The organism is Streptomyces sp. NPDC058470, from assembly GCF_042721055.1.
Classification (GTDB): domain Bacteria; phylum Actinomycetota; class Actinomycetes; order Streptomycetales; family Streptomycetaceae; genus Streptomyces.
The window spans coordinates 1-56517 of sequence record NZ_JBHXMF010000008.1; the positions used below are offsets into that span (position 1 = coordinate 1).

Consider the following 56517-nt stretch of genomic DNA (forward strand, 5'->3'; position numbering starts at 1 on the left):
CGCCTGGGAGGCGGGCACCCGCACCCCCACCCCCGGGGCGGGGCAGTTTGCGCCCCCTCCCGTACCTGGGGGCGGCTGGCCCCCAGACCCCCGCATCGGCCTGGACGGCCTTGTCCTCAAACGGCGGACGGGCTGAGAACTGGCCGCACAATGGAAGGGTGGACGAGCCGATACCCGTGACGCGGGACGTGGATCACGGGACCGCCAAGCTGATGCCGGACGTCGACCGGAAGCGGGCGTGGCTGCTGACGGTGGACGGGGCGCCGCAGTCGTATGTCGATCTGGACGAGCCGACGCATCTGGAGTTCGAGTACGCGCGCCGGCTCGGGCATGTGGTGGACACGGTCGCGGAACCGGGGCGGGCGCTGGACGTGCTGCACCTCGGCGGGGGCGCGCTCACCCTGCCGCGTTATGTCACCGCGACCCGGCCCGGGTCGCGGCAGGACGTGGTCGAGGCCGACGGCGGTCTGCTCTCCCTGGTCGTCGAGTACCTGCCCGTGTCCGACGGCGCGGCCATCGCGCTGCACGGTGCGGACGCCCGCGCCTGGATCGAAGCCGCCGCGCCCGACTCCGTCGACATCGTGATCGCGGACGTGTTCGGCGGCACTCGCGTCCCGGCGCATCTGACCTCCGTGGCGTACGCGCGGGCGGCCGAGCGGGTCCTTCGCGCCGACGGTGTCTACCTCGCGAACCTCGCCGACGCCGCGCCCTTCGGCTTCCTGCGCTCCCAACTGGCCACGTTCGCCACGGCTTTCGAGGAGCTGGCGCTGATCGCCGAACCCGGCGTCCGGCGCGGCCGCCGCTTCGGCAACGCGGTGCTCGTGGCCTCCCACCGTCCCCTCGACACCGCCACCCTCGCCCGCCGTACCGCCTCCGACGCCTTCCCGGCGCGCGTCGAACACGGCGCCGCGCTGCGGGAGTTCATCGGCGGCGCGAAGCCTGTACGGGACCAGGACGCGGTCCCCTCACCCGAGCCGCCCGACGGCGCCTTCAGCATCGGCTGACCCCGGGACGCGGTCCGGCGCGGCCACCCCCTGCGCCACCGCTTTCGTCCGCCGCGTCAGATTCCGTACGTCCGGAACGCACAGCACCGCCGCCGTGACCACGACGACGAGGACCGCGCAGCCCCACAGGGAGGCCGTACGGCCGAAGGCCACCTCCGCCGGGCCCGCCATTGCCGTGGCCAGTGGAACCATCGCGATCGACCCGAACCAGTCGTAGGCGGAGACACGCGAGAGCTTGTCCTCCGGGATCTCCTGGTGCAGCGCGGTCATCCATGAGACCCCGAACACCTCGATGGACAGACCGCTGACGAGCATCACCGCGCACAGCCAGCCCACCGGCAGGGGTACCGCGAGCGCGGCGGACGGGGCGGCGAGCGGAAAGACGCAGAGGGAGCCGGCGAGCAGGAGGCGGCGCGGTTTCCAGCGGGTCATCAGCAGTGCGCCGCCGACGGTACCGAGGTCGAACGCGCCGAGGGCGAGACCCCACGGGCCCGCCCCGCCGAGGCTGTCCCGGGCGACCAGCGGACCGTAGACCGCCTCGGCCGCGCCGACGACCGCGACGACCACGGAGAACTGAGCGACGATCGTCCACAGCCACGGCCGTCCGCTGAACTCCCGCCAGCCGTCGCGGAGATCGGAGAGCAGGCCGCCGCCTGGTTTGCGCGCCGGAATGTGGCTGACGTCGAGGAAAGCGCGCAGTGACCCGGCGACCGCGAACGCCAGCGCGTCCACGGCGAGCACCCAGCCGGGTCCGATCGCGGCCACCATCGCCCCGCCGAGGGCCGCGCCGCCAAGGCCGGCGCCGTGCATCGCCATCCGGAACATCGCGAAGGCGCGGCTCGCCTGGGGCCCGCTGACCGAGGACATCAGCATGCCCTCGGCCGCCGGGTTGAAGAACGCCTGCCCCGTGCCGCCGAGCGCGCTCAGCAGCATCATCTGCCACAGCTGCGGCTCTCCGGCGATGACCAGCGTCGCGAACGCCGCCTGCGAGACGCAGTTGAGGGTGTTGGCCGCCACCATCACCCGGTGGCGCGGCAACCGGTCCGCCACCGCGCCACCGATCAGCAGGAAGAGCACCAGCGGCAACGTCCGTGCCGCAGCCACCAACCCCACGTCACCGCCGTCGCCGCCCGTGTCGAGCACCGCGAACGCCGAGGCGATCAGGGCGCCCTGGCTGCCCAGGTTGGTGGCAATCGCGGCGGCGGTCAGCAGGGTGTAGTTCCGGCCGGCCCAGGAAGGGCGGCGCAGGCGTCGGGGGGAGTCGGCGGCAGAGGTCACCGGGCGACTATCCATGCCGGGGGTCCGGCTTGCCAAACCATTTGCCAGGCACCGGAGGGGAGAGGTAGGCACTGGTCGGGGGCGCTGTGTAAGGCCGTACGGAAATCTGTTCCGTATGGACCGCGGCTCACCGAGTCGGTACGTCGACACGGTGAGCCGCAATCCAGGTTCACTGCTCCCGCGGTCCCGACCTAACCCGTCGGCTCACCGTGCAGCCGTACCGTGCCGAGGATCTTCTGCACGGTCTCGTCCGAGACCTCCTCGGACACGCCCTTGGCTCCGTAGAGGGTCCAGGACACGAAGTCGTCGGCCGAGTTCTTGAAGGCGAAGGTGGTCGCCTTGCCGTCGGAGTCGCACTTGTCCTTCTTGGGGACGCCGGACGAGTACGTCGTCACGACGCTGCCCTTGATGCCCGAAGTCGTCGTGTACGCCTTCGGCTTGCCGATCGTGAGCAGTTTCTTCGAGGCGTCCTTCTGGTCCGTGTAGCCGCCGAAGACCCACCAGGCCGAGTCGTTCTGTGCGACGTCGTCGGTGTTCTTGGCGCCGCTCTGTCCCTTGGTGCCCACGGCCGCCAGCGCCGACTGCTCCTCGTAGCCGTCCTTGTCGGCGTCGGACGTGCACCACTTCTCCTGGAGGAACGCGGGGGCGGACATGCCGATCAGTACGGAACCGTCGCCCTTCTTGTCGTCCTCGAAGCCGACGAACGTACCGGGAGTCTGGACCTCCCAGTCCGCCGGTACGTCGAAGGCCGTGCCCCACTTGGGGTTGACGACGACCTTCCAGCCCGCGACCGTCGCCTGCTCCTCGTCGTCGCCCCGCGGGTTGTCGTCACCGCCGCTCGCGCTCGGCGACGTGGAGGCGGACGCCGAGGGGGACTTGGACGGGTCGCCGCCCGCGTTGTCGTCCTTGCCGCCGCCGAGGACGAGGTAGCCGGTGACACCGGCCGCGATCACGACGGCGGACGCCGCGACCATCGCCGTGATCTTGGTCTTGTTCCCGCCGCCGCCCGGACCGCCGGGTGCCTGAGGTGCCCCGAGCGGCACTGTGGGAGCTCCCCACTGCTGCTGCCCCGGCTGCTCTCCATGCGGGTTGGGCTGCGGATACCCCGTCTGCTGATATCCGGGCTGTTGGTACGGATTCGGCTGCTGGTACCCCGGCTGCTGGTACGGGTTCTGGTCCTGCGGGTTCTGCTCGCCCCCGGGCGGCTGCTGTCCTGGCCACATGGGGAGTCACCTTAGTGCCGCGTGTGACACGTTTCGGTCACTGCGTCTCGTCAGACATGTACCGGATCAGGCGCCTGACGGGGTGTCAGGGAGGTGGGCGGGCCGGATGGGGCTACTCTCCTGGCCGCACAGGAGGCGGAACGATCCTGCGAGCGGCCCAGGGTGCTGGTCAAGAGTTGCTACTCGTGGGTAACATGCGGGTATGAGCGCAGACCAGATGTCGATCGGCGAGATGCTCGCCGCCACCGTGCCGATGGCCCGGACCCTGAACCTCCAGTTCCTGGAGACCACGCCGGAGAAGGCCGTGGTGGCCCTGCCGGACCAGGACGACTACCACAACCATGTCGGCGGCCCGCACGCCGGAGCGATGTTCACGCTGGGGGAGTCGGCGAGCGGGGCGATCGTCCTCGCCGCGTTCGGGGACCAGTTGTCCCGCGCCGTACCGCTCGCCGTCCGCGCCGAGATCGCGTACAAGAAGCTCGCGATGGGGCCCATCACGGCCACCGCGACGCTCGGCCGTCCCGCCGTCGACGTCGTCGCCGAACTCGACGCCGGTCAGCGCCCCGAGTTTCCCGTCGCCGTTGCCATCCAGCGCGGGGACGGTGCGGTGACCGGTGAGATGACGGTCGTCTGGACGCTGCGCCCGAACAGCTGAGCCGAGCGTCGGGCCCGTCCCCGGACCTGTAACTGACCGGGCGGTAAGGGCGCCGGGCGGTTCTCAGCGGGCACGCCGCGGGCGGGGGAGCTGTGCCGGGTCGCCGTGGTCGTCGGGATGCGCACGGACGCCGAGCGGCACGACTGGGTGCTGGGCGCCGCAACCGTGTTGCTGGGAGCGTCGGCGCGGGACCTGCGGATGCGGACGACCCCGGAGATGAGCACGTCGTACGCCGCCCGGTCGTCGGCTCACCGCCCTCGCCACCGCCGGAGGGGATTGGCTCCCCTCCCTGGGCAACAGTTAGGCTCGCGAAGCCAAACAGAGACGCTGCCCGGCGCGCACTCGCTGCTCGCTTCGAACGCAGGGCGGGCGAAACGGGAGGAACCGGCGTTGCACGTCCAGGAATGGCTAGAGACGGTGCCCGCGGTGGCCATCTACGCGCTGGTCGGGCTGGTCATCGGCCTGGAGAGCCTCGGCATCCCGTTGCCCGGCGAGATCATCCTGGTCTCCGCGGCGCTGCTCTCCTCGCAGCACGCCGGGATCAACCCGGTCATCCTCGGGGCGTGCGCCACCGCGGGAGCGATCGTCGGCGACTCGATCGGCTACGCCATCGGCCGCAAGGGCGGTAGGCCACTCCTTGCCTGGCTGGGCGCCAAGTTCCCCAGGCATTTCGGCGAGGCGCACATCGCGACGGCCGAGCGGTCCTTCGAGAAGTGGGGCATGTGGGCCGTCTTCTTCGGCCGTTTCATCGCCCTGCTGCGGATCTTCGCGGGGCCCCTCGCGGGCGTGCTGAAGATGCCGTACTGGAAGTTCCTGATCGCCAACGTCCTCGGCGGGATCATCTGGGCCGGTGGCACCACCGCCGTCGTCTACTACGTGGGCGTGGTCGCCGAGGACTGGCTCAAGCGCTTCTCGTACTTCGGCCTGGTCGTCGCGGTGCTCATCGGGCTCGCCTCGATGCTGGTCGTGCGCCGCAAGGCGAAGAAGGCGACGGCTCGACACGAGGCGGCCGAGGTCGCCGAGGCGCCGCCCGTGCCGGCGCCGGCCGCCGACTGATTCACGCCGGGCCGGTGCGAGGTGGCGGAGCCGGCTGAGGGAGCGGGTGTGCGGGCGCCCGTTTCGGGACCGGTTCGCGCCCGGTCGGCGCGAGCGTCGGCTGGTTCACGCCGGGTCGGCGGGAGCTTGCCGAGTCGGCTGAGGCATCGGCCGTGTCGGTGCCTGTCGCCGACTGATTCACGTCGGGTCGGTGCGAGGTGGCGGAGCCGGCTGAGGGAGCGGGTGTGCGGGCGCCCGTTTCGGGACCGGTTCATGCCCGGTCGGCGCGAGCGTCGGCTGGTTCACGCCGGGTCGGCGGGAGCTTGCCGAGTCGGCTGAGGCATCGGCCGTGTCGGTGCCTGTCGTCGGCTGATTCACGTCGGGTCGGTGCGAGGTGGCGGAACTGGCTGAGGGATCGGCTGTGCCGACGTCCGTTGCGGACCGGTTCATGCCCGGTCGGCGCGAGCCGGCTGAAGCATCTGCTGTGTCCCGGTGCCCGCCGCCGACTGATTCCGACCGGACCGGACTCGGTCAGTTCCTCTCGTGCACCGCGCGGTGCGCCTTCGCCCGCTCGGCGTACCGTGTGCCGTTCAGTGAGATTCCCTCGCGCTCCTCGGCGGTCAGTTCCCGTCTGACCTTGGCCGGTACGCCGGCGACCAGCGAGCCCGGGGGCACGCGCATGCCCTGCGGCACCAGTGCCTGCGCGGCGACCATTGAACCGGCGCCGATCACCGCGCCGTTGAGGACCGTCGCGCCCATCCCGATCAGGCAGTCGTCCTCGAGGGTGGCGCCGTGGATCACCGCGTTGTGCCCGACCGAGACGCGCTCGCCGACGATGACGGGGAAGCCGGGGTCGACGTGGAGGGTGCAGTTGTCCTGGATGTTGCTGTCGGCGCCGATGATGATCGGGCCGGCTTCGGCACGCAGCACCGCGCCGTACCAGACGCTCGCCCCCGCGTGCAGGGTCACCTCGCCGATCACCACGGACATCGGCGCCGCGAACGCCTCAGGGTCCACCTTCGGCTCCTTGCCGCCGAACCCCGCGATCAGCGCCCGCTGCGTCATCACCGTCTCCTTCTCGTCGATTCACGGGCACCGTATGCCATCGATATGCCATCGGGTGCGGGCCCGGGTGGGGCGAAGATCACAGCCGTACGACCTCATCGGCGCACTGCGTGCTGAGTACCGTGAGCGGGTGCCCACGAACAGGAACACGTTCTCATCATGGCGGCGCCACCTGGCGCAGCGTGCCGTCCACGCGGGCTGGACCTGGGTGCAGCGCACGGGTGCGATCACCGCCGCGCACCCGGGACGGTTCCGCTTCGGCGCGATGGGAACAGGTACCAGACTGGCCTTCCCACTCGGCACGGTCTTCGGCGAACCCTGGATCCACCTCGGCTCCCACTGCATCGTCGGCGAACAGGTCACGCTGACCGCCGGCCTGATGCCCGACCTCGACCTCGGACCCGACCCGATCCTGCGCATCGGCGACGGCGTCGTGCTCGGCCGCGGCAGCCATGTCATCGCCGACACGACGGTCACCATCGGCAGCGACTGCTACTTCGGGCCGTATGTGTACGTCACGTCCACGAACCACTCGTACGACGATCCGCACATGCCCATCGGGAAACAGTGGCCGCGAATGGAGCCGGTGGAGATCGGGCCCGGCTGCTGGATCGGGACCGGCGCGGTGATCCTGCCGGGCGCGCGGATCGGGCGGAACGTGGTGGTGGCGGCCGGTGCGGTGGTACGAGGTGAGGTGCCGGACCATGCTGTTGTGGCAGGGGCCCCCGCCCGGGTCGTACGGCGCTGGGACGTGGTGGACGGATGGCAGCCTCCGCTCCGGACGCCGGCGCCGGTACCGATTCCCGACGGCGTGACACCGGAGCAGTTGTCGGCGCTGGCGGGACTCGACGAGGAGACGGCGGCACGTCTGGCGGAGCTGGACCTCGACCCTCAGGGTGCGCCCGGGGACGTACGCACCGAGACCTGACTCAGCCCGTCGCCAGCAGGACCGTGCCGACCAGGGCGAGGCCCGCACCCGCCGCCTGGACTCCGCGCAGCCGTTCGCTGAGGATGCCGCGTGCGGCCAGGGCGGTGACCACCGGATACAGCGAGGCGAGGACCGCGGCGACGGTGACCGGGCCGTGCTGGGCGGCGATCGAGTACGTGCCATTGGCCGCCACATCGGCGAGACCGACGAACGCGAGCGCCGGGAGCAGAACCCAGGGGAGACCGCCCTCGGGGAAGGCCTTGGCGCCGCGCTTCACCGAGATGCACAGGGCCGTGCCGCCCGCCGCCACATTGGTCACGCGCTGCACGAAGAGGGCGAGGAACAGGCCGCTGAGGTTCGTCGAGGCCTCCGCGATCAGCGACATCACCGCGCCGAAGCCGAAGGCGGCGAGGAGGGTGAGCAGTACCGCCTGCCTCTGGACGGGGGCGCCCTTGAGCTGCGGCCCACCCGCGAGCACGACCCCGACGACGGCGACCGCGATGCCCGCGAACTGGAGCAGCCCCGGACGCTCGCCCAGGACGAGACCCACGCCGACCGGTACGGCGACGCCCAGCGAGCCGAGCGGTGAGACCACGCCCATCGGGCCGAGCGCCAGCGCCTTGTAGAAGGAGAGCATCGCGACCGGACCGACCAGGCCCGCGGCCACCGCGAACCACAACTGCGGGCCGGCCTCGCTCCAGCCGCCGGTGGCGAGCACGACCACGCCGAGGACGGCGGCCGCGATCGTCTGCGAGGCGACGACCACCGAGAGGGCGGGCACACGTCGGGTCAGCAGACCTCCGCCGAAGTCCGCCATGCCCCACAGGAGGCTGGTGGCCAGGGCGAAGAGTGCTGTCATGAGGTGCCTCGCAGTACAGTTTGGTGAACAATCTGGTGCACCACACCATAGTTCAATGAATTGAACTCTGTCATTCATAATATTGGACGGAATGTGTCGGACCTCGACCTGCTGACCCAGTCCCTGGCGCGCAACGTCAAGCGCTGGCGCACCGAGCGCGGCTTCACCCTGGACGCGCTCGCCGCCCGTGCCGGAGTCAGCCGCGGCATGCTCATCCAGATCGAGCAGGCCAGGACCAACCCCAGCCTCGGCACCGTCGTCAAGATCGGTGACGCGCTCGGCATCAGCATCACCACCCTCCTCGACTACGAACAGGGCCCCAAGGTCCGGATCGTCCCGGCCGACCAGGCCGTACGGCTGTGGCACACCGACGCCGGCAGTTACAACCGGCTTCTCGCGGGCACCGAGGCGCCGGGACCGCTGGAGATGTGGGACTGGCGGCTGATGCCCGGCGAGGGCAGCCCGTCCGATCCGCACCCCACCGGCACGGTCGAACTCCTCCATGTCACGGCGGGCGAGCTGACCCTCACGGTCGACGGCATCGAGCATCGCGTACCGGCAGGCGCCAGTGCCTCCTTCGAGGCCAACACCCCTCACACGTACGGCAATGACAGTGACGCACCGATGGAAATGATCATGACCGTGTCGGTGCCGGGCGTGCACCGGGACACCTGACCGAGGGTCCACGCGCGGCTGTTAGCGTGCGATCATGCGCGCACCGATCGGACACTTCGACAACGCCACGCCCGCCCCCGACTGCCTCGGCGAACTCACCCGCCCGGTCGCCGACGCCGTACGCGACTGGAGCGGTGACATCCCCGCCGACCAGATCGTCTACGTCGACACGGACCCCGCCTGGGCCGACACCGCGACCTTCCTGGAGCACTACGGCAAGGAACTGCTCGACCAGTCCGCCAACTGCGTGGTCGTCGCGGGCAAGCGCGGCGGCGAGACCACGCTCGCCGCGTGTGTCGTCCTCTCCGCGACCCGCGTCGACGTCAACGGCGCGGTCCGCCGCCAACTCGGCGCCCGCAAGGCCTCGTTCGCGCCGATGGACATCGCGACCGGGGAGACCGGAATGGAGTACGGCGGCATCACACCCATCGGACTCCCCGGCGACTGGCCGGTATTGGTGGACTCGGCGGTCGTCGAGCTGCCGTATGTGCTGGTGGGGAGCGGGCGGCGGCGCGGAAAGCTGCTGGTGCCGGGGAAGGCGTTCGCGGAACTGCCCAATGTGGTGGTGCTGGAGGGGCTCGGCGTCGCCTGACGCTGGGTCAGGCGGTGGCGTGATGTGCCAGCGTCAGATGGGGGTCGCTCTCGCCCGGAGCCGGGGCCGGATCGGCGTGGACCAGGGCCGCGGTGAGCTTCGGTACGGCGTGCAGCAGGGCGTGTTCGGCCTCGACGGCGATGTCGTGGGCCCGGCGCACACTCACCTCGCCGTCGACCACGACCGCCACCTCGGCGCGCAGCCGGTGCCCGATCCAGCGCAGCCGCAGCTCACCCACCCCGTGCACACCCGGCACCTCGCGCAGCGCCTCCTCGGCCCGGTCGACCATCGCCGGGTCGACCGCGTCCATCACGCGCCGGAACACCTCGCGTGCGGCGTCGCGCAGCACCAGCAGGATCGCGGCCGTGATCGCCAACCCCACCAGCGGGTCGGCGAGTTGCCAGCCGAGCGCCGCGCCGCCCGCGCCCACCAGGACGGCCAGTGAGGTGAATCCGTCCGTACGGGCGTGGAGTCCGTCCGCCACCAGTGCGGCGGAGCCGATCTCGCGGCCGACGCGGATGCGGTGGCGGGCAACCCATTCGTTGCCGAGGAAGCCGATGACCGCGGCGACGGCGACGACCGGGATGTGGTGCATCGGCCGGGGGTTGAGAAGCCGGTCGACCGCCGTCCAGGCCGCGAAAGCGGCGGACGCGGCGATCGTCAGCACGATCACGATGCCCGCGAGGTCCTCCGCCCGGCCGTAGCCGTAGGTGAAACGTCGCGTCGCCGCGCGGCGGCCCAGTACGAAGGCGATCCCGAGCGGCACGGCGGTGAGGGCGTCCGCCGCGTTGTGCACCGTGTCGCCGAGCAGTGCGACCGACCCCGAGAGCACGACAACGACCGCCTGCGCGGCGGCGGTTGCGCCGAGAACGACTAGGGAGACCCAGAGCGCGCGCATGCCTCTTGCCGATGACTCCAGGGCGGCGTCGAGTTTGTCGGCGGCTTCGTGGGAGTGGGGGGTGAGGAGGTGGCGTAGGCGGTGCGGGAAGTGGCGGGGGTGGGAGTTGCCCTCGGTGCGGTCGTGGGTGTGAGGCTGGCCATGAGGGTGGCTGTGGCTGCGGTCGTGATCGTGGGTGTGACCCTGGCCATGCGGGTGGCTGCGGCTGTGGTCGTGGGTGTGCTCGTCGCTCACGTGGGTCCCTCTCCGGTGCGCGGGAGTGGACGCGGCGCCGTCCACGGAGCCATTATGTGCGTATGAGCGCACGCATGCACCTATCACCTGCACATGATGCGCATCCGCGCACCCCTGCCGAGGAACAGTTCGCGCTCGCGGCGGAACTTCTCGCACTGCTGGGTGACCGGACTCGCCTCGCCCTGCTGCATGCCCTGACGGGCGGAGAAGCGGACGTCACCACACTGACGGAGGCCTGTGGGGCCGCCCGTCCCGCCGTCAGCCAGCACCTGGCCCGGCTCCGTCTCGCCGGGCTCGTGAACACCCGGAAGGAAGGTCGTCGGGTGATCTACTCACTCGGCGACGGTCATCTGCGCCGGGTGGTCGACGAGGCGCTGAGCCTCGCAGACCACCGCCTCAACGACCGGCCGGTTCACGACTGAGAGTGCTGCGACCGGCCTGTTCACGGCTGAGATTGCTACGACCGGTCGGGTTCACGACTGAGATTGCTACGACCGGGTCGGCGTACGCGTCAGAAGACGTGGGCGGTGTCGTCCTCGCCCTCCTCCAGCAGGTTCGCCGCCGCGCCCACGATGCTCGGGTCGGGGCTGCCGACGACCTCCACATCCTTGTCGGTGTAGTCGAAGCGGGCGAGGACGCTGCGCATGGCCTCGACGCGGGCCCGCTTCTTGTCGTTGCTCTTCACCACGGTCCAGGGCGCCTGTTCGGTGTCCGTCTCGCGGAACATGGCGACCTTGGCGGCGGTGTAGTCGTCCCAGCGGTCCAGCGAGGCCAGGTCCATGGGGCTCAGCTTCCACTGCCGTACGGGGTCGACCTGGCGGATGGTGAAACGGGTGCGCTGCTCGCCCTGTGAGACCGAGAACCAGAACTTGATCAGGTCCACACCGTCGTCGACCAGCATCCGCTCGAACGCGGGCGCCTGTCGCATGAAGCGCCGGTACTCGTCGTCCGTGGCGAAGCCCATGACACGCTCGACGCCGGCCCGGTTGTACCAGGACCGGTCGAACATCACTATCTCGCCCGCGGTCGGCAGATGCTCCACGTACCGCTGGAAGTACCACTGCCCGCGCTCGCGCTCGGTCGGCTTCTCAAGGGCCACGACCCGTGCGCCACGCGGATTGAGGTGCTCGGTGAACCGCTTGATGGTGCCGCCCTTGCCGGCCGCGTCCCGTCCTTCGAAGACGATGACGAGCCGTCGCCCGGACTCCTTTATCCAGCTCTGCAGCTTCAGCAGTTCTATCTGCTGGAGGCGCTTGTGCCAGTCGTACTCCTTGCGCTCCATGCGCTCGGGGTAGGGGTAGTTCTCCCGCCAGGTATCTACCGGGCTGCCGTCAGGGCGGATCAGCACGGGGTCGTCGTGGTCGCTGTAGTCGACCCGCATCCCCGCCATCAGTGGCGTCATGTCAGCCTTCCCTTCTCCCGGTGCGTGAGTGCCAGTGCCAGTGCCCAGCTCAAGTGTCTGACGTCAGTGGAACTGCGGCACGATCAGGTAGATCCCGTACGCCACCACGGCCGCGCAGGCCAGGAAGCAGAGCCCGGCCTGGGCGAACCCCAAGGTGTCGGTGCCGTCGCCCTCACGCGCGGACTCGACGCGGGCGAGGCCCAGCACGCCGAGGGCGAAGACGATGACCACCGCGACGGTGACTCCCGTACTCACCGCGGCTACCTCGCCGAGTGCGCTCCAGTCGAGATGCATGTCCAGAACTCCCCGTGGTTAGGCGGCCGTGCCGACATCGGCCGGCGTCGTGCTGCGGATGGTGACCTCGTGGGCGTCGTTCACGTTTTTGGCGCTCACCGGGTTGCGGCGTGAGGCGATCACGATGACCGCGGCGACGGCCAGGGCGACGAGTGCGATCACCGCGGTGCCGAGGTTCCCGCCGTGCTTCACGACGCTCGCGGAGACCCCGCCGACCAGCGCGGCGGCGGGCAGGGTGACCATCCAGGCGATCACCATGCGGCCCGCGGTGCCCCAGCGGACCTCAGCCAGACGCCTGCCCAGACCGGCGCCGAGAATGCCGCCCGAGCAGACCTGTGTGGTGGAGAGCGCGAAACCCAGGTGGGCCGAGGTGAGGATCACCGTCGTGGAGGCGGCCTCGGCGGCGAAGCCCTGGGGTGACTGGATGTCGGTGAGGCCCTTGCCCATGGTGCGGATGATCCGCCAGCCGCCGATGTAGGTGCCGAGCCCGATGGCCAGACCGGCCGAAGCGATCACCCACACCGGGGGACCGGCGTTGTGGCCCAGCGCCCCGGCCGAGATCAGGGTCAGTGTGATCACGCCCATCGTCTTCTGCGCGTCATTGGTGCCGTGCGCCAGCGAGACCAGCGAGGCCGAGGCGATCTGACCGAGCCGGAATCCCTCGGTCACCGACTTCTCGCGGGCTCGTGCGGTGATCCTGTACGCGAAGTAGGTGGCCAGCAGAGCGGCGATGCCCGCCACGAGGGGCGAGGCCACGGCCGGGATCAGGATCTTCTGGACCACCATGTCGAAGTGCACGCCGCGCTCACCCGCGCCGACCCACACCGCCCCGATCAGCCCGCCGAACAGGGCGTGCGAGGAACTGGACGGAAGCCCGACGAGCCAGGTCATCAGATTCCACAGGATCGCCCCGACCAGTCCCGCGAAGATCATGCCCGGCGTGACCAGGGTGTCGTCGACGATGCCGCCGGAGATCGTCTTGGCGACCTCGGTGGAGAGGAAGGCTCCGACGACGTTCAGGACGCCGCTGATCAGGACCGCTGTGCGCGGTTTGAGCGCACCGGTGGCGATGGACGTGGCCATCGCGTTCGCCGTGTCATGGAATCCGTTGGTGAAGTCGAATGCCAGCGCAGTGACGATGACGACCGCCACGAGGAACGTGATGTGGTCCATTCTTCGATGGAAGCAATCGCATCTGTACACGTGGCTAACCTGAGGCAAAGCCCGAGTATGGCCGAGTAAAGGTGAACATCTGTTTGCGGTCGTCTCGCTCCACGTCGGGCTGTCGCCGAGCCGGGTGCCTGCCGTGATCGTCAGTCGGTGATCAGGATGGCGGCATGCCCGACTGCGCCGCTCCGGACGTACCGAACTCGCCCATCACGTCGTGGGCGCGGGCGAACCGCTGCTCTGCCTGCCCGGTGGCCCGATGCGCGCCTCCGCCTCCCTCGGTGATCTCGGCGGACTGTCGAGCCATCGCCCGCTGATCGTGCTTGATCTGCGGGGCACCGGCGCCTCCGGCACTCCGGCCGACCCGGCGACGTACCGCTGCGACCGGCAGGTCACCGACGTCGAGGCCCTCCGCGCGCACCTCGGGCTTGAGCACATCGATCTTCTCGCCCACTCGGCGGGCGGGCGGCGACCTGGCCCTCCTCTACGCGGCCCGGCCCCCGGGGCGAGTCCGCACCCGCACGCTCATCACCGGCCGAGCGCGCGCCCTGGGCGTCGACGTGCCGAGGAGCACCGCCCGGAGGGGCCGCGCTGCGAGAGGACGAGCCATGGTTCGCTGATGCGAACGAATCCTGCGAGCGGATCCGGGCCGGCTCCGTGGCCGACGCCGACGGGGATGCCGTCGCGCCGTTCTTCTACGGCCATGGGGACACGCAAGCTCAGGCGCACGCCGCGACCGACGTCGAGCAGTCCAACGAAGAGGCCACGGACCTGTACGCGTCTCCTGGCGCCGTCGACCCGGACAAGAGCCCGCGCTGTCGTCGCCGTGGGGGAGCGCGGGTTCTGGTCCTCGCGGGCGAAGGACCGTGGCCCGCTTCCCCGCGTGGCCGCCTCGATCGCCGTTGTTCCGCGAGGCGGAGACAGTCGTAATGCCGGGCGCCGGTCACTTTCCGTGGCGCGCCGACCCTCGCCGCTTCACGGAGGCCGTCACCACGTTCCTCGGCGAGGAGCACTGACTCCTCAGGCCAGCCGCAGGTCGATCCACTGGATGGCGTCTCCCGGCAGCGAGTACCGCTCGATTTCGACGAACCCGTGCTTCTCGGCGAACCGCAGCCCGTCCTCGTTGGAGGCCAGGACGACGGTCTCGATCACTTCGGCTCCCCCCGCGCGTGCCTGGTCGAGGCCATGTGTGTAGAGCTGCTCGCCGAAGCCCTGACCACGGTGTTCGGCGAGTACCCGGGCGATCACCGTGGCGGTGGCGGTGTCGTCCGTGGGCGGACGTACCGTCGTGCAGCCGACCAGGGCGTCGCCGAGGTAGGCGACCTCAAGGTGGTAGCGCCCGACGCGTTCCCGGACGTCGTCGAGGGACAGGGCGGCGGGCGGGACGATCACATTGTGGACGTGCTGCCAGTCCTTGAGACGGGCGTCGTCGTCCGGCTGCTCGATACGAAGGGTGGACACCGGAGCAGGGAACCCGTGAGGGCGACGGGTGTCAACTGATTTCGCCGCTCAAGGCAGTTGGGGGTCGGCGCAGCCGGCCGTCGAAGACGTTCACGACATCGCCCTGGACAGTGCCCGCAGGCGCGATTCCGTTTCGTATGGACGTGTCCCCGTGTCCCCGTGTCCCCGTGTCCCCGTTACCTCGTGTCCCGGGCCGGTCAGCCGAGTCGTGGGATCTCGATGGCCGGGCAGCGGTCCATGACCATGTCGAGGCCGGCTGCGCGGGTGCGGTCGTACGCGGCTTCGTCCACGACGCCGAGTTGGTACCAGACAGCCTTGGCGCCGATGGTGATCGCCTCGTCGGCGATGGGCCCGGCGAGGTCGCTGTTGACAAACACGTCGACGACGTCGATATCGAAGGGGATCGCTTCCAGGGAGGAATATCCCAGCTCGCCGTGGACCGTCTCCGCCTTCGGATGCACGGGCACGATGCGCTTGCCGAAGCGCTGGAGGACATCGGCGACGCCATATGCCGCACGCCGCTGGTTCGACGACAGACCGACGATCGCCCAGGTGTCGCCGAGCTCGGTGAGGATCTTGCGGATCGTTGCTGGGTCGCCGTACACGCTCGGCCTCCTTGGGATTCGTGCAAAGGCTGCTGCGCCCAAGAACAGCGGGCGGAGCGCGGTAATTCCTCGCGGTCACCGCCGGCGGCGACGAGTTGCTGCGGAGCCGGTGTCGGAGATGTCAGGACAGTACTGGGCACCAGGGTTCGTCGATTGCAATTCCGCCAGTGTTCACGGACAGCCACTGGACAGGAATTGCCGGACCCGGTTGCGTGGGGATGTGGGGTCCACGTGAGGCCGACTGACTCCACAAAGGGCGGGACGGTTGGAGGCGCCACGAATTTGCTGATCCCGACGCCCGGTTTCAGCCGATCTGCGGTCGGGTGCACGTCGCCTGGGCACGTATCAAGACAGCCACTTGGGTCGCCGACCTCTACAACGCCGGGCGGCTGCACATCATGTGCGGATTCAAGATTCCGACGTCATCCATCTTCCCGTCGGCGACGGCGAGTTCTTGTACTTGGCGGCGGTCGTGGACTGCTCCTCGCGCCGCCTCGCCGGGCGGTCATCGACGACCGCATTGCGCACCGAACTGGTCGCCGACGCGCTCAAGGCTGCCGCGGTCACCCGCGGCAGCCTGTCCGGCGCCAACTTCCACACCGACCCGCTGGTCACCGGATACAACACCGCACGACGGCACTTGGCAGCCGCACAGATGTCTCCCGGCGACCGAACTCGCATCAACCGCCGGCACACTTGGCGCGCAGCGATACGAAATGGTGTCCATTTCTGCAGGGGAAAGGCCTCCCTCGCCGTCGGTTGGTGGGCGTGGCCGACACGTTCGAGAAACGGATGGGCCCTACGGTCCGGCATCGGTCCCGAGTTTCGCCAGGCGGGTCAGGGCGGGCAGAGCCGCAGCGATCGCCTGTCGCTCCGTGGCCGTCAACTGGTCGATCAGCGGGATCAGATGACGGCCCCGGTCCTCGTGCCGGACGTGGCCGATCTTTCGGCCGGAGTCGGTGATGTGGACGAGGACGGCGCGTCCATCCGCCGGGTCGGAGCGGCGTTCCACGAGACCGTCGCGTTCGAGGCGGGTGACCAGTTGGGTGAGTCCTGGCTGGCTGATCTGCTCGGTTCTGGCCAACTCGGTAAGCCGCTTGGGACCGCTGTGGGCCAGTGTGTCCAGCACGGACAGTGTCGTGAACGACAGCTTCTGCACCGCGGGAAGCCGGATGTAGTAGCGGTTGAAGTTCTCGATCGCCCTGGTGAGGTCACCGACATCCAAGTCCGTGTTCATGTGAGAACGCTGCGTAGAAGGCACTCTGGAAATGTATCGCAGACTTATATAAGCTCGTTATCGATCGCATGCCGGCGCCTCGTCCAGGTGCACGGTTTGCATTGCACCTCGGCGCAACGGCGCGTCAACGGACTGGTAGAGCGCTAGGTGAGGAACACACCAATGTCTGTGCGGATCGGGATCAACGGCTTCGGGCGCATCGGTCGCAACGTCTTCCGTGCGGCGGCGGCTCGGACTTCGGAGCTGGAGATCGTCGCCGTCAACGACCTGGGCGACGTGCCCACGATGGCTCACCTGCTCGCCTATGACTCGATTCTGGGACGCTTCCCCGAGGAGATCACCGCCGAGCCGGGCGCGATCCGCGTGGGTGACCGGACGGTCAAGGTCCTCGCCGAGCGCGACCCGGGCGCCCTGCCCTGGGGTGACCTGGGAGTGGACATCGTGATCGAGTCCACCGGCATCTTCACCGACGCCGCGAGGGCGCGCTCACATGTCGACGGCGGAGCGAAGAAGGTCATCATTGCCGCTCCGGCCAGTGGCGAGGACATCACGGTGGTGCTGGGCGTCAACGACGGTGCCTATGACCCCGAGCGCCACACCATCATTTCCAACGCCTCCTGCACCACCAACTGTCTCGCCGTACTGGCCAAGGTGCTGCACGACGCCGTCGGCATCGACTCCGGCATGATGACCACGGTCCACGCCTACACGCAGGACCAGAACCTCCAGGATGCCCCGCACACGGACCTGCGCCGGGCCCGCGCCGCGGCCCTGAACATCGTGCCCACCTCCAGTGGCGCCGCCAAGGCCATCGGCCTCGTCCTGCCGGAACTCGCCGGTCGGCTGGACGCCTTCGCCCTGCGGGTGCCCGTCCCCACCGGCTCGGTCACCGACCTCACCGTCGTCACCAGCCGTGGCACCACTGTGGACGAGGTGAATGAGGCGTACGCAGCGGCGGCCTCGGGACCTTACAAGGGCTTGCTGTCCTCCGTGGACGCGCCGTTGGTCAGCACCGACATCGTGGGCGACCCGGCCTCCTGTGTCTTCGACGCCGGGCTCACCCGGGTGTCCGGCCCGCAGGTCAAGGTCGTCGGCTGGTACGACAACGAGTGGGGCTACTCGAACCGCCTGATCGACCTGGCACTGCTCGTCGGGTCGTCCTTGTAGTTTCTCGCCGACCCGGGGTCTGCACCGTCCGCACGTCAGCAACAGTCGTCCGCCGAAACGGCGGCCGCCGCTTCGGCGCTCCGTGGACCGGCGCGCCCGCACCCGACGCCACCGATGCCGTCGCCGTGCCCGTATACCCGACGAATGCCCTGCACGACGCCACTTCCTGCACGACGCTCGCGAGGAAAGACGAAATGAACGAACTTCCGCGATTACCTTTCGACAACCCCGCCATCCTCGGCATCGCGCCCCAGATGCGCGCACTGCAGCAGGACGGACCGATCGCCAGGGTGCGGACCGCCGGTGAGGATGCCTGGCTGGTCACCCGCTACGACGAGGTGAAGGCACTACTCGCCGACCGTCGACTCGGTCTCAGCAATCCCCACCCGGAGACGTCGGTCAAGAGCGCGGCCAGGAGCTTCATGATGGCGCTGATGGCCGGGGACGACTACGACACCGAGGCCACCAACCATCCGCAGATGCGCGAGTTGCTCGTGCCCCGGTTCTCCACGCGCCGGATGCGCCTGATGAAGACCCGGATCGAGCACCACGTGGACGACCTGCTCGACCAGTTGGCCGTCGGCACTTCGCCGGTCGACCTGCACCACGCGCTGTCGTTCCCGTTGCCGACCATGGTGGTCTGCGATCTGCTCGGCGTGCCGTTGGCCGACCGGGAGCGGTTCGGGCAGTGGGCGAGAGGCACATTCGACCAGAGCGACAACCAGCACTCGGCGAACACCTTTCAACAGGTCGTCGACTACATGATGGAACTGGTGGCGCGCAAGCGAATCGAGCCGGGCGACGACATCCTGTCCGAGCTGATCGCCGAGAAGGACGGCGCACTGTCCGACGCGGAGATTGCCCAGCTGGGTAACGCCGTGCTGCTGTTCGGTTACGAGACCACCATCGTGCGCATCGACCTGGGCGTCCTGCTGCTGCTGCGGAATCCGGCTCAGCGTGCCCTGCTGGTCGAGAAGCCCGAACTCGCACCGGCCGCGGTCGAGGAGATCCTGCGCCTGGCCGTCGGCGGCAAGGGATCCAACGCGCTGATACCCCGCTACGCGCACAGCGACATCACCGTCGGCAGGACAGTGATCCGCACCGGAGACGCGGTGATGCTGGCCATCGGCGCGGCCAACATCGACGGCCGGGCGTTCCCCGACGGAGACCTGTTCGACGTGGACCGGGTCAAGCCCAAGTCGCACATGGCATTCGGGCACGGCACCCGGCACTGCATCGGCCGCGTGCTGGCCCGGATCGAGCTGACCGCGGTGTTCGAGCGGCTGTTCCGCAGACTGCCCAACCTACGGCTCGCGGTACCCGAGGAGTCACTGCGCTGGCAGGAGCACCGGATCACCGGCGGGTTCGACGAACTCCCCATCATCTTCTGAGTGGTATTGCACGAGGGACAACACAGCCGTCCGCCGTTCATGGTCACAGGCGGTAGGAACCGCACGATCCAAGCCATCGGCCCGCCCGGATGTTTGGCGCTCCTCCCCCCCACGCACAGACGTCACGAGGACAAGAAACCATGACGGACACTTTCAGCGACTACGTCGACTGCACGCCTCTTCTCGACGACCGTGAGGCCCTGGACCGGTTCTACGACGAGCACGGCTACCTCTATCTGCGTGGCGCTCTGGACCGTGAACTCGTGCGGACCGCCGCCGAGCAGATGCTCGAGGGCCTGATAGCACTCGGCCACGCCGCCCCCGGCACCACGCTCGACACCCTCACCATCGACTCCTTCGAGGCGGTGGACGAGGTGGCGATGCACGACTACGTCAAGTACGACGACCTGTGGAACCACCCCTCGACCCTCAAGGTCTGGGAGAAGGCCCTCGGCGAGCCCGTCTTCGTCTTCAAGTCGACGACGATCCGCTACTACCCCTCCGCCGCGGGCTCCGCGGATCCGAGCTTCCTGACGCCGCTGCACCAGGACGGCTTCTACATCGGCCCGAACAAGGACTTCCGAACCGCCTGGACGCCGCTGCTCGCGACGACCCGTGGCATAGGTGGCGTCGCCGTCGCCGACGGCAGCCACAAGAAGGGCCCGCGCGAGCACGTCGTCACCGAGAAATTCCGCCGCTTCGGCCACGCCGTGCGCGGTATCCCTGCGGAGGAGTTCGGCGCGGACGAGCAGCTGTTGTTCTCGCCCATGGAACCGGGCGACGTGCTCATCTTCCACGCCTTCATGTGTCACAAGTCCATCCCGAACGTCTCGGCGGACCCGGCCGGCATGCGGATGTCGATGGACACCCGTATCCAGCCCGCTTCCTCGCACCGCGGGTTCAACTCCCTGACCCCCTGGCCGGAGTCCGCGAAGGACGCCTCCAAGGGAATCCTGTCGAAGATCACCGGCACCCCCACCACCACCGAGTGACGTTGTCACCCCCGCACCCGCTTCAACCGTCCCCCCACGAACGCCTGGTAGGCAGCGCATGACGAAACGCGAGGGTCTCCCCCCTCTGAAGGAGCCCAACGCGACCCCGGAGACCTCGGGCGGCACGGAACCAGCCGCCGAGGGACTCAGCGGCATCGCCCTCGTGGTGGTGCTCACGGGATACGCCCTGTCCATCGTCGACGCCTCCATCGTCAATGTGGCGCTGAGCTCGATCAGTGACGACCTGCACGGCGGCGCCGCCGCACTGGAGCTGGTGGTGTCCGGCTACGGCCTCACCTACGCCCTCGGCCTGGTGCTGGGCGGACGGCTGGGCGATGCCTTCGGCAGACGGCGCCTGTACGCCTACGGACTCGCGGCGTTCACCATCACCTCGGCGCTGTGCGGACTCGCCCCGACCATCGAGTTCCTCGTCGTGGCCCGCCTCGCGCAGGGCGCGGCCGCCGCCATGCTCGTACCGCAGGTGCTGGCTACGATCCAGGCGGTCACCCAGGGCCAGGCGCGGGCCCGTGCGATCGGCATGTACGGCGCGACCGCGGGCCTCGGCATGGTCACCGGGCAGATCCTGGGCGGGCTGCTGGTCTCACTGGACGTCGCCGGTCTCGGCTGGCGGTCGGTCTTCGTGATCAATGTGCCGATCGGAGTGGCCGCGCTGCTGGCCGTCCGGCGGGTGCCCGCGACCAGGGCCGACGCGAAGCCGGGCTTCGACCCGCTGGGCACCGTGCTGTTCGGTGTCGCCATGGTCTGTGTCCTGGCCGTGGTCGTGGCGGGTCCCGACCTGGGCTGGCCGCTGTGGCTGTGGTCGTCGCTCGTGGTCGCCGCGGCGGCGGCGCTGGCGCTGGCGCGGGTCGAACGCGGACTGGAGGCGCGGGGCGGCTCACCACTGCTGTCCCCGTCGGTGCTGTCCCATCCGGGGATGCGCCAAGGGCTGGCGGCGATGGTGCCGTTCTCGGCCGGCTTCGGCGCCTTCCTGTTCGTCTACGCGCTGGTTGCGCAGGGTCACTTCGGCCTCGACGGGCTCGCCTCCGGCGCGGGACTGGCGCCGTTCGCCGTGGCGTTCTTCGTGGTGGCGCGGTTCACCCCGAAAATCGCCGCGGCCCTGGGCGGCCGGATCGTCACCCTGGGCAGCCTCGTCCAGGGCGCGAGCCTGCTGCTGCTGGCGCTGGTGGTCTGGCTCGGCTGGCCGCATCCCTCCCTGGCGCTCGTGCTCGTCGGGATCGCCTTCTTCGGCGTGGGCGCGGCACTGATCGGCCCCACACTGTTCCGGATGATCCTCGCCGACGTACCCTCCGCGCAGGCCGGCATGGGCAGCGGTGTGCTGGTGACCAGCCAGCAGATGGCGACGGCGCTGGGTGCGACCGTCGGCGGAACCCTCTACATCTCCCTGGCCGATTCGCTGTCGACGGCGTCGGCAGCCGTGCTCGTCCTCGCCCTGTTGGCGTGTTTCTCGGTGATCGTTCTCGTGATCAGCCTGAAGCTCCCCGACCCCAGCTGACACCCGCCTCCCTCGAACGGCGCGATCTGATCCAGACCTTCTCGTTGGCAACGGTGCGCCGTCCTTCGGCGTACCCGCGCGCAGAAGCGGAGACAGCCAGGTGCACTTACAGACAAGGACAGCCGTGGTGACCGGCGCGGCCAGCGGCATCGGCCTCGCCCTCACTGCCCGCTTCGCAGGGGCCGGCGTGAGCGTGGTCATGGCGGACGTCGAAGGCGACGCACTGCACCGCCGGGCCGCCGAACTCACCGCACAGGGCGCTCAGGTCACCGCCGTGACCGCCGACCTGACCGACCCGGACGCCGTCGAACGGCTCACGGACACGGCGTTCGACGTGCTCGGCGACATCGACGTGGTGTGCAACAACGCCGGGGTCCTCGGCCCCGTGGGACAGCCCCTGTGGGAGGTGCCGCTGGAGCGGATGCGGCAGGTCTTCGAGGTGAACCACTGGGCGCACGTCCTGGTGGCCCGCGCCTTCGTCCCCCGGCTGCTGGAGCACGGCAGGCCCGCCCATCTGATCCACACCGCCTCGATGTCCGCCTTCGTCGTCGGCGCGGGCAGCGCCGCCTACGCCGCCTCCAAGCACGCCGACCTCGCCGTCGCGCGCAGTCTGCGCGCCGATCTGCGGGGCACCGCGGTCCGGGTGTCGGTGCTGTGCCCCGGCCGGGTCGACACCCCCATGGTCCAAGGACTGACGGCCCCGCGCGGCGCGGGCGGCGACACCTCGGTGAGCGCCGAGGACGTCGCCGGACTCGTGTGGGAGGCCCTCGGCTCCGACCGCTTCTACCTCTTCAGCAACTCCGACGCCCCACTGCGGCTGCGCGATCAGTTCGACGACGTAGGGCGTCATGTCTCCCTTCCGCCCCCTTCCCCCGAGGAGGAGCTGTGGCCCGCGCCGAAAGCGACGACCGTAGCGACGAAGCACTGACCATCGACCTGGAAGCGGTGAGGGAGAAATACCGGCAGGAACGCGACAAGCGCGGCGTCGGTCGCACCTACCAGTTCGCGCGCGGTGACTTCAGCCGCTACGCGAAGGACCCCTACACCGAGTGGCAGGAGCGCGAACCGCTCACCGACGAGGTGGACGTCGCCGTCGTCGGCGCCGGCATCGGCGGCCTGCTGACCGGCGCCCATCTGCGCAAGGCGACCGGCCTGGAGCGCATCCGGCTGATCGACGAGGCCGGCGACGTCGGCGGCACCTGGTACTGGAACCGCTTCCCCGGCGTCCGGTGCGACGTCGAGAGCTACATCTACATGCCGCTGCTCGAAGAGATCGGCACGATACCCACCGAGAAGTACTCCACCGGGCCCGAGATCTTCGCCCACCTCCAACAGATCGCCCACCGGTACGACCTCTACCGCGACGCCCTCTTCCAGACCACCGTCACCGAGCTGCGCTGGGACGAGGCCGCCGGGAACTGGCTGGTGAGCACCGACCGCGGCGACCTGATCCGGGCCCGGTACGTGGCCATGTCGATCGGTCTGATGCACCGCCCCAAACTCCCCGGGCTGCCCGGCCTGGAGACGTTCGCCGGGCACTCCTTCCACACCAGCCGCTGGGACTTCGACTACACCGGCGGCGACAGCACCGGCGGCCTGACCAAGCTGAAGGACAAGAAGGTCGGTGTCATCGGCACCGGCTCGACGACCATCCAGCTCGCCCCGCACCTCGCCGAGTGGGCCGAGCAGCTCGTCCTCTTCCAGCGCACCCCGGCCGCGGTCGACGTCCGAGGCAACCGGCCCACCCCGTCCGAATGGGCGGACAGTCTCGAACCGGGCTGGCAGCAGTTCCGGATGGAGAACTTCCACGCGCTGACCTCCGGCGTCCCGCAGGACGAGGATCTGGTCCAGGACCGCTGGACCCAGACCACGGCCAAGCTGGCTGCCGCGATCCTGCCCACCGGCGACACCGGAGGCGACCCGAAGGAGCGGGCGCTCGCAGCCGAGCGGGCGGACTTCCTCAAGATGGAGGAGCTGCGCGCCCGTATCGACAGCGTTGTCACCGACCCCGCGACCGCCGCCGCGCTCAAGCCGTACTACCGCGTGTACTGCAAGCGGCCCTGCTTCCACGACGGCTACCTACAGACCTTCAACCGGCCCAACGTGACCCTGGTCGACACCCAGGGGCAGGGCGTGGAGCGGCTCACCCCGGCCGGGGTGGTCGCGAACGGCCGGGAGTACCCGGTCGACTGCCTGGTCTTCGCCACCGGCTACGAGCACGAGTTCGCCGTCCCGTACACCGACCGTGCCGGTTACGACATCGTCGGCCGCGACGGCCTGAAGCTGTCGGAGAAGTGGGCGGACGGGGCGCACACCTTGCACGGACTCCAGGTGAATGGTTTCCCCAACTGCTTCATCCTGTCCAAGATCCAAGCCGGCCGGCACGTCAACATCGCCTACATGCTGGGCGAGCAGACCCGGCACCTCGCGCACATCGTCAAGTCCGTCGAGGAGCGCGGCCACCAGGTCGTGGAGGCGTCCGAGGCCGGCGAGAAGGAATGGGTCAAGGAGATCCTCCGGCTCGCCACGAACGGCATCGACTTCCTGGAGAACTGCACGCCCGGCCTCTACAACAACGAGGGCGACCCGAGCGGACTGCCCCTGCTCAACGCCAGCTACGGCGGCGGCTCGGTGGAGTTCGTGAACATCCTCAGGCGCTGGCGCGAGGCCGGCGACCTCGCCGGACTCGAACTGCGCTGACCACCCCCACTCTTCTGCGAAAGGCGGCAACGCCCATGGACGTAACGCCGATACCCGGCGCCGCTCTCGGCGCCGTCGTGCACGGCGCCCATGTCACCGGCGACATGGGCAAGACCCAGTTCGAGGAGATCTGGGCGGCACTCGACGCGCATCTCGTCCTCGTCTTCCGCGGTCACCGGACCCCCTCCTACGAGGAGTTCCTGGCCTTCGGCCGCCGCTTCGGGTACATCCCGAAGACCGGTCTGACCAGCGGGGCCCATCCCGACCACAACGAGATCCTGATCGTCTCCAACCTGGTGGAGGACGGACGCAAGATCGGCGTCGGCGACGCCGGGTGGATGGGATGGCACACCGACTACTCCTTCCGCCCCCGCGTCGCCCAGGTCGGCTTCCTGGAAGCCGTGGAAGTACCGTCCTCCGGAGGCGGGGAGACCCTCTTCACCGACATGTACGCCCTGTACGAGTCGCTGTCGCCGGAGGAGCGCCGGCGTCTGCACTCCTACCGGGTCCGCCACGCCCTGCGCACCGGGTACGAGGAGACCATCGAGGAGGAGCTCCAGGGCGAGGTGTCCCTCGGCGAGAGCACCGCGCAGATCCAGCCCGAGGACGGCACCTCCACCATCCACCCCCTCATCGCCCGCAATCCGCGCACCGGCCGCCAGTCGGTCTACATCAGCAGCCTGAACACCAAGCGGATCGTGGACCTCGCCCTCGACGACAGCCGCAAGCTGCTCGACGAACTGCTGGCACACGCGGGCAAGCCCCAGTACACCTACGCCCACGCCTGGCAGCCCGGGGACATCGTCATGTGGGACCAACTCGGCACCGTCCACGCCAAGCAGGCCTTCGACCCGGCCGAACGGCGCATCATGCGCCAGGTCGTCAGCATCTTCGACGACCCGACCGATCCCTGGCGCGCGGAGGTCGCCGTATGAGCACCGCCCCCGCCAGCCTCAGCCACAGCCGGGTCGCGATCACCCCGGCGCTGCGCGCCGCCGTCGACCGGCTCGACCACCGCTCACGTCACCAGGCGGCCTACCACTTCGGCTGGATCACCGCAGGCGGCGCACCCACCAGCGCCGACGCCGGCAAGGCCGTACGGCCGGCGCTCGCGCTGCTGTCGGCCGAGGCGGTCGGCGCGCCGCCGGAGGTCGCGCTGCCCGGCGCCGTCGCCGTGGAGCTCGTGCACAACTTCTCCCTGGTGCACGACGATCTGATGGACGGCGACGAGGAACGCCGCCACCGGCGCACGGTGTGGAAGCTGTGGGGTCCCTCCAGCGCCATCCTGACCGGTGACGCGATGCTGGCGCTCGCCCAGGAGGTGCTGCTGGACACCGGGCTGCCCACGGCGGCGCCTGCCGCCCGGCTGCTGGCACGCACCACCCGGCATCTGATCCGCGGCCAGGTCCAGGACCTGTCCTTCGAACACCGCTCGCACGTCTCGGTCGAGGAGTGCGTCGACATGGCCGCCGGCAAGACCGGCGCGCTGCTGTCGGCGAGCGCCGCGATCGGCGCCGTCCTCGCCGGGGCACCGGAGGCGAAGGTGGACGCGCTGGCGCTCTACGGCGACCAGGTGGGCGTCGCCTTCCAGCTCGTCGACGACGTTCTCGGCATCTGGGGCGACCCGGCCGTCACCGGCAAGCCGGTCCACTCCGATCTGCGCTCCCGCAAGAAGTCCCTGCCGGTCAGCCACGCACTGAACCAGGACGGCTCGCTCAGCGACGAGCTCGCCGCCTGGCTCACCACCCCCGGCGAAACCGACGAGGCGGAACTGCGGCGCGTGGCCGGGCTGATCGAAGGCGCCGGCGGCCGGGACTGGGCGTTGGCCGAGGCCGCCCGGCGGATGGTGCTGGCCGAGGACGCGCTGCGCGGTGTCGAGCTGGACGCCGGCGCACGGGACGAACTCCTCGCGCTCGGGCGGTTCGTGGTCGACCGCGAGGTCTGAGATGGGGCCCACCCCATACCCGTATCCCCCCTTTCCCTCTTTGATCAGCGCAGCACTCCCCCCAGGGCACCAGCCCATGCCCGCTGCTTCTCCGCAACCCACTCCCAAGGATTTCCCCATGCCCCAAGACGTCGACTTCCACATACCCCTGCCGGGCCGACAGAGCCCGGACCACTCCCGTGCCGACGCCGAACAGCTCGTATGGCCGCGCGCGCTCGGGCTGATCAAGTCCGAGGCGGCGGCCGAGCGCCATCTGCGCGGCGGCTATGCCGACCTGGCCTCTCGGTTCTACGCCCACGCCACGGGCGCCGATCTGGACCTGGGCGTCGACCTGATGTCGTGGTTCTTCCTCTTCGACGACCTCTTCGACGGGCCGCGCGGCGAGAACCCGCAGGAGACCAAGCAGCTCACCGACGCGGTCGCGGCGGCGCTGGACGGCCCCCTCCCCGACACCGCGCCCCCCATCGCCCACGGCTTCGCCGACATCTGGCGGCGCACCAGCGAGGGCATGACACCCGCCTGGTGCGCGCGCAGCGCCCGGCACTGGCGCAGCTACTTCGACGGCTACGTCGACGAGGCGGAGAGCCGCCACTGGGACACGCCGTACAACTCCGCCGCCCAGTACCTGGCCGTGCGCCGGCAGACCATCGGGGTGCAGCCGACGGTCGACCTCGCCGAGCGCGCGGGCCGCTTCGAGGTGCCGCACCGGGTCTTCGACAGTGCCGTGCTCTCCGCGATGCTCCAGATCGCCGTCGACGTCAATCTGCTGCTCAACGACATCGCCTCGCTGGAGAAGGAAGAGGCCCGCGGCGAGCAGAACAACATGGTCATGATCCTGCGCCGGGAGCACGGCTGGTCCAAGGACCGCAGCGTCGCCCACATCCAGAGCGAGGTGCGCGTCCGCCTGGAGCAGTACCTGCTGCTGGAGTCCTGCCTGCCGCAGGTCGGCGACATCTACCGGCTCGACGAGGCCGAGCGCGAGGCCCTGGAGCGCTACCGCGACGACGCCGTGCGCACCGTGATCCGCGGTTCCTACGACTGGCACCGCTCCTCGGGCCGCTACGACGCCGAGTTCGCGCTCGCCGCCGGTGCCCAGGGCTACCTGGAGGAGCTCGGCAGCACCGCTCGCTAGCAGCATCGCCGACCAGGACCACGCACCCGCGCCAGGTCGTCGAGGTCGCCCAGCTGTCAACAGACCGGAACAGCTGTCAACAGATCAGTAATGACGGGAAGTTGAGAATCGAATGACCGAGCAGACCACCTTTTCGGCGGGAGCGGCGCCCGGGGCGCTCCCCGTCGTGGGACATGCCCTCCAGATGATGCGTCACCCCGTGAACTTCATGACCTCGCTGTCGGCCCACGGCGACCTGGTGGAGATCAAGATCGGTCCCACCAAGGCCTACGTCCCGACCCACCCCGAACTGCTGCGGCACGTCCTGACCAACGACCGCACCTTCGACAAGGGCGGCATCTTCTACGACCGCGCCCGGGACATCGCCGGCAACGGCCTGGTCACCTGCCCGTTCGCCGACCACCGCCGCCAGCGCCGGCTGATGCAGTCGGCGTTCACCCGCGGCCAGCTCAAACAGTACGCCGAGGCGATGCACGCCGAGATCGAGGACACGGCGTCACGCTGGCAGGACGGCATGGTCGTCGACGCCTTCCAGGAGATGTACGGCATGGCCCTGCGTACGGTCGGCCGCACCCTGTACTCCACACCCGTCAGCCCCGAGCTGACGGCCAAGGTGGAACGCTCCTTCGACGTCGTGCTCAACGGCCTGTTCCGGCAGATGTTCCTGCCGGCCGCGATCCGCCGGCTGCCGCTGCCCTCCCAGCGCCGGTACAAGAGCAACCTGGACTTCCTGCACGAGACCACCCAGCAGCTCATCGACGACTACCGCAGCTCCGACATCGAGCGCGACGACCTGCTCGCCGCGCTGATCGCCTCCCGCGACGACGACGGCGGCCGGCTCGGCGACAAGGAGATCCACGACCAGGTCATCACCGTCATGGCGGCCGGCACGGAGACCGTCGCCGGCACCCTCACCTGGGTCTTCTACCTCCTCTCCCAGCACCCGGAGATCGAGGCCGCGCTCTACGACGAGATCGACGCCGTCCTCGACGGCCGCGCCCCGGAGTGGGACGACCTGCCGAACCTCTCCCTGGCCGACCGGATCATCACCGAGACACTGCGCCTGCACCCGCCGGCCTGGCTGTTCACCCGCCTCACCGCCTCCCCGACCGAACTCGCGGGCCGGCAGCTGCCCACCGGTTCCACCATCGTCTTCAGCCCCGCCGCGGTCGCCCAGTACGAGGACGCCTTCGACAATCCCAAGAAGTTCGACCCCGACCGCTGGCTCCCGGACCGTATCGCCCCGGCCTCCCGCCACGCCTACGTGCCGTTCGGCACCGGCGCCCGCAAGTGCATCGGCGACCTCTACGCACGCACCGAGGCCATCCTGGGGCTCGCCACCATCCTCGGCCGCTGGCGGGTCAGCTGCGAGCCCGGCATGGACATCCGCCCGGTTCCGCTGGCCACCGTCTATCACCCTCGCCGACTGCGCCTGAGGCTGGACGCACGTACCCCGCGCCGGATGACCTCCGCCGTCCCCGTACCCGCAGGGGGTGACGTGACGTGAGCGAAAGGAACATCGTCCTGGCCCAGCCGCGCGGCTTCTGCGCGGGCGTACGGCGCGCCATCGGCATCGTCGAGCGGGCGCTGGACGTGCACGGGGCGCCGGTGTACGTGCGCAAGGAGATCGTGCACAACCACTACATCGTCTCGGAGCTGCAAAAGCGCGGCGCGGTCTTCGTCGACAACGAGGAGGAGGTCCCGCAGGGCGCGGTCTGTGTGTTCTCCGCGCACGGTGTCTCCCCCGGAGTGCGCTCCGCCGCCGCCGGCCGGCAGCTCGAAGTCATCGACGCCACCTGCCCGTTGGTCTCCAAGGTCCACCAGGAGGCGGTGCGTTTCGCCCGCGACGGGCGCACCATCCTCCTCGTCGGGCACGAGGGCCACGAGGAGGTCGAGGGCGTCCTCGGCGAGGCTCCCGACCGGATCGTCGTCATCGAGACCGAGGACGACGTACGGCGTCTCGGCCTGCCCGACGACACCCCGGTCGCCGTCCTCACCCAGACCACCCTCTCGTTCGACGAGACCCAGCGCGTCGTCGAGGCCCTGCGCGCCCGCTTCACCGACCTGATCACCCCCGGCGACGACATCTGCTACGCCAGCCAGAACCGGCAGAACGCCGTCAAGGGCCTCGCACGCGACAACGACCTGGTCCTGATCGTCGGCTCGCACAACTCCAGCAACTCGCTGCGTATGGTCGAGGTGGCCCGCGACCACGGCGCCGCGGCCCATCTGGTGCCCGACGAACAGCACCTCGAAGTGGCCTGGCTGAAGGACGTGTCCTCGGTCGGCATCAGCGCCGGGGCCAGCGCCCCGGAGATCCTCGTCGACGGGCTCGTCGCCCGGCTCGCCGAACTCGGCTTCGACCAGGTCGAGCTCCAGCAGGGCATCGCCGAGGACGTCGTGTTCTCCATGCCCGGCCGACTGGCCGACCCGGTCACCGGCCGCGTCCCGCAGACACCGCTGGCCGGCGAGGTCTCGCCGACACCTGGCGGGGTCTTGCCCGGGCCCGGCGGGGGTTCGCTGACAGGTGGCGGGGTCTCGCCCATGTCCGGGGAGGTTTCGCCCGCGCCTGGCGGGGTCTCGTCATCACTCGGAGGGGTTTCGCCTGGGGCCGGTGGGGTCTTGCCCGGGCCAGGCGGGGGTTCGCTGACAGGTGGCGGGGTCTCGTCCATGTCCGGGGAGGTTTCGCCCGCGCCTGGCGGGGTCTCGCCATCACCTGGCGGAGTCTCGCCCACGCCTGGCGGGGTGCGATGAATTCACCACCGGAGAAAGAGGGTTGCGCCATGCCACACCTGGAGGAGATCCGGGGCCCGGAGGACCTGCGCGCCCTGTCGCCGCACGCGGCCCGCGAACTGGCGCCGCAGATCCGGCGGCTGCTGGTGGACACCTGCACCGCCAACGGCGGCCACCTCGGCCCCAACCTCGGGGTCGTCGAACTGTCCATCGCCCTCCACCGCGTCTTCGACTCCCCCCGCGACAAGATCCTGTGGGACACCGGCCACCAGGCCTACGTCCACAAGATCCTCACCGGCCGTACCGAAGCCCTCGCCACGCTCCGCCGTACCGGCGGCATGTCGGGCTACCCGTGCCGCACCGAGTCCGAGCACGACGTCATCGAGAACTCCCACGCCTCGACCTCCCTGTCCTGGGCGGACGGCCTCGCCCGCGCCAACGCCCTGCTCGGACACGGCGACCGTGCCGTGGTCGCCGTGATCGGCGACGGCGCGCTCACCGGAGGCATGGCCTGGGAGGCCCTCAACAACATCGCGGCCGCCCCCGAACGCCCCGTCGTCGTGGTCCTCAACGACAACGGCCGCTCCTACGCCCCCACCGTCGGCGCCTTCGCCGGACACCTCGCCGATCTCCGCGCGGGCGACGCCGGGCAAGCCCTGTTCGAGAACCTGGGGCTCGCCTACGTCGGCCCGGTGGACGGCCATGACATCGAGGCCGTGGAGAGGGCGCTGCGCGTGGCCGTCGCTCTGCGCAAGCCCGTGGTGGTGCACTGCGTCACCGAGAAGGGCCGCGGACACCTCCCCGCCGAACAGGACGACACGGACCGTTTCCACGCCGTGCGCGCCGCCTCCGCCCAGAAACCGGGGGGCGCACCCAGCTGGACGTCCGTGTTCGGCAACGAGCTGGCCGACCTCGCCGCCGACCGGCCGGACGTGGTCGCCATCACCGCGGCCATGCTCGACCCGACCGGGCTCAGCGAGTTCGCCCGCCGCCACCCCGAGCGCGTCATCGACGTAGGCATCGCCGAACAGCATGCCGTGACCGCCGCCGCGGGGCTCGCCCTCGGCGGGGTGCACCCGGTCGTCGCGCTGTACTCCACTTTCCTCAACCGGGCCTTCGACCAGCTCCTGATGGACGTGGCCCTGCACCGCGCCCCGGTCACCTTCGCCCTGGACCGGGCCGGCGTGACCGGCGACGACGGCCCCTCGCACAACGGCATGTGGGACCTGTCGCTGCTGAACCTGGTGCCCGGACTACGACTGGCCGCCCCACGCGACGCCGCCACCCTGCGCCGCGCTCTGCGGGAGGCCGTGGCCTGCGACGACGGGCCCACCGCCCTGCGTTTCCCCAAGGGTTCCAGCGGAGCGGACATCCCGGCCGTGGACGTCTACGCCGAGCTGGACGTCCTGCACCGCGGCGAGCGTCCCGACATTCTCCTGGTCTCCGTCGGCGCCATGGCAGTCACCTGTCTCGACGTCGCCGAACGGCTGGCCGAGCGGGGCGTCGGCGTCACCGTCGTGGACCCCCGCTGGATCAAGCCGGTGCCGCCCGAGCTGACCGGGCTCGCCCTCGGTCATCTGCTGGTCGCCACGGTGGAGGACAGCGGCCGGGTCGGCGGGGTCGGGGCGTGCGTCGCCCAGACGCTGAACGACGCCAAGCCGGGGCTGCCGGTGCACGTCTTCGGTATCCCGCAGCGCTTCCTCGACCACGGCTCACGGGCCGACGTCATGGAGGCCAGCGGCCTCACCCCCCGCCACCTCACCCACGCGCTGCTGGAGGCCCTGCCCTCCGGCTGGCAGGCCCGGCAGGGAGCCACCGCCTCCCTCGCCGTCGGCTGACACCGGGCACCCCGACGGGCGGTCGGCGCCCACCCGCACGGTGACGACCCCGCCGACCGCCCGTGACCCAGCTGCCGGCGAGGCGCGCCCACTCCCGACACCGCGCCTTGTCTCCCGCACTTCCACAGCTCTCAACGGCACACAGTCATCAGCCACATCCCGGTCCGCCCGGACCGGCCGACCAACTTGGGGAACTGTCATGCCTGTCGCTCTAGGAGTGCCGACGGTGCCGCCGAGGCCGGCCCGACGACGTACCAGCCGTCAGATCCACGTAGGGACCGTACCCGTGGGCGGCGACGCCCCGGTCTCGGTCCAGTCCATGACCACGACCCGCACGTCCGACATCGGCGCGACCCTCCAGCAGATCGCCGAACTCACCGCGTCCGGCTGCCAGATCGTCCGCGTCGCCTGCCCCACCCAGGAGGACGCCGACGCCCTGTCGACGATCGCGCGCAAGTCGCAGATCCCGGTGATCGCGGACATCCACTTCCAGCCGAAGTACGTCTTCGCCGCCATCGAGGCCGGCTGCGCGGCCGTGCGCGTCAACCCGGGCAACATCAAGCAGTTCGACGACAAGGTCCGCGAGATCGCGCGGGCCGCCAAGGATCACGGCACGCCGATCCGCATCGGGGTCAACGCGGGCTCGCTCGACCGCCGGCTGCTGAAGAAGTACGGCAAGGCCACCCCGGAGGCGCTGGTCGAGAGCGCGCTGTGGGAGGCGTCGCTCTTCGAGGAGCACGACTTCCGGGACATCAAGATCTCCGTCAAGCACAACGACCCCGTCGTCATGGTCGAGGCGTACAAGCAGCTCGCGGCGGAGTGCGACTACCCACTGCACCTCGGTGTGACGGAGGCGGGTCCCGCCTTCCAGGGCACCATCAAGTCAGCTGTCGCGTTCGGCGCGCTGCTGTCCCAGGGCATCGGCGACACCATCCGTGTCTCCTTGAGCGCGCCGCCCGTCGAGGAGGTCAAGGTCGGCCTCCAGATCCTGGAGTCCCTGAACCTCAAGCAGCGCGGCCTGGAGATAGTGTCCTGCCCGTCCTGCGGACGCGCCCAGGTCGACGTGTACAAGCTGGCCGAAGAGGTCACGGCCGGACTGGAGGGCATGGATATCCCGCTGCGTGTGGCCGTCATGGGGTGCGTGGTGAACGGCCCGGGCGAGGCCAGGGAAGCGGACCTCGGTGTCGCCTCCGGCAACGGCAAGGGGCAGATCTTCGTCAAGGGCGAGGTCGTCAGGACCGTCCCCGAGTCGAAGATCGTCGAGACGCTCATCGAGGAGGCGTTCAAGCTCGCCGAGCTGATGCGGCAGACCGAAGATGACGGCGACGGCGACGACTCCTCCGCGGCCGCCCCCTCCGCCCGGCAGGAGAGCGCCAAGTGAGCACACCGGCCACCGTCAAACAGCTCGACCGGGTCGTGATCCGCTTCGCCGGTGACTCCGGCGACGGCATGCAGCTGACCGGAGACCGGTTCACGGCGGAGACGGCCGGATTCGGCAACGACCTGTCGACGCTCCCGAACTTCCCCGCCGAGATCCGCGCCCCCGCAGGCACCCTGCCCGGGGTCTCCTCGTTCCAGCTGCACTTCGCCGACCACGACATCATCACCCCCGGCGACACCCCGGACGTCCTGGTCGCGATGAACCCGGCCGCGCTCAGGGCCAACCTGGCCGATCTGCCGCGCGGCGCCGAAGTCATCGTCGACACCGACGAGTTCACCCGGCGAGCCCTCGCGAAGGTGGGCTGGAGCACCAGCCCGCTGGAAGACGCCACGCTGGAGGCGTACCGGGTCCACCCGGTGGCGCTGACCACGCTGACCGTCGAGGCACTCAAGGACTCCGGGCTCACCCGCAAGGACGCGGAGCGGGCGAAGAACATGTTCGCGCTGGGCCTGTTGTCCTGGATGTACCACCGGCCCACCGAGGGCACCGAGAAGTTCCTGCGCACCAAGTTCGCCAGGAAGCCGGAACTGGCCGAGGCCAACGTGACCGCCTTCCAGGCGGGCTGGAACTACGGCGAGACCACCGAGTCTTTCGCCGTCTCCTACGAGGTCGCCCCGGCGAAGAACGCCTTCACCCCGGGCCGCCACCGCAACATCTCCGGCAACCTGGCCCTCGCTCTGGGCCTGGTGGCCGCCGCCGAGCGCGCGCAGCTGCCGCTGTTCCTCGGCTCGTACCCGATCACCCCGGCCTCGGACATCCTGCACGAGCTGGCGCGGCACAAGAACTTCGATGTGCGCACGTTCCAGGCGGAGGACGAGATCGCCGGCATCGGCGCGGCCCTCGGCGCCGCCTTCGGCGGATCGCTGGCGGTGACGACGACGTCCGGTCCGGGCGTGGCCCTCAAGTCGGAGACCATCGGTCTCGCCGTCTCCCTCGAACTCCCCCTCCTGGTCGTCGACATCCAGCGCGGCGGCCCCTCGACCGGCCTGCCGACCAAGACCGAACAGGCGGATCTCCTCCAGGCGATGTTCGGCCGCAACGGCGAGGCCCCGGTACCGGTGATCGCCCCGCAGACCCCGGCCGACTGCTTCGACGCGGCCCTGGAGGCGGCGCGGATCGCCCTGACCTACCGCACCCCGGTGTTTCTGCTCTCCGACGGCTACCTCGCCAACGGCTCCGAGCCCTGGCACATCCCCGACGTGGCCGAACTGCCCGATCTGCGGGTGGAGTTCGCCACCGCCCCGAACCGCCCCGACGGCTCCTTCTGGCCGTACCTGCGCGACCCCGAGACCCTGGCCCGCCCCTGGGCGCTGCCGGGCACCCCGGGCCTGGAACACCGCATCGGTGGCATCGAGAAACAGGACGGCACGGGCGACATCTCCTACGACCCCGCCAACCACGACTTCATGGTCCGCACCCGCCAGGCCAAGATCGACGGCATCGCCGTACCCGACCTGGAGGTCGACGACCCGTCAGGGGACGCCGGGCTCCTGGTGCTGGGCTGGGGGTCGACGTACGGGCCGATCACCGCGGCCGTACGTGAGGTGCGGGCAGCCGGGGGCCGGGTCGCCACCGCGCATCTGCGCCACCTCAACCCCTTCCCCGCCAACCTCGGCGCGGTGCTGCGCCGTTACGACCGGGTCCTGGTCCCGGAGATGAACCTCGGCCAGCTCGCGCTGCTGCTGCGCGGGCGGTTCCTGGTGGACGTGCGCTCCCACACCCTGGTCTCCGGCATGCCGTTCAAGGCCGCGCAGCTGGCCGCCGTGATCGAGGAGACCGCAGAAAACACGGAGGCTTCCGGTGCCCACTGACCTCGCGCTCACCGCGAAAGACCTCAAGTCCGACCAGGAGGTGCGCTGGTGCCCCGGCTGCGGGGACTACGCGATCCTCGCCGCCGTCCAGGGCTTCATGCCGGAGCTGGGCATCGCGCGCGAGAACATCGTCTTCGTCTCGGGCATCGGCTGCTCCTCCCGCTTCCCCTACTACATGAACACCTACGGCATGCACTCCGTGCACGGCCGCGCCCCCGCCATCGCCACCGGCCTGGCCTGCGCCCGCCCCGACCTGTCGGTGTGGGTGGTCACCGGCGACGGCGACGCGCTGTCGATCGGCGGCAACCATCTGATCCACGCCCTGCGCCGCAACGTCAACCTCAAGATCCTGCTGTTCAACAATCAGATCTACGGGCTGACCAAGGGCCAGTACTCGCCGACCAGCGAGCAGGGCAAGGTCACCAGGTCGAGCCCGATGGGCTCCCTCGACGAGCCGTTCAACCCGCTGTCGCTGGCCATCGGCGCCGAGGCATCCTTCGTCGCCCGCACGATCGACTCCGACCGCAAGCACCTGACGGACGTCCTGCGCCAGGCCGCCGCCCACCCCGGCACGGCCCTGGTGGAGATCTACCAGAACTGCAACATCTTCAACGACGGCGCCTTCGCCGCGCTCAAGGACCCCGCCACCCGCGACGACGCCCTGCTGTGCCTGGAGCACGGCAAGCCCTACCGGCTCACCCCGGACGCCGACGAGGTCGTCCACGACGTCGCGGCCCCCGACCCCACCGCCGCCTTCGCTCTCTCCCGGCTGCGGCAGCCCACCCCCATCGGCGTTCTGCGCGACGTACGGCGCCCCGCCTACGACCGGCTGATGGACGACCAGTTGCAGCGGGCCGTCGCCGAGCGGGGCCGGGGCGACCTGACCGCGCTGCTGGCCGGCAACGACACCTGGACGGTCGGGGCCTGAGCCCCCGACGGGAACCGCACACCGACAGCGACACGAACAAAAGGAAGCAAAGGAAGCATCCGTGACCTACGTCATCGCCCAGCCCTGTGTGGACGTCAAGGACAAGGCCTGCATCGAGGAATGCCCCGTCGACTGCATCTACGAGGGCCGGCGGTCCCTGTACATCCACCCGGACGAATGCGTCGACTGCGGCGCCTGCGAACCGGTCTGCCCCGTCGAGGCGATCTTCTACGAGGACGATGTGCCTGAGGACTGGACGAACTACTACAAGGCGAACGTCGAGTTCTTCGACGACCTCGGTTCGCCCGGCGGCGCCGGCGGCCTCGGCCCGGTCGAGCGCGACCACCCGCTCGTCGCCGGACAGCCGGTCCGTACGGCATGAGCCAGGCCGGAGGGGGCCGCCGGGCGGGGTCACCGTCCGGGCGCCGGGCAAGGTCAACCTGACGCAGTCGGTAGGTCCCTGCCGCCCGGACGGCTCCCCCGAACTCACCACCGTCTTCCTTGCGGTCGTCCATGGCGAGGGAGGCGGTGACCAGGCCGGCGGGGTCGGCGACCGAGGTACCACGGCCGAGCACCGAGGCCCTGACGACATGGCCGGCACCGTGGGCAGCGAGCGCCTTCACGGCGGGGCGGGTGAAGCCGCTGAAGCCGTCGTACGGGGCCAGGGAGGCGTTCGGGGGAACGAACGGCCTCAGATCACCTTCTCGTACGCGTCGAAAGCCTTGGTGTGGTCGGCCTCCTCCGTCCGGGCGCCTCGTCACTCCTGTGGAGGGGCCACTGCGCCCGGCAACAGCCCACGACCCCCGGCCCCTCCCAGATGGGACCAGGGTTTCGGTCGGGTGAGCGGCCGTCCCTGTGGGGACTCCGGCCGCCGGTGCTGTCCTGAATGGGTCCCACATCCCTGCGCGCGGCCCTCCGCCCGCCTACGCTCACTCCGTGCTGCGTATCACCGACGTTCGAACAGGCGAGTCCACCGATGCCGTCCGCGCCCGACGGGTATTGGCCCGTGTCCAGGTGCATCTGCCGGGGACCGACACATCCGCGCTGCGGGTGCTGCTGGTCGCCGATGTGCTCGCCCGGGCCCTGGAACTCGGCGGGACACCCGCCGTCACCGCGGCCGACCCGCCCGCGGAACTCCGGGCGCGCGCCGACGCGCTCGGCATCCGCCGCGGCGAAGCGGGTACGGTCGGCGCGGGCCCGGCCCTTCATGTCCTCGCGCCGGGAGACACCGCCACGGAGGGCATCCGGGTCGAGGTCGCGCCGGTCACCGGCACGGCCGATCCGGCGCTGCTGCGCATGATCCTGCTCGCGACCCCGCGCCGGGAGCCCGTCGACCTCGCCGCCGCCGACCTCGAAGGCGCTCGCGAGACGCTCGCGCGCTGGCGGAAGGCGGTCGCCACCTGGGCGACGCGTCCGTCCAAGCCCGTCCCCGAAGCCGTACGGCAGGAACTGCGGGCCGCGTGGGAGGACGACCTCGACGTGCCCGCCGTACTCGACGTGCTACGGCGGGTGGAGAGCGCCGAGGACGTTCCGTATGGCGCCCGCTTCGAGACGTACGCTTACGCGGACCGACTTCTCGGGCTCGAACTCACCCGCGACATCGGGTCGGTGCTGTGATCGGCGGCGCCGGGACAGTCCCGCTGCGCAGACTCGTTGTCCTGCGGCACGCCAAGTCCGCCTGGCCCACGGGCGTGGCCGACCACGAACGGCCCCTCGGGCCACGCGGCCTCCGCGACGCCCCGGCCGCCGGTCGCACTCTCGCCGAGGCCGACCGCCTCCCGGACCTCGCGCTGTGCTCGACCGCCGTACGGGCCCGGCAGACCTGGGAGTTGGCCGCCGCGCAGTGGGGTCCTCCGCCTCCCGTGCGCCTGGAACGGCGGCTGTACGGCGCCGACGTACCGGAGTTGCTGGCAGCGGTGTCCGAAGTCCCGGATCAGGTACTGACGTTGCTGCTGATCGGGCACAACCCGGGCTTGGCGGAGCTGGTGCTCGACCTGGCCGGAGACAGCCTCGGCGACGCGCTGGACGACGTACGGACGAAGTTCCCGACCTCGGCCGTCGCGATCCTCGCCTGGCACGGCGTCAGCTGGAACGAACTCGCCCCCGGCACGGCGCTGTTGACGGACCTGGTCGTGCCGAGAGGCAAGAAGCACGCCTGACCCACGTGGAACCCGGGGTTCGTGCTCCGGATTCGGTAGCGTTGGTAGCTACAACCAACGGGAGGTAGTTATGACCACGCTCGCACGCATCGCCGTCATCGCGGCCGGGATCGCCATCGCGTTCGCAGGTACCGGGACCGCGCTCGCCGCGGACGGTGACACCGTGACGCCGAGTATCGTGGCCGGCGCGTACAAGTAGTCGGCCGGCGCGGTCCGCTCTCCGCGGGCGGACCGCGCCGTAGCGCGGCAGACGACGCGGTACGAGGCCGAGGCCCCCGCGAACCAGGTGCGATACGCACCCACGAGCACCGCGGCGATGCCGACGGCCCCCTTGAAGTCCTTCAAGAGCCGCGCCCGTCAGCGCACGGCTCGGGATGGCCGGGCGCGTCTGTCTCGGAGCTCTCCATGTGCACACTCCCGCCGGGGCGACCGGGTGGTGACGTCGGCGTGCCCCATGCGCGCGCGTGGGACGCATACGCTGGCGTGATGCAGGACGAGTACCGCACAGTGGCCCGCGCGGGCGTGCACGAGACCGAGGTCAACCGCTCCCGTTTCCTGTGCGCCCTCGCCCCGGCCGCCACCGAGCAAGAGGCCCGGGACTTCATCGCTCGCGTCCGCAAGGAGCACGCCGACGCCACCCACCACTGTTTCGCGTACGTCATCGGAGCCGACGCCGCCGTCCAGAAGGCGAGCGACGACGGGGAACCGGGCGGCACTGCGGGCGCCCCCATGCTCCAGATGCTGCTGCGCCGCGACATGCGATACGTCGTCGCCGTCGTCACCCGCTACTACGGCGGGGTCAAGCTCGGCGCGGGCGGACTGATCAGGGCGTACGGCGGCTCGGTGGGCGAGGCGCTGGACACCCTGGGGTCCCTCACACGCCGGAGGTTCCGGCTGGCCACGGTGACCGTCGACCACCAGCGGGCCGGCAAGGTCCAGAACGATCTGCGCTCGACCGGGCGCCAGGTGCGTGACGTTCGCTACGGCGAGGCGGTCACGATCGAGATCGGGCTGCCCGACACGGAGGTGGAGCCGTTCCGGGCGTGGCTGGCCGATGCCACCGCCGGGACTGCCGGGTTGGAACTCGGCGGCGAGGTGTACGGGGACGTGTAGGTGAGGAACCGGGGCCGATACGGGAGTAGTCGCCCGTGATGTCCGACCCCGTACCGATTCGGTGCTGACCTGGCAGCGCCTGCCGGCCCCGTGGAAACCCCTTCCGGGCTGGATCCGTGCTGGTTGTGTGGGCGGCGGACAGCCCTGCGCCGGTGGAATATTGTGCACCGGCTTCGTGAACTGGTTCTCCGTTAATTCCTCCTGATTTACCCCAGTTCATTTTCGGTCGCCCGGCCAAGCTCTCCCTCGACCTGGCCGATGGCCGCAGGGTGCCGGTCCAGGCGTTCAGCCGCCGGCCGTCTTTCGGCCGTCACCGGAAGGTGATCGCGACGCTGGGACAGGGACGCCGACACGCGGACGAGGCCACACCCGCGGACGTGCGCGAGACCGAGGCATCGGGAAGAGCTGAGTTTCTCCTGGCCGTCCCTTTCGGGATCAACCTGGTGGCGCTCCTGGTCGAGGGTGTCATCGCGCTCCTGAACTGATGCGCCGTGGCGTACGGAGAGGTCTGGCAATCTGCGGTCAGTGGTGGACCAGGGGACGGGAGGCGTTAGCGTGGTGGGTGCTGACGACGAGCCCGTGCTGGTTCGTGCTGGGTCTAGAGGCGTAGTAGGGGCGAACGTGCAGGTCGGAGCGGTTTCTTGAGATTTCTGCACACTTCCGACTGGCATCTCGGCCGGGCGTTCCACCGGGTGAACATGCTCGATGCCCAGTCCGAGTTCATCCGTCACCTGGTGTCGACCGCGCGTGAGCGTGATGTGGACGCGGTGGTCGTGTCGGGGGATGTGTACGACAGGGCGGTGCCGCCGCTGGCCGCGGTCGAGCTCTTCGACGACGTCCTGCACCGGTTGGCCGACCTCGGCGTGCCGACGGTGATGATCTCGGGGAACCATGATTCGGCGCGTCGGCTCGGCGTCGGCGCAGGGCTCATCGGGCGCGCGGGCATCCACCTGCGCACGGAGGCCTCGGCCTGTGGCACGCCCGTGGTGCTCGCCGACTCGCATGGTGACGTCGCCTTCTACGGACTGCCGTATCTCGAACCGGCCCTGGTGAAGGACGAGTTCGGGGTGGAGAAGGCGGGCCACGAGGCGGTGCTCGGCGCCGCCATGGACCGGGTCCGCGCCGACCTCGGCGCGCGTGCGCCCGGCACCCGCTCCGTGGTCCTCGCCCACGCCTTCGTCACCGGGGGCCAGGTCAGCGACAGCGAGCGGGACATCACGGTCGGCGGGGTCGCCGCCGTGCCCGCCGGGGTCTTCGACGGCGTCGACTACACCGCGCTCGGGCATCTGCACGGCAGCCAGACCATCACCGAGCGCGTGCGCTACTCGGGCTCCCCGTTGCCGTACTCCTTCTCGGAGACCGATCACCGCAAGAGCATGTGGCTCGTGGACCTCGGCCCCGCGGGGTTGTTCGGCGCGGAGCGGATCGACTGCCCCGTCCCCCGGGCGCTCGCCCGCATCCGGGGACAGCTGGAGGAACTGCTCGCCGATCCGGAGCTGGAGAGGCACGAGGAGGCGTGGGTCGAGGCGACCCTCACCGACGCGGTGCGCCCGGCCGAGCCCATGGCCCGGCTGACCGAGCGCTTCCCGCACACGCTCAGCCTCGTCTTCGAACCGCAGAGGTCACCGCAGGACCCGGACCTCTCCTACGCCCGGCGTCTGGCGGGCCGCGGCGAACAGCAGATCGCGGAGGACTTCGTTGCCCACGTGCGCGGCGCGGGACCCGACACACACGAACAGGCCGTGCTGCGGGACGCGTTCGACGCGGTCCGCGCCGACGAGGCCGTACGGGAGATCGCCCGGTGACGACGCAGCAACGGGAGACGGCACTTCCACGGGAGACCGGACATCCACTGGAGACAGCACCTCCATGGGAGACCGGACATCCAATTGAGACAGCACCTCCATGGGAGACCGCAGCTCCACGGGCCGCCACGGTGGCCGCCCGATGAGGCTGCACCGCCTGGACATCACCGCGTTCGGGCCCTTCGGCGGCACCCAGCGGGTCGACTTCGACGAGCTGTCCGCCGCCGGGCTCTTCCTGCTGCACGGGCCGACAGGCGCGGGAAAGACCTCCGTGCTCGACGCGGTCTGCTTCGCGCTGTACGGAGCGGTGCCGGGCGCCCGACAGGGCGGTTCGCTGCGCAGCGACCACGCGACACCCGCCACGCGCACCGAGGTGACCCTCGAACTCACCGTCGCCGGACGGCGCTTGGCGATCACCCGGCAGCCGCCCTTCGAGCGGCCCAAGAAGCGCGTCGCGGGCACGACGACAGAGAAGGCCCAGAGCTGGCTGCGCGAGTACGACGCGTCGGCCGGCTCCTGGAAGGACCTCAGCCGCTCCCACCAGGAGATCGGCGAGGAGATCACCCAACTGCTCGGCATGAGCCGCGAGCAGTTCTGCCAGGTCGTGCTGCTTCCCCAGGGCGACTTCGCGCGCTTCCTGCGGGCGGACGCCGAGGCCCGCGGCAAGCTCCTCGGACGCCTCTTCGACACGCACCGGTTCGCCGAGGTCGAGAAGCGGCTCGCCGAGCGACGGCGCGCGGCCGAGGCCGAAGTGCGTGACGGGGACACGGCGTTGCTCGCCGACGCACACCGCATGCAGCAGGCGGCAGGCGACGCCATGGAGCTGCCCGACCTCGCGCCGGGTGACCCGGGTCTCGCCGACGCCATCCTGAACTGCGCCGCGGTCGCCCGCAGCACCGCACGTGAACGGCTCACCATCGCCCACTGCGCGCGTATGGCCGCCGATTCCGCGCAGGCCGCGGCGGGCCGCGTACTGGACGACGTACGCGAAGTGGCCCGGTTGCAGCGCCGGTTCACTCAGGCGCGAGAGCAGGCCGCGCGCCTGGAGGAGCGGGCCGATGCCCATCGTGCGACCCAGGTGCGGATGGAGCGCGGCCGCAAGGCCGAGGCGGTGGCCCCCGCGCTCGACCTGCGTGACGGGGCCGAGACCGAACACCGGCGTGCGACCGCCGAGGAGACACGTACGCGTGCCGCTCTGCCGGAGACGTTCGCCGGAGCCGGTGCCGCCGGACTCGTGTCCGCCGCGCGCAGGGCGGCCGAGGAGCTGGGCGCGCTGGAATCGGCGCGCCGAGCCGAGCGCCGACTGGCCGAACTCGCCACGGAGCGCGTCGATCTGGACCGACAGGAGCGCGCCGACGAGGAGGTACTCCTGGAGGCGGAGAGCTGGCTCGCCACCTGGGAGGCGACCCGGACCGCGTTCGAGGAGCGCATCGAGTCCGCGCAGGGGGCGGCGACGCGCGCCGAGCAGCTCGCCGTGCAGCGCGACCCCGCGCAGGCCCGGCTCAACGCGGCCCGCCAGCGAGATCAGTTCGCCCGCGACACGGACGACGCCCAGCAGCAGGCCCTCGCCTGCCGGGAACGCGCCACGGACGCGCGCGCCCACTGGCTCGATCTGAAGGAACAGCGACTCCAGGGCATCGCCGCGGAACTCGCCGCCGGTCTTGTCGACGGCGAACCCTGCGCCGTGTGCGGCGGCACCGAACACCCGGCGCCCGCACAGAAGATCGCCGGGCACGTCGACCGGCAGGCCGAGGAACAGGCCCTCGCCGCCTATCAGTTCGCCGACGACCAGCGCACCGAGGCCGAGCGGCGGCTCGGCCTGGTCCGGGAGGCGCTGGCCGCCGCGACCGCGGAGGCGGGCGACGCACCCACGGCGCAACTCGCCGAGCGAGCCGGAGAGTTGGAGCGGGAACACGCCGAGGCGCGCGCCGCCGCGTCGGGGCTGCACACCGCTCGCGAGCGACTCGCGCAGACCGCGCTGGAACACGAACGGCGGGTGGCCGCCCAGCAGCAGGCCGCCCTCCGCGCCGCGGCCCGGGTGTCGCACCGCGACCGGAACGACCAGGAAAGGGCTTTGCTGGAGGAGGAGTTGGACCAGGCTCGGGGTGCCGCGGGCAGCGTGGCCGCGCGGGCCGCGCAGCTGGAGCGGCAGACGGCGCTGTTCACCGAGGCCGCCGACGCGGTGCGCGCGGCCGAGGACACCGCGCAGCGGCTCAAGGACGCCGACGCGCGACTCGCCGACGCGGCCTTCCGCGCCGGGTTCGACACGCCGAGGGCAGCCGCCGACGCACTGCTCGACGACACGGCCCACCGGGAGCTCCAACGGCAGCTCGACGCCTGGCAGTCGGAGGAGGCGGCAGTACGGGCCGTACTCACCGAGGCCGACACGGTGGCCGCCGCCCAGCAGCCGCCCGCCGACCTGCGGACCGCCGAACAGGCCGCCGAGTCCGCAGCCCGCCGACTGCGGGAGGCCGCCTCCGCGCAGGACGCGGCGGCCCGGCGCTGCGGGGATCTCGACCGGTTGTCCGCGCGCGCGACCGCGTCCGTACGCCGCCTGGCGCCACTGCGGGAGGCGTACGACCGGGTGGCCCGCATGGCCGGTCTCGCGGCCGGCACATCGGCGGACAACGAGCGCAAGATGCGCCTGGAGTCCTACGTCCTCGCCGCCCGCCTCGAACAGGTCGCCGCCGCCGCGACCGCACGGCTGCTGCGCATGTCCTCCGGGCGTTACACCCTCGTCCACTCCGACGACCGCGCCGGGCGTGGCCGCAGCGGTCTTGGACTGCATGTCGTGGACGCCTGGACCGGCCGGGAGCGTGACACGGCGACGCTCTCCGGCGGCGAGACGTTCTTCGCCTCCCTCGCGCTGGCCCTCGGCCTCGCGGACGTCGTCACCGACGAGGCCGGCGGGGTGCGGCTCGACACGCTCTTCATCGACGAGGGCTTCGGCAGCCTCGACGAGCAGACCCTTGACGAGGTCCTCGACGTACTCGACTCACTGCGGGAGCGTGACCGCAGCGTCGGCATCGTCAGCCATGTCGCTGACTTGCGGCGCCGCATCCACGCCCAGTTGGAGGTCGTGAAGGGGAGAACGGGTTCGGTCGTACGGCAGCGGGGCGAGCAGGACTGAATCGGTCACCGGCGCCCCGAGCACTCGGTCGCCAGGTGGCTCAGTGGCTCAGTGGCCCAGTGGGCGCCGGGGGAGCGGTGAGGAGTAGACGACACTCGTGGTCACGGAGCCCAGGGTGCCGATCTTGCCCGCCACTTCCTCCAGGTGGCTCATGGAGCGGGCCGCGACCTTGATGACGAAGCAGTCGTCGCCCGTGACGTGGTGTGCCTCCAGGATCTCGGGCGTCGTCCCGACCAGGTCGTGGAAGGGTTTGTAGTTGCCGTTCGGGTACCTGAGCCGCACGAACGCGAGGATCGGCAGGCCCAGGCTCTCCGGGTCGACGACGGCCGCGTACCCCTGGATGACACCCGCCTCCTCCAGGCGGCGGACCCGTTCGGTGACCGCGCTCGCGGACATGGAGACGGCACGGGCCAGCTCGGCGAAACTTGCCCTGCCCTCACGCTGGAGGACATCGAGGATGTGCCAGTCGGTGGTGTCCGGGGAATACGCGGTCATGTGTGAGAGATAGCAGGAAAATCCCCGGCCGATCAAGAGTGATGCCGTGGATCGCCACTTCAGGGAATGGAGTACCGGACGTAGATTTCTGACCAGGAAGTCCCGTGTGGCCGGTGCCGACGGCACTGGTTCGGCGGGACCGGGAGGGAAGCAAAGACCGTGACTGTGACCGCTGACACCGTTGTGACCAGCACATCTGCCGTCGTGAACCCCGTTCTGCGCGTCGCGCCGGCGTCTCCGGCAGCGGCCGCCGCCTACTTCGGTGCCGGCCTGGCCTTCCATGCCGACGTGTCCGATGTAGCCGCCGCGCTCGCCGCCGACGGTGATGCCGGTTTCGTCGTCCTCGACTCCCGCTCGACCGAGTCCTGGGACCAGGGCCATGTCCCGGGCGCGATCCATCTGCCGACCGCGCTCATCCCCGAGCAGGCCGAGCAGCTCCTGGACAGGTCGGTGCCGGTCGTCACGTACTGCTGGGGCCCCGGCTGCAACGGAGCGACCCGCGCAGCCCTGGCCCTCGCCGAACTCGGCTTCCAGGTCAAGGAGATGCTCGGCGGCTTCGAGTACTGGGCGCGCGAGGGCTTCGAGTTCGAGACCTGGGAGGGGCGCGAGCGGCGTGCCGCGGACCCGTTGACAGCGCCGGTGGACGCGGCGGACTGCGGCTGCTGAGCCCCGTACGGTACGGCGAGTTCAGTCCCGTACGACCTCGGGCACGGGCCGCAGAAGGCGGCGGTCCGCCGTGTCGAACTCCGTCGCCGGGCGGGCCGCGCGCAGCACCACGTCCAGGGTGCCGTCCGGGTCGCAGGCGTCATGCCCGCTCGCCCAGGCGGCGTTGGCCTCCACGACGGCCCAGCGTCCGGCCTCACCGCTCAGCAGGCCGACATCGACGACGATGGCGCTCGGCGGCCCCGCCTCGGCGAGCCGGGCGGCGAAGGCCGGCACCTCACCCCTGCGACAGTCCTCGTCGAGCGGCGCGACATCCAGCCCGAGCCCGAGCCCGAGCGTGAGCCCGAGCCCGAGCCCGAGCGTGAGATCGCTCGCGAGCCCGAGATCGCTCGTGACGGCATCAGCGAACAGCGGCCCGGCCTACGCCACGGCGCGCCCGGCGTTCCCCGCCATTCCTCCGGCACCCGCCAGTCGTGCAGCGTCTCGATGTGCAGGCCGCGTCGGAGAGCGGCGTCGGCGAGGGCGTGTCCGGGTCGCCGTAACGCGCGGGGAGAGGAGGAGAGTTCGGGCGGCCATGGGTGTCGATGGTGGCGTTTCGGACAGCGGAGGGGACGGCGAATTTCCTCCCGCTGCACGCCGTGTAGCTTCTGCGCATGGCGAGAAACGACGACTCAGGCGCGGTCGAGTGGGTGGAGTCGGGCGGCGGCCCGCTCATAGCGATCCCGGAGACGGTGCTGTCCTTCTGGGCGGGTGCGGACGGCGACGAGATGTACTCCGACTACGACCGGGCCTGTGATGTGGACGGCTACATCGGCCTCGTCCCCGTCGGCGACACCCGGGCCCTGGTCCTCGGCGACGAACCCGCCTCGACCTCCTTCCTCCCCGAGCACAGCACCTTCGTACGGTGGTGCGCCGCCGACTCCGCGGAGGAACTTCTCGCCGGCGTCCCGGCCGCACTCGAAGCGGCGGTCTGGGAGCCGGACATGCACTGGAACGTGCCCGGCCCGGTGGTCCTTTTCGACGCGGCCTGGCCCGGGACCGCCTCGACGCGCACCGAGCATCTCAGGGTCGCGCTGGAGCCGGGCCGGTACGCGGTGCGCGCGACGTACGCGGAGCCGGGACCCGAGACGTGGGTGGGCCTCGTACAGCTGCGCCGGTTGCCCTCCTGAGCGTGCGTAGCCGGCTCGGACAGCGAAACACCGGGTCGTGCGGGGCGGTCGGGGCACGACGGCGGCCGGGCTCGGGTTGTGGCTGAGCCCGGCCGCCGTCGTGGAGCGTCAGAGCCGGGACAGCTCGTCCACCAGGTCGTCCAGGCCCAGTGACCCCTGTGACAGGGCCGCCATGTGCCAGGCCTTCGCGTCGAAGGCGTCGCCGTGGCGCTTCTTCGCGTTCTCGCGGCCCAGCAGCCAGGCACGCTCGCCGAGTTTGTACCCGATGGCCTGCCCCGGGATGGTCAGATAGCGGGTCAGCTCGCTCTCCACGAAGTCGGCCGGACGGCTGCTGTGCGCGCCGAAGAACTCCTGCGCCAGCTCGGGCGTCCAGCGCTCACCCGGGTGGAAGGACGAGTCCGCCGGGATCTCCAGTTCCAGGTGCATCCCGATGTCGACGATGACCCGGGCCGCGCGCATCATCTGCGCGTCGAGATAGCCGAGGCGCTGCTCCGCGTCGGTGAGGAAGCCGAGTTCGTCCATGAGCCGCTCCGCGTAGAGCGCCCAGCCCTCGGCGTTGGCGCTCACTCCGCCGATGGTGGCCTGGTAGCGGGAGAGGTCCCCTGCGACGTGGGCCCACTGGGCGAGCTGGAGATGGTGGCCGGGGACGCCCTCGTGGTACCAGGTCGACACCAGGTCGTACACGGGGAAGCGGGTCTGGCCCATCGTCGGCAGCCACGTACGGCCGGGGCGCGAGAAGTCCTCCGACGGTGCCGTGTAGTACGGGGCCGCGGCGCTGCCGGGCGGCGCGATGCGCGACTCCACCTTCCGTACCCGCTCGGCGAGTTCGAAGTGTGTTCCGTCCAGCTTCTCGATCGCCTCGTCCATCAGGTTCTGCAGCCACGCCTGGACCTCGTCGACGCCCTCGATGTGCGTGCCATGGGCGTCGAGGTGCGCGAGCGCCACCCAGGGGGTCTCGGCGCCGGGCAGGATCTTCTCGGCCTCCCGCTTCATCTCGGCGAGGAGGCGGTGGTACTCCGCCCAGCCGTACGCGTACGCCTCGTCGAGGTCGAGGTCCGTACCGTTGAAGTAACGCGACCAGCGGGCGTACCGCTCGCGGCCGACCGTGTTCGGCACGCCCTCGATGGCGGGCGCGTACACGTCGCGCATCCAGTCCCGCAGGGAGACCAGGGCCTCGGTCGCGGTCCGGGCGGCGGCGTCCAGCTCTGCGCGCAGTGTTTCGGGACCCGGCGTGACGAAGTCCTCGAACCAGCCGCGGCCCTCGCCGTCCGTGTCGGACCACTCGGTGAGCTGCTCGATGAAGGTCGCGGTCGGGCGCGGGCTCGCGTACAACTTGCGTTCCAGGCCGAGGGCGAGGGACTCGCGGTAGCCGCCCAGGGCGCCCGGCACCGCGCGCAGCCGCTCGGCGATCGCGGCCCAGTCCTCGTCGGTCTCCGTGGGCGTGAGGGTGAAGATCTCGCGCACCGCGTGCGCGGGCGTGTGCATGTTGCCGACCAGCCGCAGGTGGTCGTCGGCGTCGTGCACGGCGAGTTCGGCGGTGAGCCGCTCGCGCAGCAGGCGGCCGCAGCGGCGCTCGATGTCACTGTCGGCGCCCGGCTGCCGTTCGGCCTCCTCGAGCCGCTCCAGAGTTCTGCGCGCCAGCTCGGCCAGGGCGTCCTGCCCCGCGGGCGAGGTGTCCGGCAGCTTGCTGGAACTCGCCTTGTCGCCGAGGTAGGTACCGGTGACCGGGTCGAGGGCGATGAGGTCGTCGACATAGGCGTCGGCGACCTCCCGGGGCAGCGGGCTCTTCGTCTCTGACATGCGGACATCCTCATACGAGGACGCGGTCCGCGTCATCCGGGTTCGCTCAGGGCATGGCCCCCGTTGGCCCCTGCGGTCAACCTTCTCGCCTCGGGGGCAACAGGGGCCCGCAGTCCCACTGCTGGAAGATCAACCGGGTCTCCACACGCGCGACCTCACCCCGGGACGTGAACTCGTCGAGGACCAGTCGTTGCAGGTCAGCCATGTCGGCGACCGCCACATGGACCAGATAGTCGTCGGGTCCGGTGAGATGGAAGACGGTGCGCGACTCAGGCAGGGCCCTGATCCGTTCCACGAACGGCCCGACCAGCTCCCGCCGATGCGGCCTGACCTGCACGGACAGCAACGCTTCCAGGCCGCGCCCCAACTTCGCCGGATCCAGCCGCAGTTGATGGCCGAGAATGACTCCCGCACGGCGCAGCCTGGTCACCCGGTCCAGACAGGTCGAGGGCGCGACACCGACCTGCGCGGCCAGATCGCGGTACGTCGTCCGGGCGTCGTTCTGCAGCAGCCGCAGCAGATGGAGATCCACCGGATCGAGTACGACGGAATCGGCCATGCGGCGAACGTAACACGGGGCCTGGCGCTGCCCACTCGGTTTCTGTTCAGGCTCAGGGCATGGACTCCGTCAGCCACGACATACGCGAACCGAGCACGACGAGACACGCCTCCGACGACGCCGGTCGTACCCGCGCGCTTGCCACCGAGGCGGTGCACGCCGGGCGCGATGACCTCGCCCGGCAGGGCCTGCACGCGGCACCGATCGATCTGTCCACGACCTACCCGTCGTACGACAGTCGCGGTGAGGCCGCCCGGATCGACGCCTTCGCCGACGACGGCGCCGAACCGCAGGGCCCGCCCGTCTACGGCCGGCTGGGCAACCCGACCGTCGCCCGTTTCGAGACCGCCCTCGCGCGTCTCGAAGGCACCGAGAGCGCGGTCGCGTTCGCGAGCGGCATGGCCGCGCTGAGCGCCGTACTGCTCGTACGGAACGCGCTGGGCCTGCGCCATGTCGTCGCCGTACGGCCCCTGTACGGCTGCAGCGACCATCTGCTGACCGCCGGGCTGCTGGGTTCAGAGGTGACCTGGGTCGACCCGGCAGGCATAGCGGACGCGCTGCGGCCCGACACGGGCCTGGTGATGGTCGAGTCCCCGGCCAACCCGACGCTCGCCGAACTCGACCTGAGGGCTGTCGCGTACGCCTGCGGGTCCGTTCCCCTGCTCGCCGACAACACCTTCGCCACGCCGGTGCTGCAACGCCCCGCCGAGCAGGGGGCGCGGCTGGTGCTGCACAGCGCCACGAAGTACCTGGGCGGACACGGCGACGTGATGGCCGGGGTAGTGGCCTGCGACGAGGAGCTCGCCGGCCGGCTGCGCCAGGTGCGGTTCGCCACCGGGGGCGTTCTGCATCCGCTGGCCGGCTATCTGCTGCTGCGCGGTCTGTCGACCCTGCCCGTACGCGTCCGGGCCGCGTCCTCGAACGCCGCGGAACTGGCCCGCCGCCTCACCGTCGACCCGCGCGTGGCCCGCGTCCATTATCCGCGTATCGGCGGCGCCATGATCGCCTTCGAGGTCCGCGGCGACCCGCACGCCGTCATCGCCGGGGTCCGGCTGATCACCCCCGCCGTGAGCCTGGGCAGCGTGGACAGCCTCATCCAGCATCCGGCCTCCATCAGCCACCGGGTCGTGGACGCGGCGGACCGCCGCGACGCCGGGGTCGGTGACCGGCTGTTGCGGCTGTCGGTGGGGCTGGAGGACGTGGACGATCTGTGGGCCGACCTGGACGGGGCGCTGGGTCGGCCCTTTGCCCGATCCTGAAGTGTGCAGGTTCCTCATGCGGGTTGGGCCACGGACGGTCCGCCGGTGCGGAACGCCAGTTCGGCGAAGCGCGCGCCGATACGGCGATGTGTGGCGGCGGCCGTCCACGAGCAGGTCGGACACCCGTCGGGGCGCGGGGCGCGCCCAGGTAGACCGTTTTGGGTGGGGAACGTGCCCAGCTCGGCTCCGGTGGCCCGAGTGCGGAAGACCAGCCGTACGCCGGTCGGCTGGGCCTCCGCCATGGCCGACTGCCCGTCGGCGGAGCGCGCCCGGGTTCGGGCGGGCGGCCGGTGCGGCGGCAGCCCGTGCGCGGTCCGCTCCAGGTCGAGCGCACCGCGCACAGGTCGGCGATGACGGGGGTGAGGATCCCGTCGTGCCGATGGCTCATGGCCTCAGCATGTCGACGGGGCCGCTGGTCCGCACAGGAGAACCCGGCCGGCGGAGGCCGGACGGACGGGTGGCCGATGTCGACGGCTGATGCTCGCCTTTCGCCGTCGGTCCGTCGGTCCGTCGGTCCCGCGGTCCGTCGGTCCCGCGGTCCCGCGGTCCGTCGGTCCACGGAACACGGACACAGGGCCGGGAGGCGGGATTTAGTCCCGCACCACCGGCTCCCCCCGCTGTCCCTCGTCATACGGCAGCCGTGATGTCACCGGAGTCGCCTCCAGGCGGGCCGTGATGACCAGGGTGCCCTCCTCGATCTGGTAGTCGAGGGGAAGGCCGAGGCCGCGCATCGCGGCGACCATGCCGGTGTTGGAGGACTGCGTGACGGCGTACACGCTCTCGCAGCCCGCCTCGACGGCCATCGTCACCAGGCGGCCGAGCAGTTCGCCGCCGATACCGCGGCGCTGCCAGTCGTCCTCGACGAGGAGCGCGATCTCCGTCTCGTCGCCGTCCCAGAGGAGGTGGCCGAGCCCGACGATGCGCCCGGATGCCGTCTGCACGGTGAGGGTGCGCCCGAAGCGCGGGCTGAGCAGGTGGTTGAGGTAGCGGTCCGCGTCGCCGACCGGACCGTGATAACGCATCCTCAGGGTGTGGGGCGAGCAGCGCTCGTGCATCGCCCGGGCGGCGTCGAGGTCGGCGGCGTCGGCGCGCCGCACGCTGATGGCGTTGCCTTCCGGCAGCGTCAGCGTGTCCTGGCTGCGCGGGATCCGCGGGCCGAGTCGCGCGTCCAGCTCGACCAGCGCCCGGGCCCGTGCGAACTCCGTCGGCGTGAACGGCAGATACGGCCGCTCCACCGTGATCACCCCACCCTCCGGCGCCCGCAGGCGCATCACCGTGTCCTCAAGTGCGCCCTCGACGGGGGCGCCCTCCTCCGCGGGACCGGACCGGGGCGACTTGGCGGGCAGCGAGCGGATGGTGCACCTGCCGAGCAACTGCCGGAGCGCAAGCGGTAGTTCCGCCGCGTCCAGGGCCGTGCGGGTGGCCAGACCCAGTACTCGCGTCGGGGCGTCGACCAGGTCGTGGGCGTCGGCCCGCTCGATCCAGGTCTCCGTGCCGCCGGCCCGCGAGACGACGCGGGTCATGTCGGAGGCGGCCAGTTCGGCGGGCGCGCGCAGCAGGAACTCGTCCACGGTGCCCGCTGCGAGCGGGTGTGTCTGCAGGCTGAGGATGTCGACCTGGTGGCGTGCCAGCGCCGAGCACAGCACGGCCAGCGAACCCGGCGCGTCCTTCACCGTCGTCCGCAGCCGCCACAGCGTGGTCTCCCCGGAGTGGGCCTCGGGCGCCGCCGCGGACTCCTCGGACGGCCCGGCCCGGTTCGCGTCGGCGAGCGGCCGGGCACCGGGATCGTCCACCGGTGGCGCGTGACCGTGGTGTCGTGCCCACCACGTGTGGAAGCCGGCCGTGGCGACCAGGACCCCGGCCGAGATCATCAGTAGGGCGATGCCGTCGGGTCCGTGCCCGATCAGATTGGCGACGGCGTCCGCGACCGCGACGGCCGTGAACAGTGCGGCGAGTTCGACGACGTCCCGCCGCCAGTGGTGAACGGGGCGCCCGTGCTTCGATCGCGTCACATCAGACATGTCTGGAGTCATACAGCCACTGTGGAGGAACGGTGTTGCGTGATCACGAACACTCTGTGACTGATCGGTAAAGTGTCGTTCTGTACCTTTTACGGATATTTTTAGGAGTGTTTTGCCTACGTCGCCGGGCGGGTGCGTCGCGCCCCTGGTCAGAGCGACCTGTGGCCGGTTTCCTTCGCACCGTCGGCGAGGGGAAGTGAACGAGACCGCGCACCGGGGATGACTCCGGTACGCGGTCGGTGGTTCGAGGGTACGGGAGACCTGCCGGTCCGGACGACGCGTCACCGCGGCCCCCGGGTGCTACTGCCCCACGCGTCCCGGCTGAAGTACCTGAGTGAACAGCACAGTTCCGTCCTGCTCACGCAGCCGCACCGTCAACTCGCCGCTGTCGCCGTCGATGTCGACCTCGCCGAAGAACTGGTAGCCGCCGGCGGGTGAGACGTTCGAGGCGGTCGGCGCCTTCACGAACACCCGTTTAGGACCGAAGGTGTTGTCCAGCGAACTCGCCGGGAAGGCACCGGCGTTGAGCGGTCCGGAGACGAACTCCCAGAACGGTTCGAAGTCGGTGAAGGCGGCCCGCGACGGCTGGTAGTGCTGTGCCGAGGTGTGGTGCACGTCGGCCGTCAGCCACACCGTGCCCGTGATCCGGCGGTGCTTGACGAACCGCAGCAGCTCCGCGATCTGCAGCTCGCGCCCGAGCGGCACACCCGGGTCGCCCTGGGCCACCGCCTCGATGTTCGGCTGTCCCTCGGTGGCGTCCGGCACGACCAGGCCGAGCGGCATGTCCGCGGCGATCACCTTCCACACCGCACGCGACCGCGACAACTCCCGCTTGAGCCATGCCAGTTGCTCGGCGCCGAGGATGCCCTGCGGATCGGTGGTCTGCGTGCCGGGGGAGTTGGCGTTGCGGTAGGTCCGCATGTCGAGGACGAACACGTCCAGCAGCGGGCCCTGGCGCAGGACCCGGTACACACGGGCGTCCTGGTTGTCCGGCCGCAGCGTCGAGAGGGGGAAGTACTCGCTGAACGCGCGGCGACCCCGGGCCGCCAGGACGTCGACGCTCTTCTCGGTGTAGCGGGTGTCCGAGGCGGCGATCACCTCACCGGGGTACCAGTTGTTGCGCACCTCGTGGTCGTCCCACTGAATGATCGAGGGGACCTGGGCGTTGAAGCGCTTCAGGTTCGCGTCCAGCAGGTTGTAGCGGAAGTTGCCGCGGAACTCGGCCAGCGTCTCGGCGACCTTGGATTTCTCCTCGGTGGTGATGTTGCGCCAGGTGGTGCCGTCGGGCAGCGTCGCCGTCGCCGTGATCGGACCGTCGGCGTAGATGTTGTCGCCGCTGCATATGAAGAAGTCCGGGTCGAGCTTGGCCATGGCGTCGTAGATCCGGTAGCCGCCGAGGTCCGGGTTGATGCCCCACCCCTGCCCCGCCAGATCGCCCGACCACAGGAAACGCACCCCGTCACGCCGCCCGGCGGGGGTCGTACGGAAGGTGCCGGTCACCGGTTCGCCCGTGCGACGCGGGTCGTCGGGATCGGAGAGCAGCACGCGGTAGTGGATCTGCTCGCCCGCGGGCAGCCCGCGCAGCCGAGTCGTCCCCGTGAAGTCGGTCCCGGGGCCGAGCAGCGGACCCTGCCACCTGCGGGGGTTGCGGAACGACTCGGTCGCCGACGTCTCGACGATCATCCGGGCCGGGCGGTCGGACCGTACCCACACCAGTCCGGAGTCGGCGGTCACGTCTCCGGTCTGGACGCCCCACTCCGCCTTCGGCCGCCCGGACAGGGCGAAGGCGGGCGCAGCGCCGAGCGTGGTGGGCAGGGCCAGTGCGGCGGAGGCGGCCAGCGAACCACGCAGAACACTGCGGCGACGGGGAAACGGGTGCTGCGGACGGTGTGACATGAATGCGCCTCCAGGGACGGATTCGGCCAATGGGCAATGCCACACCTACTGGTGCGCCGCAGCGCACACGGAAACCACGGGTGAACAGCGGACCGCGAGCACACTAGGGAACCGGTGCCTGCTGACAACGAACCGGTGCTCGCCGACAACGAACCGGTGCCTGCCGACAACGAACCGTGCCCGCCGACAACGAACGCCCGTCTCAGAAGCGAACGGCGTCCGCCATCAGTCGTACGCCGTCACGGATCCGCGCCGGCGGCAGATGCGCGTACCCCAGCACCAGCCGTACGCCGTCGTCAACCGCCTCCCCGTAGTGCGCCAGCGGACGTACGGCGACGCCGGCCGCCGCGGCCCCTGCCAGGAAGCGGTCGCGTGGCCCGTACCGCTCCGGCAACACGGCGATCACGTGAAGACCCGCCGCGATCCCGGACACCTCCGTGCCGGGAAAGTGCTCCTCCAGGGCCGATACGAGCGTGTCGCGCCGTTCCCGGTAGGCGCGTTGGCAGCGGCGCAGTTGCCGGTCGTAGTCGCCCCGCTCGATATAGCGGGCCAGGAGTGCCTGGTCGATGACGGGGTTCCCGAGATCCATGGTGCGCTTGCGCTCGACGACCTCCTCGGCCAGCGACGCGGGCACGAGCAGCCAGCCGAGCCGCAGCCCGGGCGCGAGGGACTTGCTGACCGACCCCGTATAGGCGACGTGCTCCGGGTCGAGCCCCTGCAACGAGCCCACGGGGGCACGGTCGTAACGGAAGTCCCCGTCGTAGTCGTCCTCGATCACCAGGCCGTCCACCGACCGTGCCCAGTCGAGCAGTTCCGCCCGGCGGCGCGCGGAGTAGGCGATCCCCGAGGGGAACTGATGGGCAGGCGTCGTCACCACCGCTCGTACGCCCGACGCCTCCAGGGGGCCGGGCGCCAGCCCCTCCTCGTCCAGGGGCAGCGGTACGGTGCTGACGCCCGCCGAGGCGTACAGCGCATCGTGTCCGGGGCTGCCCGGATCCTCGACGCCGACGTCGTGCACCCCGCGCGCGTGGAGCACGAATCCGAGCAGAGTCATCGCCTGCGCGACCCCGGAGACCACGACTACGCGCTCCGGGTCGGCGACCACACCACGGCGTCGGGAGAGGAGCTCGGCGAGGGCCGTGCGCAGCCGGGGGAGGCCGCGCGGATCCGGGTAACCCAGTGCGTGGTGCGGGAGTTCGGCGAGCACCCCGCGCTGCGCGGCGGCCCACGCGGCGCGCGGGAACAGCGACAGGTCCGGTGTCCCGGGGACGAAATCGATCCGCGCGTCGGCCGGTCGCGGAGCGAGATCACGCGCGCCCGGACGGGCCGCCCGCACGGCACCGCCGACCCAGGTCCCTGCACCCCGGTCGCTGCGCAGATACCCCTCGGCGGTCAGCTGCTCGTACGCCTCCGTGACCAGCCCCCTGGACACCCCGAGATCGGCCGCGAGTTCACGGCTGGACGGCAGCCGGGTGTCCGGAGCGAGCCGGCCCGAACGGACCGACTCGCGCAGCGCCTCCTGAAGCGTGCGCCCACGCGCGCGTGCCGGTGCCGACGCGGCAGGCAGGAGCAGCTCCCAGGCGGCGCTCCAGGCAGTCGGCGCAGATCCGCCGGACCCCGGGTACGGGGTGTCCCTCGCATTGGTCCCCGATGACGTCATGAAAGTGGACCTTAAACCGGACCGTGTTCCTTCATAGCGTCACTCCCATGAACGTCACCCCCACCCGAGGCGCCCTGCTCGTCACGCTCGCCTATGTCCTCGTCGGAGCCTCCTTCACCGCCAACAGTGTCCTGGGCCACTATCCGTACGCGGGCGGCCAGTTCCTGCGCTACGGCCTGGCCTTCGCGCTGCTGCTGCCGCTGGTCGGCCGGTACGGCGCGGCACCGCTGCGGAAGCTCGCACCGCGCCAGTGGGGCCGCCTCGCACTGCTCGCCGCGGTCGGCATGGTCGGCTTCAACCTTGCGGTGATCGCCGCCGAACGGACGGCGGAACCGGCGGTTCCGGGCGTCTTCGTGGGCTGCGCCCCCGTGGTCGTGGCCGTCATCGTCCCCCTTCGGGAACGACGCCGCCCGCAACGCCTCGTCCTGTACGGGTCGTTGCTCGTGGCGGTGGGCGCCTTCACCGTCCAGGGGTGGGGTCGCACGGACGCCATGGGGGTCGGGTACTCCGTGTGCGCGCTGGTCGGAGAGGTGGGCTTCGCCGTCCTGGCCGTGCCCGTACTGCGGCTGCTCGGGCCACGGCTGC

52 protein-coding genes and 4 pseudogenes (1 of these 56 only partly in view) are annotated in these 56517 nt (G+C 70.6%); 36 read left to right on the forward strand and 20 right to left on the reverse strand.

The genetic code is table 11. The annotated features are described in order from the left end of the window. The first annotated feature begins 158 nt into the window (after nucleotides 1-158). Nucleotides 159-1004 (forward strand): spermidine synthase, encoded by an 846-nt coding sequence (locus tag ACFWP7_RS07855; RefSeq protein ID WP_384377722.1) that lies wholly within the window; start codon nucleotides 159-161, stop codon nucleotides 1002-1004. On the opposite strand, the gene ACFWP7_RS07860 is transcribed toward ACFWP7_RS07855, so the two are convergent. Both ACFWP7_RS07860 and ACFWP7_RS07865 read right to left on the reverse strand, forming a co-directional pair. Then, nucleotides 966-2297 carry an MFS transporter gene (locus ACFWP7_RS07860; protein WP_384377725.1) on the reverse strand — a complete coding sequence of 444 codons (1332 nt, stop codon included), beginning with the start codon at nucleotides 2295-2297 and terminating at the stop codon, nucleotides 966-968. The two genes, ACFWP7_RS07855 and ACFWP7_RS07860, sit on opposite strands and share 39 nt — an antisense overlap. A gap of 176 nt (nucleotides 2298-2473) precedes the next feature. After that, nucleotides 2474-3505, reverse strand: coding sequence for a hypothetical protein (locus ACFWP7_RS07865; RefSeq protein WP_384377728.1), 1032 nt, complete (start codon nucleotides 3503-3505; stop codon nucleotides 2474-2476). A gap of 217 nt (nucleotides 3506-3722) precedes the next feature. Here ACFWP7_RS07865 and ACFWP7_RS07870 point away from each other — a divergent pair, with 217 nt between their 5' ends. Then, a complete protein-coding gene (locus tag ACFWP7_RS07870) occupies nucleotides 3723-4160 on the forward strand; it encodes a DUF4442 domain-containing protein (RefSeq protein ID WP_384378239.1) in 438 nt (145 codons plus the stop codon). Nucleotides 4161-4550: 390 nt separating this feature from the next. Beyond that, nucleotides 4551-5216 (forward strand): DedA family protein, encoded by a 666-nt coding sequence (locus ACFWP7_RS07875; protein ID WP_384377731.1) that lies wholly within the window; start codon nucleotides 4551-4553, stop codon nucleotides 5214-5216. Between the two features lie 510 nt (nucleotides 5217-5726). Here ACFWP7_RS07875 and ACFWP7_RS07880 read toward each other — a convergent pair. Then, complete coding sequence (locus ACFWP7_RS07880; RefSeq protein ID WP_384377734.1) at nucleotides 5727-6260, reverse strand: gamma carbonic anhydrase family protein; 534 nt, start codon at nucleotides 6258-6260, stop codon at nucleotides 5727-5729. Between the two features lie 130 nt (nucleotides 6261-6390). Between ACFWP7_RS07880 and ACFWP7_RS07885 the strand changes: the two genes are divergently transcribed. Next, nucleotides 6391-7188, forward strand: coding sequence for an acyltransferase (locus ACFWP7_RS07885; RefSeq protein WP_384377737.1), 798 nt, complete (start codon nucleotides 6391-6393; stop codon nucleotides 7186-7188). A gap of 1 nt (nucleotide 7189) precedes the next feature. Here the strand turns inward: ACFWP7_RS07885 and ACFWP7_RS07890 are convergent, their stop codons facing one another. Further along, nucleotides 7190-8047, reverse strand: coding sequence for an EamA family transporter (locus tag ACFWP7_RS07890; RefSeq protein ID WP_384377740.1), 858 nt, complete (start codon nucleotides 8045-8047; stop codon nucleotides 7190-7192). 93 nt (nucleotides 8048-8140) lie between these two features. Between ACFWP7_RS07890 and ACFWP7_RS07895 the strand changes: the two genes are divergently transcribed. After that, complete coding sequence (locus ACFWP7_RS07895; RefSeq protein ID WP_384377743.1) at nucleotides 8141-8722, forward strand: XRE family transcriptional regulator; 582 nt, start codon at nucleotides 8141-8143, stop codon at nucleotides 8720-8722. Nucleotides 8723-8756: 34 nt separating this feature from the next. Further along, nucleotides 8757-9314: a YbaK/EbsC family protein gene (locus ACFWP7_RS07900; protein WP_384377746.1), complete on the forward strand. Its 558-nt coding sequence runs from the start codon at nucleotides 8757-8759 to the stop codon at nucleotides 9312-9314. A 7-nt stretch (nucleotides 9315-9321) separates the two neighbouring features. Here the strand turns inward: ACFWP7_RS07900 and ACFWP7_RS07905 are convergent, their stop codons facing one another. Beyond that, complete coding sequence (locus tag ACFWP7_RS07905; protein ID WP_384377749.1) at nucleotides 9322-10446, reverse strand: cation diffusion facilitator family transporter; 1125 nt, start codon at nucleotides 10444-10446, stop codon at nucleotides 9322-9324. A 62-nt stretch (nucleotides 10447-10508) separates the two neighbouring features. Between ACFWP7_RS07905 and ACFWP7_RS07910 the strand changes: the two genes are divergently transcribed. Beyond that, nucleotides 10509-10868, forward strand: coding sequence for an ArsR/SmtB family transcription factor (locus tag ACFWP7_RS07910; RefSeq protein WP_384377752.1), 360 nt, complete (start codon nucleotides 10509-10511; stop codon nucleotides 10866-10868). 89 nt (nucleotides 10869-10957) lie between these two features. Here ACFWP7_RS07910 and ppk2 read toward each other — a convergent pair whose 3' ends face one another. The 3 genes from ppk2 to ACFWP7_RS07925 all read right to left on the reverse strand — a co-directional run bounded on the left by ppk2 (nucleotide 10958) and on the right by ACFWP7_RS07925 (nucleotide 13315). Beyond that, the gene (ppk2, locus tag ACFWP7_RS07915) at nucleotides 10958-11848 is read right to left on the reverse strand and encodes a polyphosphate kinase 2 (protein ID WP_384377755.1); all 891 of its coding nucleotides are present in this window, start codon (nucleotides 11846-11848) and stop codon (nucleotides 10958-10960) included. A 63-nt stretch (nucleotides 11849-11911) separates the two neighbouring features. After that, the gene (locus tag ACFWP7_RS07920) at nucleotides 11912-12142 is read right to left on the reverse strand and encodes a hypothetical protein (protein ID WP_384377757.1); all 231 of its coding nucleotides are present in this window, start codon (nucleotides 12140-12142) and stop codon (nucleotides 11912-11914) included. Between the two features lie 18 nt (nucleotides 12143-12160). Beyond that, nucleotides 12161-13315, reverse strand: a complete 1155-nt coding sequence (locus tag ACFWP7_RS07925) for an anion permease (protein WP_384377760.1) — start codon at nucleotides 13313-13315, stop codon at nucleotides 12161-12163. A 253-nt stretch (nucleotides 13316-13568) separates the two neighbouring features. Here ACFWP7_RS07925 and ACFWP7_RS07930 point away from each other — a divergent pair. After that, a pseudogene (locus ACFWP7_RS07930) lies at nucleotides 13569-13715 on the forward strand (alpha/beta hydrolase); the annotation flags it as partial. A gap of 614 nt (nucleotides 13716-14329) precedes the next feature. Here ACFWP7_RS07930 and ACFWP7_RS07935 read toward each other — a convergent pair. Beyond that, complete coding sequence (locus ACFWP7_RS07935) at nucleotides 14330-14770, reverse strand: GNAT family N-acetyltransferase (RefSeq protein ID WP_384377763.1); 441 nt, start codon at nucleotides 14768-14770, stop codon at nucleotides 14330-14332. Between the two features lie 197 nt (nucleotides 14771-14967). Then, entirely contained in the window at nucleotides 14968-15375 is a 408-nt protein-coding gene (locus tag ACFWP7_RS07940) for a CoA-binding protein (protein ID WP_384377766.1), read from the reverse strand. 418 nt (nucleotides 15376-15793) lie between these two features. Between ACFWP7_RS07940 and ACFWP7_RS07945 the strand changes: the two are divergent. Next, nucleotides 15794-15979: pseudogene (locus ACFWP7_RS07945) on the forward strand (DDE-type integrase/transposase/recombinase); the annotation flags it as partial. 195 nt (nucleotides 15980-16174) lie between these two features. Here the strand turns inward: ACFWP7_RS07945 and ACFWP7_RS07950 are convergent. Beyond that, nucleotides 16175-16612, reverse strand: a complete 438-nt coding sequence (locus tag ACFWP7_RS07950; RefSeq protein WP_384377769.1) for a MarR family winged helix-turn-helix transcriptional regulator — start codon at nucleotides 16610-16612, stop codon at nucleotides 16175-16177. Nucleotides 16613-16774: 162 nt separating this feature from the next. Between ACFWP7_RS07950 and gap the strand changes: the two genes are divergently transcribed. The 16 genes from gap (at nucleotide 16775) to fdxA (ending at nucleotide 36585) form a co-directional block, all read left to right on the forward strand. After that, the gene (gene gap, locus ACFWP7_RS07955) at nucleotides 16775-17779 is read left to right on the forward strand and encodes a type I glyceraldehyde-3-phosphate dehydrogenase (protein WP_384377772.1); all 1005 of its coding nucleotides are present in this window, start codon (nucleotides 16775-16777) and stop codon (nucleotides 17777-17779) included. A gap of 194 nt (nucleotides 17780-17973) precedes the next feature. Then, entirely contained in the window at nucleotides 17974-19170 is a 1197-nt protein-coding gene (gene penM / locus ACFWP7_RS07960) for a pentalenolactone synthase (RefSeq protein ID WP_384377775.1), read from the forward strand. 140 nt (nucleotides 19171-19310) lie between these two features. After that, nucleotides 19311-20162, forward strand: coding sequence for a 1-deoxypentalenic acid 11-beta-hydroxylase (ptlH, locus tag ACFWP7_RS07965; protein WP_384377778.1), 852 nt, complete (start codon nucleotides 19311-19313; stop codon nucleotides 20160-20162). A 58-nt stretch (nucleotides 20163-20220) separates the two neighbouring features. Then, nucleotides 20221-21675: an MFS transporter gene (locus ACFWP7_RS07970; protein WP_384377781.1), complete on the forward strand. Its 1455-nt coding sequence runs from the start codon at nucleotides 20221-20223 to the stop codon at nucleotides 21673-21675. Nucleotides 21676-21802: 127 nt separating this feature from the next. Continuing rightward, nucleotides 21803-22603, forward strand: coding sequence for a 1-deoxy-11-beta-hydroxypentalenate dehydrogenase (gene ptlF, locus ACFWP7_RS07975; protein WP_384377784.1), 801 nt, complete (start codon nucleotides 21803-21805; stop codon nucleotides 22601-22603). Continuing rightward, nucleotides 22561-24375, forward strand: a complete 1815-nt coding sequence (ptlE, locus tag ACFWP7_RS07980) for a neopentalenolactone/pentalenolactone D synthase (RefSeq protein ID WP_384377787.1) — start codon at nucleotides 22561-22563, stop codon at nucleotides 24373-24375. Before ptlF ends, ptlE begins: the two co-directional genes overlap by 43 nt. Before the next feature lie 35 nt (nucleotides 24376-24410). Then, entirely contained in the window at nucleotides 24411-25310 is a 900-nt protein-coding gene (gene ptlD, locus ACFWP7_RS07985; RefSeq protein ID WP_384377790.1) for a neopentalenolactone/pentalenolactone F synthase, read from the forward strand. Continuing rightward, entirely contained in the window at nucleotides 25307-26320 is a 1014-nt protein-coding gene (locus tag ACFWP7_RS07990; RefSeq protein WP_384377793.1) for a polyprenyl synthetase family protein, read from the forward strand. Before ptlD ends, ACFWP7_RS07990 begins: the two co-directional genes overlap by 4 nt. Before the next feature lie 118 nt (nucleotides 26321-26438). Continuing rightward, nucleotides 26439-27452 (forward strand): pentalenene synthase, encoded by a 1014-nt coding sequence (gene ptlA / locus ACFWP7_RS07995; RefSeq protein ID WP_384377796.1) that lies wholly within the window; start codon nucleotides 26439-26441, stop codon nucleotides 27450-27452. A 112-nt stretch (nucleotides 27453-27564) separates the two neighbouring features. Further along, entirely contained in the window at nucleotides 27565-28959 is a 1395-nt protein-coding gene (gene ptlI / locus ACFWP7_RS08000; RefSeq protein ID WP_384377799.1) for a pentalenene oxygenase, read from the forward strand. Beyond that, complete coding sequence (gene ispH / locus ACFWP7_RS08005) at nucleotides 28956-30206, forward strand: 4-hydroxy-3-methylbut-2-enyl diphosphate reductase (RefSeq protein ID WP_384377802.1); 1251 nt, start codon at nucleotides 28956-28958, stop codon at nucleotides 30204-30206. Before ptlI ends, ispH begins: the two co-directional genes overlap by 4 nt. Nucleotides 30207-30235: 29 nt before the next feature. Next, a complete protein-coding gene (locus ACFWP7_RS08010) occupies nucleotides 30236-32023 on the forward strand; it encodes a 1-deoxy-D-xylulose-5-phosphate synthase (protein ID WP_384377805.1) in 1788 nt (595 codons plus the stop codon). Nucleotides 32024-32222: 199 nt separating this feature from the next. Beyond that, the gene (ispG, locus tag ACFWP7_RS08015) at nucleotides 32223-33404 is read left to right on the forward strand and encodes a flavodoxin-dependent (E)-4-hydroxy-3-methylbut-2-enyl-diphosphate synthase (protein WP_384377808.1); all 1182 of its coding nucleotides are present in this window, start codon (nucleotides 32223-32225) and stop codon (nucleotides 33402-33404) included. Continuing rightward, the gene (locus tag ACFWP7_RS08020; RefSeq protein WP_384377811.1) at nucleotides 33401-35275 is read left to right on the forward strand and encodes a 2-oxoacid:acceptor oxidoreductase subunit alpha; all 1875 of its coding nucleotides are present in this window, start codon (nucleotides 33401-33403) and stop codon (nucleotides 35273-35275) included. The genes ispG and ACFWP7_RS08020 overlap by 4 nt, the downstream gene beginning before the upstream one ends. After that, the gene (locus ACFWP7_RS08025; protein WP_384377814.1) at nucleotides 35265-36203 is read left to right on the forward strand and encodes a 2-oxoacid:ferredoxin oxidoreductase subunit beta; all 939 of its coding nucleotides are present in this window, start codon (nucleotides 35265-35267) and stop codon (nucleotides 36201-36203) included. Before ACFWP7_RS08020 ends, ACFWP7_RS08025 begins: the two co-directional genes overlap by 11 nt. A 61-nt stretch (nucleotides 36204-36264) precedes the next feature. Further along, the gene (fdxA, locus tag ACFWP7_RS08030) at nucleotides 36265-36585 is read left to right on the forward strand and encodes a ferredoxin (RefSeq protein ID WP_384377817.1); all 321 of its coding nucleotides are present in this window, start codon (nucleotides 36265-36267) and stop codon (nucleotides 36583-36585) included. A gap of 124 nt (nucleotides 36586-36709) precedes the next feature. On the opposite strand, the pseudogene ACFWP7_RS08035 reads toward fdxA, so the two are convergent. Next, nucleotides 36710-36886: pseudogene (locus tag ACFWP7_RS08035) on the reverse strand (NmrA family transcriptional regulator); the annotation flags it as partial. 253 nt (nucleotides 36887-37139) lie between these two features. Between ACFWP7_RS08035 and ACFWP7_RS08040 the strand changes: the two are divergent. The 7 genes from ACFWP7_RS08040 to ACFWP7_RS08070 all read left to right on the forward strand — a co-directional run bounded on the left by ACFWP7_RS08040 (nucleotide 37140) and on the right by ACFWP7_RS08070 (nucleotide 44410). Continuing rightward, complete coding sequence (locus ACFWP7_RS08040) at nucleotides 37140-37820, forward strand: hypothetical protein (protein WP_384377820.1); 681 nt, start codon at nucleotides 37140-37142, stop codon at nucleotides 37818-37820. Continuing rightward, nucleotides 37817-38362: a SixA phosphatase family protein gene (locus tag ACFWP7_RS08045; protein ID WP_384377823.1), complete on the forward strand. Its 546-nt coding sequence runs from the start codon at nucleotides 37817-37819 to the stop codon at nucleotides 38360-38362. Before ACFWP7_RS08040 ends, ACFWP7_RS08045 begins: the two co-directional genes overlap by 4 nt. Nucleotides 38363-38432: 70 nt before the next feature. Next, nucleotides 38433-38561 carry a hypothetical protein gene (locus ACFWP7_RS08050; protein WP_384377826.1) on the forward strand — a complete coding sequence of 43 codons (129 nt, stop codon included), beginning with the start codon at nucleotides 38433-38435 and terminating at the stop codon, nucleotides 38559-38561. A 287-nt stretch (nucleotides 38562-38848) separates the two neighbouring features. Continuing rightward, nucleotides 38849-39475, forward strand: a complete 627-nt coding sequence (locus tag ACFWP7_RS08055) for a YigZ family protein (protein WP_384377828.1) — start codon at nucleotides 38849-38851, stop codon at nucleotides 39473-39475. Nucleotides 39476-39795: 320 nt separating this feature from the next. After that, nucleotides 39796-39960 (forward strand): hypothetical protein, encoded by a 165-nt coding sequence (locus ACFWP7_RS08060; protein ID WP_384377831.1) that lies wholly within the window; start codon nucleotides 39796-39798, stop codon nucleotides 39958-39960. A gap of 156 nt (nucleotides 39961-40116) precedes the next feature. Beyond that, on the forward strand, nucleotides 40117-41280 hold the full coding sequence (locus ACFWP7_RS08065) for an exonuclease SbcCD subunit D (RefSeq protein ID WP_384377834.1): 1164 nt from the start codon (nucleotides 40117-40119) through the stop codon (nucleotides 41278-41280). Nucleotides 41281-41422: 142 nt separating this feature from the next. Next, nucleotides 41423-44410, forward strand: a complete 2988-nt coding sequence (locus ACFWP7_RS08070) for an AAA family ATPase (RefSeq protein WP_384377837.1) — start codon at nucleotides 41423-41425, stop codon at nucleotides 44408-44410. A 48-nt stretch (nucleotides 44411-44458) separates the two neighbouring features. On the opposite strand, the gene ACFWP7_RS08075 is transcribed toward ACFWP7_RS08070, so the two are convergent. Continuing rightward, nucleotides 44459-44905, reverse strand: coding sequence for an Lrp/AsnC family transcriptional regulator (locus ACFWP7_RS08075; protein ID WP_384377840.1), 447 nt, complete (start codon nucleotides 44903-44905; stop codon nucleotides 44459-44461). A 159-nt stretch (nucleotides 44906-45064) separates the two neighbouring features. On the opposite strand from ACFWP7_RS08075, the gene ACFWP7_RS08080 reads away from it, so the two are divergent. After that, nucleotides 45065-45571 carry a rhodanese-like domain-containing protein gene (locus ACFWP7_RS08080; protein WP_384377843.1) on the forward strand — a complete coding sequence of 169 codons (507 nt, stop codon included), beginning with the start codon at nucleotides 45065-45067 and terminating at the stop codon, nucleotides 45569-45571. Nucleotides 45572-45592: 21 nt separating this feature from the next. Here the strand turns inward: ACFWP7_RS08080 and ACFWP7_RS08085 are convergent, their stop codons facing one another. After that, on the reverse strand, nucleotides 45593-45844 hold the full coding sequence (locus tag ACFWP7_RS08085; protein ID WP_384377846.1) for an ATP-grasp domain-containing protein: 252 nt from the start codon (nucleotides 45842-45844) through the stop codon (nucleotides 45593-45595). Nucleotides 45845-46221: 377 nt separating this feature from the next. On the opposite strand from ACFWP7_RS08085, the gene ACFWP7_RS08090 reads away from it, so the two are divergent. Next, a complete protein-coding gene (locus ACFWP7_RS08090; RefSeq protein WP_384377849.1) occupies nucleotides 46222-46737 on the forward strand; it encodes an immunity 21 family protein in 516 nt (171 codons plus the stop codon). 108 nt (nucleotides 46738-46845) lie between these two features. Here the strand turns inward: ACFWP7_RS08090 and ACFWP7_RS08095 are convergent, their stop codons facing one another. Together ACFWP7_RS08095 and ACFWP7_RS08100 are read right to left on the reverse strand one after the other, a co-directional pair. Beyond that, the gene (locus ACFWP7_RS08095; protein ID WP_384377852.1) at nucleotides 46846-48537 is read right to left on the reverse strand and encodes a DUF885 domain-containing protein; all 1692 of its coding nucleotides are present in this window, start codon (nucleotides 48535-48537) and stop codon (nucleotides 46846-46848) included. A 76-nt stretch (nucleotides 48538-48613) separates the two neighbouring features. Beyond that, the gene (locus ACFWP7_RS08100) at nucleotides 48614-49096 is read right to left on the reverse strand and encodes an Lrp/AsnC family transcriptional regulator (protein WP_384377855.1); all 483 of its coding nucleotides are present in this window, start codon (nucleotides 49094-49096) and stop codon (nucleotides 48614-48616) included. A gap of 59 nt (nucleotides 49097-49155) precedes the next feature. On the opposite strand from ACFWP7_RS08100, the gene ACFWP7_RS08105 reads away from it, so the two are divergent. Continuing rightward, nucleotides 49156-50355, forward strand: coding sequence for a trans-sulfuration enzyme family protein (locus ACFWP7_RS08105; RefSeq protein WP_384377858.1), 1200 nt, complete (start codon nucleotides 49156-49158; stop codon nucleotides 50353-50355). Between the two features lie 14 nt (nucleotides 50356-50369). Here ACFWP7_RS08105 and ACFWP7_RS08110 read toward each other — a convergent pair whose 3' ends face one another. From ACFWP7_RS08110 to ACFWP7_RS08125, 4 genes are all read right to left on the reverse strand, one after another. Then, a complete protein-coding gene (locus ACFWP7_RS08110) occupies nucleotides 50370-50696 on the reverse strand; it encodes a hypothetical protein (protein WP_384377861.1) in 327 nt (108 codons plus the stop codon). 249 nt (nucleotides 50697-50945) lie between these two features. Further along, complete coding sequence (locus tag ACFWP7_RS08115) at nucleotides 50946-52376, reverse strand: GNAT family N-acetyltransferase (protein ID WP_384377864.1); 1431 nt, start codon at nucleotides 52374-52376, stop codon at nucleotides 50946-50948. 300 nt (nucleotides 52377-52676) lie between these two features. Continuing rightward, nucleotides 52677-54272, reverse strand: coding sequence for an alkaline phosphatase D family protein (locus ACFWP7_RS08120; RefSeq protein WP_384377867.1), 1596 nt, complete (start codon nucleotides 54270-54272; stop codon nucleotides 52677-52679). 202 nt (nucleotides 54273-54474) lie between these two features. Beyond that, nucleotides 54475-55932, reverse strand: a complete 1458-nt coding sequence (locus ACFWP7_RS08125) for a PLP-dependent aminotransferase family protein (RefSeq protein ID WP_384377870.1) — start codon at nucleotides 55930-55932, stop codon at nucleotides 54475-54477. A gap of 47 nt (nucleotides 55933-55979) precedes the next feature. Between ACFWP7_RS08125 and ACFWP7_RS08130 the strand changes: the two are divergent. Next, nucleotides 55980-56517 (forward strand): annotated as a pseudogene (locus tag ACFWP7_RS08130) (DMT family transporter) (its annotated part continues 299 nt past the right edge of the window); the annotation flags it as partial.

Coding starts and splice junctions, on each gene's coding strand:
- ACFWP7_RS07920 (WP_384377757.1), bottom strand. CDS start 12,142: ATGCATCTCGACTGGAGCGCACTCGGCGAGGTAGCCGCGGTGAGTACG.
- ACFWP7_RS08105 (WP_384377858.1), top strand. CDS start 49,156: ATGGACTCCGTCAGCCACGACATACGCGAACCGAGCACGACGAGACAC.
- ACFWP7_RS08095 (WP_384377852.1), bottom strand. CDS start 48,537: ATGTCAGAGACGAAGAGCCCGCTGCCCCGGGAGGTCGCCGACGCCTAT.
- ACFWP7_RS07865 (WP_384377728.1), bottom strand. CDS start 3,505: ATGTGGCCAGGACAGCAGCCGCCCGGGGGCGAGCAGAACCCGCAGGAC.
- ACFWP7_RS07990 (WP_384377793.1), top strand. CDS start 25,307: ATGAGCACCGCCCCCGCCAGCCTCAGCCACAGCCGGGTCGCGATCACC.
- penM (WP_384377775.1), top strand. CDS start 17,974: ATGAACGAACTTCCGCGATTACCTTTCGACAACCCCGCCATCCTCGGC.
- gap (WP_384377772.1), top strand. CDS start 16,775: ATGTCTGTGCGGATCGGGATCAACGGCTTCGGGCGCATCGGTCGCAAC.
- ACFWP7_RS07950 (WP_384377769.1), bottom strand. CDS start 16,612: ATGAACACGGACTTGGATGTCGGTGACCTCACCAGGGCGATCGAGAAC.
- ACFWP7_RS07890 (WP_384377740.1), bottom strand. CDS start 8,047: ATGACAGCACTCTTCGCCCTGGCCACCAGCCTCCTGTGGGGCATGGCG.
- ACFWP7_RS08070 (WP_384377837.1), top strand. CDS start 41,423: ATGAGGCTGCACCGCCTGGACATCACCGCGTTCGGGCCCTTCGGCGGC.
- ACFWP7_RS07880 (WP_384377734.1), bottom strand. CDS start 6,260: ATGACGCAGCGGGCGCTGATCGCGGGGTTCGGCGGCAAGGAGCCGAAG.
- ACFWP7_RS07900 (WP_384377746.1), top strand. CDS start 8,757: ATGCGCGCACCGATCGGACACTTCGACAACGCCACGCCCGCCCCCGAC.
- ACFWP7_RS08010 (WP_384377805.1), top strand. CDS start 30,236: ATGCCACACCTGGAGGAGATCCGGGGCCCGGAGGACCTGCGCGCCCTG.
- ACFWP7_RS08075 (WP_384377840.1), bottom strand. CDS start 44,905: ATGACCGCGTATTCCCCGGACACCACCGACTGGCACATCCTCGATGTC.
- ACFWP7_RS07910 (WP_384377752.1), top strand. CDS start 10,509: ATGAGCGCACGCATGCACCTATCACCTGCACATGATGCGCATCCGCGC.
- ACFWP7_RS08055 (WP_384377828.1), top strand. CDS start 38,849: ATGCAGGACGAGTACCGCACAGTGGCCCGCGCGGGCGTGCACGAGACC.
- ispG (WP_384377808.1), top strand. CDS start 32,223: ATGCCTGTCGCTCTAGGAGTGCCGACGGTGCCGCCGAGGCCGGCCCGA.
- ppk2 (WP_384377755.1), bottom strand. CDS start 11,848: ATGACGCCACTGATGGCGGGGATGCGGGTCGACTACAGCGACCACGAC.
- ACFWP7_RS08115 (WP_384377864.1), bottom strand. CDS start 52,376: ATGTCTGATGTGACGCGATCGAAGCACGGGCGCCCCGTTCACCACTGG.
- ACFWP7_RS08120 (WP_384377867.1), bottom strand. CDS start 54,272: ATGTCACACCGTCCGCAGCACCCGTTTCCCCGTCGCCGCAGTGTTCTG.
- ptlH (WP_384377778.1), top strand. CDS start 19,311: ATGACGGACACTTTCAGCGACTACGTCGACTGCACGCCTCTTCTCGAC.
- ACFWP7_RS07860 (WP_384377725.1), bottom strand. CDS start 2,297: ATGGATAGTCGCCCGGTGACCTCTGCCGCCGACTCCCCCCGACGCCTG.
- ACFWP7_RS08050 (WP_384377826.1), top strand. CDS start 38,433: ATGACCACGCTCGCACGCATCGCCGTCATCGCGGCCGGGATCGCCATC.
- ptlA (WP_384377796.1), top strand. CDS start 26,439: ATGCCCCAAGACGTCGACTTCCACATACCCCTGCCGGGCCGACAGAGC.
- ACFWP7_RS08125 (WP_384377870.1), bottom strand. CDS start 55,932: ATGACGTCATCGGGGACCAATGCGAGGGACACCCCGTACCCGGGGTCC.
- ACFWP7_RS08090 (WP_384377849.1), top strand. CDS start 46,222: ATGGCGAGAAACGACGACTCAGGCGCGGTCGAGTGGGTGGAGTCGGGC.
- ptlD (WP_384377790.1), top strand. CDS start 24,411: ATGGACGTAACGCCGATACCCGGCGCCGCTCTCGGCGCCGTCGTGCAC.
- ACFWP7_RS07925 (WP_384377760.1), bottom strand. CDS start 13,315: ATGGACCACATCACGTTCCTCGTGGCGGTCGTCATCGTCACTGCGCTG.
- ptlI (WP_384377799.1), top strand. CDS start 27,565: ATGACCGAGCAGACCACCTTTTCGGCGGGAGCGGCGCCCGGGGCGCTC.
- ACFWP7_RS07870 (WP_384378239.1), top strand. CDS start 3,723: ATGTCGATCGGCGAGATGCTCGCCGCCACCGTGCCGATGGCCCGGACC.
- ACFWP7_RS07970 (WP_384377781.1), top strand. CDS start 20,221: ATGACGAAACGCGAGGGTCTCCCCCCTCTGAAGGAGCCCAACGCGACC.
- ACFWP7_RS08100 (WP_384377855.1), bottom strand. CDS start 49,096: ATGGCCGATTCCGTCGTACTCGATCCGGTGGATCTCCATCTGCTGCGG.